Source organism: Streptomyces sp. H27-H1 (genome assembly GCF_026627445.1).
Lineage (GTDB): Bacteria > Actinomycetota > Actinomycetes > Streptomycetales > Streptomycetaceae > Streptomyces.
This window is the reverse complement of record NZ_JAPNLJ010000021.1, coordinates 57,672-112,124: the sequence shown is the minus strand read 5'-3', so window position 1 is coordinate 112,124 and position 54,453 is coordinate 57,672. Positions and strand designations below refer to the sequence as shown.

56 protein-coding genes, 1 tRNA gene and 8 pseudogenes (1 of these 65 cut by a window edge) are annotated in these 54,453 nt (G+C 69.8%); 31 read left to right on the top strand and 34 right to left on the bottom strand.

All coding sequences use genetic code 11. The annotated features are described in order from the left end of the window. Positions 1-749 precede the first annotated feature (749 nt). Positions 750-1,811, bottom strand: coding sequence for a polyphosphate kinase 2 (gene ppk2, locus OTB20_RS23275; RefSeq protein WP_267820281.1), 1,062 nt, complete (start codon positions 1,809-1,811; stop codon positions 750-752). Between the two features lie 125 nt (positions 1,812-1,936). Continuing rightward, positions 1,937-2,230 (bottom strand): hypothetical protein, encoded by a 294-nt coding sequence (locus OTB20_RS23270; RefSeq protein WP_267820279.1) that lies wholly within the window; start codon positions 2,228-2,230, stop codon positions 1,937-1,939. 465 nt (positions 2,231-2,695) lie between these two features. Between OTB20_RS23270 and OTB20_RS23265 the strand changes: the two genes are divergently transcribed. The 5 genes from OTB20_RS23265 to OTB20_RS23245 all read left to right on the top strand — a co-directional run bounded on the left by OTB20_RS23265 (position 2,696) and on the right by OTB20_RS23245 (position 6,177). Continuing rightward, complete coding sequence (locus OTB20_RS23265; RefSeq protein WP_267820278.1) at positions 2,696-3,505, top strand: alpha/beta fold hydrolase; 810 nt, start codon at positions 2,696-2,698, stop codon at positions 3,503-3,505. Then, positions 3,505-4,770, top strand: coding sequence for a SpoIIE family protein phosphatase (locus tag OTB20_RS23260; RefSeq protein ID WP_267820306.1), 1,266 nt, complete (start codon positions 3,505-3,507; stop codon positions 4,768-4,770). The genes OTB20_RS23265 and OTB20_RS23260 overlap by 1 nt, the downstream gene beginning before the upstream one ends. Then, positions 4,767-5,126, top strand: coding sequence for an STAS domain-containing protein (locus OTB20_RS23255; protein WP_267820277.1), 360 nt, complete (start codon positions 4,767-4,769; stop codon positions 5,124-5,126). The genes OTB20_RS23260 and OTB20_RS23255 overlap by 4 nt, the downstream gene beginning before the upstream one ends. A gap of 199 nt (positions 5,127-5,325) precedes the next feature. Then, positions 5,326-5,634 carry an STAS domain-containing protein gene (locus tag OTB20_RS23250; protein WP_267820275.1) on the top strand — a complete coding sequence of 103 codons (309 nt, stop codon included), beginning with the start codon at positions 5,326-5,328 and terminating at the stop codon, positions 5,632-5,634. Between the two features lie 117 nt (positions 5,635-5,751). Then, a complete protein-coding gene (locus tag OTB20_RS23245) occupies positions 5,752-6,177 on the top strand; it encodes an ATP-binding protein (protein WP_267820273.1) in 426 nt (141 codons plus the stop codon). A 205-nt stretch (positions 6,178-6,382) separates the two neighbouring features. On the opposite strand, the gene OTB20_RS23240 is transcribed toward OTB20_RS23245, so the two are convergent. Next, positions 6,383-6,706, bottom strand: coding sequence for an STAS domain-containing protein (locus OTB20_RS23240; RefSeq protein ID WP_267820271.1), 324 nt, complete (start codon positions 6,704-6,706; stop codon positions 6,383-6,385). 1,103 nt (positions 6,707-7,809) lie between these two features. Then, a complete protein-coding gene (locus OTB20_RS23235) occupies positions 7,810-8,031 on the bottom strand; it encodes a hypothetical protein (RefSeq protein WP_267820269.1) in 222 nt (73 codons plus the stop codon). A 540-nt stretch (positions 8,032-8,571) separates the two neighbouring features. Here OTB20_RS23235 and OTB20_RS23230 point away from each other — a divergent pair. From OTB20_RS23230 to OTB20_RS23220, 3 genes and pseudogenes are all read left to right on the top strand, one after another. Then, complete coding sequence (locus tag OTB20_RS23230; RefSeq protein WP_267820304.1) at positions 8,572-9,000, top strand: SRPBCC family protein; 429 nt, start codon at positions 8,572-8,574, stop codon at positions 8,998-9,000. 733 nt (positions 9,001-9,733) lie between these two features. Beyond that, a pseudogene (locus tag OTB20_RS23225) lies at positions 9,734-10,008 on the top strand (MerR family transcriptional regulator). Between the two features lie 252 nt (positions 10,009-10,260). After that, the gene (locus OTB20_RS23220; RefSeq protein WP_267820267.1) at positions 10,261-10,464 is read left to right on the top strand and encodes a cold-shock protein; all 204 of its coding nucleotides are present in this window, start codon (positions 10,261-10,263) and stop codon (positions 10,462-10,464) included. 190 nt (positions 10,465-10,654) lie between these two features. Here the strand turns inward: OTB20_RS23220 and OTB20_RS23215 are convergent, their stop codons facing one another. The 4 genes from OTB20_RS23215 to OTB20_RS23200 all read right to left on the bottom strand — a co-directional run bounded on the left by OTB20_RS23215 (position 10,655) and on the right by OTB20_RS23200 (position 12,418). Beyond that, on the bottom strand, positions 10,655-10,954 hold the full coding sequence (locus OTB20_RS23215) for a hypothetical protein (protein WP_324290406.1): 300 nt from the start codon (positions 10,952-10,954) through the stop codon (positions 10,655-10,657). A 731-nt stretch (positions 10,955-11,685) separates the two neighbouring features. Next, positions 11,686-12,108: a hypothetical protein gene (locus tag OTB20_RS23210; RefSeq protein ID WP_267820266.1), complete on the bottom strand. Its 423-nt coding sequence runs from the start codon at positions 12,106-12,108 to the stop codon at positions 11,686-11,688. Next, positions 12,081-12,290, bottom strand: coding sequence for a hypothetical protein (locus OTB20_RS23205; RefSeq protein ID WP_267820264.1), 210 nt, complete (start codon positions 12,288-12,290; stop codon positions 12,081-12,083). The genes OTB20_RS23210 and OTB20_RS23205 overlap by 28 nt, the downstream gene beginning before the upstream one ends. After that, positions 12,287-12,418 (bottom strand): hypothetical protein, encoded by a 132-nt coding sequence (locus OTB20_RS23200; protein ID WP_267820262.1) that lies wholly within the window; start codon positions 12,416-12,418, stop codon positions 12,287-12,289. The genes OTB20_RS23205 and OTB20_RS23200 overlap by 4 nt, the downstream gene beginning before the upstream one ends. 118 nt (positions 12,419-12,536) lie before the next feature. Here OTB20_RS23200 and OTB20_RS23195 point away from each other — a divergent pair, with 118 nt between their 5' ends. Then, positions 12,537-13,274 (top strand): hypothetical protein, encoded by a 738-nt coding sequence (locus OTB20_RS23195; protein WP_267820260.1) that lies wholly within the window; start codon positions 12,537-12,539, stop codon positions 13,272-13,274. A gap of 394 nt (positions 13,275-13,668) precedes the next feature. Here OTB20_RS23195 and OTB20_RS23190 read toward each other — a convergent pair whose 3' ends face one another. Both OTB20_RS23190 and OTB20_RS23185 read right to left on the bottom strand, forming a co-directional pair. After that, positions 13,669-15,183: a phosphatidylinositol-specific phospholipase C domain-containing protein gene (locus OTB20_RS23190; RefSeq protein ID WP_267820258.1), complete on the bottom strand. Its 1,515-nt coding sequence runs from the start codon at positions 15,181-15,183 to the stop codon at positions 13,669-13,671. A gap of 851 nt (positions 15,184-16,034) precedes the next feature. Beyond that, complete coding sequence (locus tag OTB20_RS23185; protein ID WP_267820257.1) at positions 16,035-18,401, bottom strand: ATP-binding protein; 2,367 nt, start codon at positions 18,399-18,401, stop codon at positions 16,035-16,037. A gap of 397 nt (positions 18,402-18,798) precedes the next feature. Between OTB20_RS23185 and OTB20_RS23180 the strand changes: the two genes are divergently transcribed. Next, positions 18,799-20,835, top strand: coding sequence for a CASTOR/POLLUX-related putative ion channel (locus tag OTB20_RS23180; protein ID WP_267820255.1), 2,037 nt, complete (start codon positions 18,799-18,801; stop codon positions 20,833-20,835). A 36-nt stretch (positions 20,836-20,871) separates the two neighbouring features. Here the strand turns inward: OTB20_RS23180 and OTB20_RS23175 are convergent, their stop codons facing one another. After that, positions 20,872-21,138: a hypothetical protein gene (locus tag OTB20_RS23175; protein ID WP_267820254.1), complete on the bottom strand. Its 267-nt coding sequence runs from the start codon at positions 21,136-21,138 to the stop codon at positions 20,872-20,874. 109 nt (positions 21,139-21,247) lie between these two features. Beyond that, on the bottom strand, positions 21,248-22,384 hold the full coding sequence (locus tag OTB20_RS23170; protein WP_267820252.1) for a serine hydrolase domain-containing protein: 1,137 nt from the start codon (positions 22,382-22,384) through the stop codon (positions 21,248-21,250). A gap of 587 nt (positions 22,385-22,971) precedes the next feature. On the opposite strand from OTB20_RS23170, the gene OTB20_RS23165 reads away from it, so the two are divergent. Next, the gene (locus OTB20_RS23165; RefSeq protein WP_267820251.1) at positions 22,972-23,304 is read left to right on the top strand and encodes a hypothetical protein; all 333 of its coding nucleotides are present in this window, start codon (positions 22,972-22,974) and stop codon (positions 23,302-23,304) included. Positions 23,305-23,501: 197 nt separating this feature from the next. Then, positions 23,502-23,915, top strand: a complete 414-nt coding sequence (locus tag OTB20_RS23160; protein ID WP_267820249.1) for a hypothetical protein — start codon at positions 23,502-23,504, stop codon at positions 23,913-23,915. Positions 23,916-24,104: 189 nt separating this feature from the next. Here OTB20_RS23160 and OTB20_RS23155 read toward each other — a convergent pair whose 3' ends face one another. Next, entirely contained in the window at positions 24,105-24,278 is a 174-nt protein-coding gene (locus tag OTB20_RS23155; RefSeq protein ID WP_267820206.1) for a CsbD family protein, read from the bottom strand. A gap of 423 nt (positions 24,279-24,701) precedes the next feature. Here OTB20_RS23155 and OTB20_RS23150 point away from each other — a divergent pair, with 423 nt between their 5' ends. Continuing rightward, positions 24,702-24,851 carry a hypothetical protein gene (locus OTB20_RS23150; protein WP_267820247.1) on the top strand — a complete coding sequence of 50 codons (150 nt, stop codon included), beginning with the start codon at positions 24,702-24,704 and terminating at the stop codon, positions 24,849-24,851. 53 nt (positions 24,852-24,904) lie between these two features. Here the strand turns inward: OTB20_RS23150 and OTB20_RS23145 are convergent, their stop codons facing one another. Beyond that, the gene (locus OTB20_RS23145; RefSeq protein ID WP_267820246.1) at positions 24,905-25,738 is read right to left on the bottom strand and encodes a PIG-L family deacetylase; all 834 of its coding nucleotides are present in this window, start codon (positions 25,736-25,738) and stop codon (positions 24,905-24,907) included. Positions 25,739-26,060: 322 nt separating this feature from the next. Here OTB20_RS23145 and OTB20_RS23140 point away from each other — a divergent pair. Beyond that, a pseudogene (locus tag OTB20_RS23140) lies at positions 26,061-26,818 on the top strand (IS5 family transposase). On the opposite strand, the gene OTB20_RS23135 reads toward OTB20_RS23140, so the two are convergent. Then, positions 26,815-27,204 (bottom strand): ATP-binding protein, encoded by a 390-nt coding sequence (locus OTB20_RS23135; RefSeq protein WP_420716468.1) that lies wholly within the window; start codon positions 27,202-27,204, stop codon positions 26,815-26,817. The pseudogene OTB20_RS23140 and the gene OTB20_RS23135 sit on opposite strands and share 4 nt — an antisense overlap. 921 nt (positions 27,205-28,125) lie before the next feature. Here OTB20_RS23135 and OTB20_RS23130 point away from each other — a divergent pair. The 3 genes and pseudogenes from OTB20_RS23130 (at position 28,126) to OTB20_RS23120 (ending at position 29,154) form a co-directional block, all read left to right on the top strand. Next, positions 28,126-28,357 (top strand): annotated as a pseudogene (locus OTB20_RS23130) (hypothetical protein). Between the two features lie 384 nt (positions 28,358-28,741). Then, positions 28,742-28,969, top strand: coding sequence for a DUF6296 family protein (locus tag OTB20_RS23125; RefSeq protein WP_267820302.1), 228 nt, complete (start codon positions 28,742-28,744; stop codon positions 28,967-28,969). A gap of 56 nt (positions 28,970-29,025) precedes the next feature. Continuing rightward, positions 29,026-29,154 carry a hypothetical protein gene (locus OTB20_RS23120; protein ID WP_267820242.1) on the top strand — a complete coding sequence of 43 codons (129 nt, stop codon included), beginning with the start codon at positions 29,026-29,028 and terminating at the stop codon, positions 29,152-29,154. Positions 29,155-29,233: 79 nt separating this feature from the next. Here the strand turns inward: OTB20_RS23120 and OTB20_RS23115 are convergent, their stop codons facing one another. The 6 genes from OTB20_RS23115 to OTB20_RS23090 form a co-directional block, all read right to left on the bottom strand. Further along, on the bottom strand, positions 29,234-29,653 hold the full coding sequence (locus OTB20_RS23115) for a PPOX class F420-dependent oxidoreductase (protein WP_267820240.1): 420 nt from the start codon (positions 29,651-29,653) through the stop codon (positions 29,234-29,236). A 142-nt stretch (positions 29,654-29,795) separates the two neighbouring features. After that, on the bottom strand, positions 29,796-29,924 hold the full coding sequence (locus OTB20_RS23110) for a hypothetical protein (RefSeq protein WP_267820238.1): 129 nt from the start codon (positions 29,922-29,924) through the stop codon (positions 29,796-29,798). 313 nt (positions 29,925-30,237) lie between these two features. After that, a complete protein-coding gene (locus tag OTB20_RS23105) occupies positions 30,238-31,377 on the bottom strand; it encodes an MFS transporter (protein ID WP_267820300.1) in 1,140 nt (379 codons plus the stop codon). A 446-nt stretch (positions 31,378-31,823) separates the two neighbouring features. After that, positions 31,824-32,474 (bottom strand): class I SAM-dependent methyltransferase, encoded by a 651-nt coding sequence (locus OTB20_RS23100; protein ID WP_267820236.1) that lies wholly within the window; start codon positions 32,472-32,474, stop codon positions 31,824-31,826. 362 nt (positions 32,475-32,836) lie between these two features. Then, positions 32,837-33,061, bottom strand: a complete 225-nt coding sequence (locus OTB20_RS23095; protein ID WP_267820235.1) for a hypothetical protein — start codon at positions 33,059-33,061, stop codon at positions 32,837-32,839. Between the two features lie 253 nt (positions 33,062-33,314). Continuing rightward, on the bottom strand, positions 33,315-34,268 hold the full coding sequence (locus OTB20_RS23090) for a helix-turn-helix transcriptional regulator (RefSeq protein ID WP_267820233.1): 954 nt from the start codon (positions 34,266-34,268) through the stop codon (positions 33,315-33,317). 63 nt (positions 34,269-34,331) lie between these two features. Here OTB20_RS23090 and OTB20_RS23085 point away from each other — a divergent pair, with 63 nt between their 5' ends. The 3 genes from OTB20_RS23085 (at position 34,332) to OTB20_RS23075 (ending at position 36,948) form a co-directional block, all read left to right on the top strand. Beyond that, positions 34,332-34,811, top strand: a complete 480-nt coding sequence (locus tag OTB20_RS23085; RefSeq protein WP_267820231.1) for a hypothetical protein — start codon at positions 34,332-34,334, stop codon at positions 34,809-34,811. Beyond that, positions 34,808-35,290, top strand: a complete 483-nt coding sequence (locus OTB20_RS23080) for a hypothetical protein (protein ID WP_267820229.1) — start codon at positions 34,808-34,810, stop codon at positions 35,288-35,290. Before OTB20_RS23085 ends, OTB20_RS23080 begins: the two co-directional genes overlap by 4 nt. A gap of 164 nt (positions 35,291-35,454) precedes the next feature. Continuing rightward, positions 35,455-36,948 (top strand): hypothetical protein, encoded by a 1,494-nt coding sequence (locus tag OTB20_RS23075; protein ID WP_267820227.1) that lies wholly within the window; start codon positions 35,455-35,457, stop codon positions 36,946-36,948. A gap of 15 nt (positions 36,949-36,963) precedes the next feature. On the opposite strand, the pseudogene OTB20_RS23070 reads toward OTB20_RS23075, so the two are convergent. Beyond that, positions 36,964-37,184 (bottom strand): annotated as a pseudogene (locus OTB20_RS23070) (IS5/IS1182 family transposase); the annotation flags it as partial. Between the two features lie 113 nt (positions 37,185-37,297). Between OTB20_RS23070 and OTB20_RS23065 the strand changes: the two are divergent. After that, positions 37,298-38,284: a Ku protein gene (locus tag OTB20_RS23065; RefSeq protein WP_267820225.1), complete on the top strand. Its 987-nt coding sequence runs from the start codon at positions 37,298-37,300 to the stop codon at positions 38,282-38,284. A gap of 21 nt (positions 38,285-38,305) precedes the next feature. Here the strand turns inward: OTB20_RS23065 and OTB20_RS23060 are convergent, their stop codons facing one another. The 4 genes and pseudogenes from OTB20_RS23060 to OTB20_RS23045 all read right to left on the bottom strand — a co-directional run. Further along, positions 38,306-39,211 carry a hypothetical protein gene (locus OTB20_RS23060; RefSeq protein WP_267820224.1) on the bottom strand — a complete coding sequence of 302 codons (906 nt, stop codon included), beginning with the start codon at positions 39,209-39,211 and terminating at the stop codon, positions 38,306-38,308. A gap of 169 nt (positions 39,212-39,380) precedes the next feature. After that, positions 39,381-40,046 carry a hypothetical protein gene (locus tag OTB20_RS23055; RefSeq protein WP_267820222.1) on the bottom strand — a complete coding sequence of 222 codons (666 nt, stop codon included), beginning with the start codon at positions 40,044-40,046 and terminating at the stop codon, positions 39,381-39,383. Between the two features lie 304 nt (positions 40,047-40,350). Further along, a pseudogene (locus tag OTB20_RS23050) lies at positions 40,351-41,475 on the bottom strand (sulfite oxidase); the annotation flags it as partial. Continuing rightward, positions 41,475-41,792: pseudogene (locus OTB20_RS23045) on the bottom strand (LysR family transcriptional regulator); the annotation flags it as partial. The pseudogenes OTB20_RS23050 and OTB20_RS23045, both read right to left, overlap by 1 nt. Positions 41,793-41,838: 46 nt before the next feature. Between OTB20_RS23045 and OTB20_RS23040 the strand changes: the two are divergent. Together OTB20_RS23040 and OTB20_RS23035 are read left to right on the top strand one after the other, a co-directional pair. Next, positions 41,839-42,381, top strand: coding sequence for a GNAT family N-acetyltransferase (locus OTB20_RS23040; protein WP_267820220.1), 543 nt, complete (start codon positions 41,839-41,841; stop codon positions 42,379-42,381). A 599-nt stretch (positions 42,382-42,980) separates the two neighbouring features. Beyond that, the gene (locus OTB20_RS23035) at positions 42,981-43,385 is read left to right on the top strand and encodes an ATP-binding protein (RefSeq protein ID WP_267820218.1); all 405 of its coding nucleotides are present in this window, start codon (positions 42,981-42,983) and stop codon (positions 43,383-43,385) included. Positions 43,386-43,564: 179 nt separating this feature from the next. On the opposite strand, the gene OTB20_RS23030 is transcribed toward OTB20_RS23035, so the two are convergent. Both OTB20_RS23030 and OTB20_RS23025 read right to left on the bottom strand, forming a co-directional pair. Continuing rightward, on the bottom strand, positions 43,565-43,960 hold the full coding sequence (locus OTB20_RS23030; protein WP_267820216.1) for an STAS domain-containing protein: 396 nt from the start codon (positions 43,958-43,960) through the stop codon (positions 43,565-43,567). Positions 43,961-44,026: 66 nt separating this feature from the next. Continuing rightward, positions 44,027-44,704: an HSP18 transcriptional regulator gene (locus OTB20_RS23025; protein ID WP_267820214.1), complete on the bottom strand. Its 678-nt coding sequence runs from the start codon at positions 44,702-44,704 to the stop codon at positions 44,027-44,029. Between the two features lie 129 nt (positions 44,705-44,833). Between OTB20_RS23025 and OTB20_RS23020 the strand changes: the two genes are divergently transcribed. The 3 genes from OTB20_RS23020 to OTB20_RS23010 all read left to right on the top strand — a co-directional run bounded on the left by OTB20_RS23020 (position 44,834) and on the right by OTB20_RS23010 (position 46,269). Beyond that, entirely contained in the window at positions 44,834-45,268 is a 435-nt protein-coding gene (locus OTB20_RS23020; RefSeq protein ID WP_267820212.1) for an Hsp20/alpha crystallin family protein, read from the top strand. 109 nt (positions 45,269-45,377) lie between these two features. Further along, positions 45,378-45,773 (top strand): DUF2267 domain-containing protein, encoded by a 396-nt coding sequence (locus OTB20_RS23015; protein ID WP_267820210.1) that lies wholly within the window; start codon positions 45,378-45,380, stop codon positions 45,771-45,773. Positions 45,774-45,822: 49 nt separating this feature from the next. Beyond that, positions 45,823-46,269 (top strand): DUF2267 domain-containing protein, encoded by a 447-nt coding sequence (locus tag OTB20_RS23010; RefSeq protein WP_267820208.1) that lies wholly within the window; start codon positions 45,823-45,825, stop codon positions 46,267-46,269. A 70-nt stretch (positions 46,270-46,339) separates the two neighbouring features. Here OTB20_RS23010 and OTB20_RS23005 read toward each other — a convergent pair whose 3' ends face one another. The 3 genes and pseudogenes from OTB20_RS23005 to OTB20_RS22995 form a co-directional block, all read right to left on the bottom strand. Beyond that, entirely contained in the window at positions 46,340-46,513 is a 174-nt protein-coding gene (locus OTB20_RS23005; RefSeq protein WP_267820206.1) for a CsbD family protein, read from the bottom strand. Between the two features lie 445 nt (positions 46,514-46,958). Next, positions 46,959-47,032, bottom strand: a tRNA-Met gene (locus tag OTB20_RS23000). Positions 47,033-47,092: 60 nt separating this feature from the next. Further along, positions 47,093-47,704 (bottom strand): annotated as a pseudogene (locus OTB20_RS22995) (alcohol dehydrogenase catalytic domain-containing protein); the annotation flags it as partial. Positions 47,705-47,891: 187 nt separating this feature from the next. On the opposite strand from OTB20_RS22995, the gene OTB20_RS22990 reads away from it, so the two are divergent. From OTB20_RS22990 to OTB20_RS22970, 5 genes and pseudogenes are all read left to right on the top strand, one after another. After that, entirely contained in the window at positions 47,892-48,512 is a 621-nt protein-coding gene (locus tag OTB20_RS22990; RefSeq protein WP_267820204.1) for a helix-turn-helix transcriptional regulator, read from the top strand. 258 nt (positions 48,513-48,770) lie between these two features. After that, complete coding sequence (locus OTB20_RS22985; RefSeq protein WP_420716467.1) at positions 48,771-49,439, top strand: 2Fe-2S iron-sulfur cluster-binding protein; 669 nt, start codon at positions 48,771-48,773, stop codon at positions 49,437-49,439. Then, positions 49,436-50,458, top strand: a complete 1,023-nt coding sequence (locus OTB20_RS22980) for an FAD binding domain-containing protein (protein WP_267820202.1) — start codon at positions 49,436-49,438, stop codon at positions 50,456-50,458. Before OTB20_RS22985 ends, OTB20_RS22980 begins: the two co-directional genes overlap by 4 nt. 59 nt (positions 50,459-50,517) lie before the next feature. After that, positions 50,518-52,647: a xanthine dehydrogenase family protein molybdopterin-binding subunit gene (locus OTB20_RS22975; RefSeq protein ID WP_267820201.1), complete on the top strand. Its 2,130-nt coding sequence runs from the start codon at positions 50,518-50,520 to the stop codon at positions 52,645-52,647. Between the two features lie 191 nt (positions 52,648-52,838). Beyond that, a pseudogene (locus OTB20_RS22970) lies at positions 52,839-53,051 on the top strand (ATP-binding protein); the annotation flags it as partial. Positions 53,052-53,232: 181 nt separating this feature from the next. Here OTB20_RS22970 and OTB20_RS22965 read toward each other — a convergent pair. From OTB20_RS22965 to OTB20_RS22955, 3 genes are all read right to left on the bottom strand, one after another. Continuing rightward, on the bottom strand, positions 53,233-53,484 hold the full coding sequence (locus OTB20_RS22965; protein ID WP_267820200.1) for a hypothetical protein: 252 nt from the start codon (positions 53,482-53,484) through the stop codon (positions 53,233-53,235). Positions 53,485-53,619: 135 nt separating this feature from the next. Continuing rightward, positions 53,620-54,318 (bottom strand): helix-turn-helix transcriptional regulator, encoded by a 699-nt coding sequence (locus tag OTB20_RS22960; protein WP_267820199.1) that lies wholly within the window; start codon positions 54,316-54,318, stop codon positions 53,620-53,622. Between the two features lie 62 nt (positions 54,319-54,380). Continuing rightward, positions 54,381-54,453, bottom strand: partial view of a nucleobase:cation symporter-2 family protein gene (locus OTB20_RS22955; protein WP_267820197.1) — the 3' portion only. It continues 1,349 nt past the right edge of the window; 73 of the gene's 1,422 nt are visible here — the last part of the coding sequence; its start codon lies off the right edge, out of view — the gene reads right to left on this strand; it ends in the stop codon at positions 54,381-54,383.

Here is a 54,453-nt window from a genome sequence, read left to right as displayed (position 1 = left end):
GCCTGTCCGTGAGGTCGCGGAAGGCGTGGGTGCTCGTGCTGCGCTGGGCGCGTGACCGCCCGGGTGCCGTCCTTGCGTCGCCGCATCCTCAGCACTAGGACCGGCCGGCCCTACGACGACATACCGGACGGGCCCCGGTGGTGGAGCGCGCAAGACCCGAGCGGCGGAGCAACCGAGATTCGGCCGGACGGGAGCGGGCAGGCGGAGAAGCGAAAGACTCTTCGTTCCCATATGCCGGATCCACCATGACGAACGCGAACGCATACATACATACGCGAGGGCTCCCGGATATCGCACCGCCCGCCCCGTCCCCGGACCGGAGCCGAACACTGAACCGCCGCAGGCGCCTCCATCCGGTAGCGCTGGCCACCCCGACGGCAGGAAGAAGCAATGGGTACTCCTCCGAACGATCCTGTACCTCCCAGCCCTACCCCTGTTCCGGGCCCCGGTCCCGGCCCGCAGCCCGGGCCGTTGCCAGGTCCGGTCCCGGCTCCAGGGCCGGACCCGGTTCCGCCCGCCCCGCCGCAGCCTGAACCTGATCCGCAGCCGTCACCCGCACCGCGCCCCGATCCCTACCCGCAGCCGGGCCCGTTGCCCGGTCCCGTACCGGCGCCGGAACCAGTCACCTGAGGGCGGCCGGTGCCAGGGCGACCGTCCTGGCGAGGTCTGCCTTTCGTCGGGTTCCAGCAGGAGGGGTGCCGATTTGAGCCGGCGGGCAGGAAGCCGGCCGGTGGACGGAGGGCGCGTGGTCAGCCGACAGGTTGCCCATCGTCCCGTTTCGCGTCCCCTTGAGGCGGACGGGGCGACCTGTCAGCTGAGGCGGAAGGGGTGGCTGGGGTGGCCTGTGAGCCTGGATGGCTGCCAGGTCCGACGCGGTGGTGGCCGAGCGGGGTCGGGGACAGGTCCGTGTCCTCCTCGCCCGCTTCCAGCAGGGTGTCGGCCGCGCCGACGACGAGGGGATCGGGCTCGCCGACGGCGCCCTCGTCCTTGTTCCCGTACTCGAAGCGGACCAGGAGGCTGCGCATGGCTTCGAGGCGGCCGCGCCGTTTGTCGTTGCTCTTGACGACCGTCCACGGCGCGTGCGCGGTATCCGTCGCCCGGAACATGTCGACCTTGGCCGCCGTGTAAGCATCCCACCGGTCCAGCGACTGGAGATCGACGGGCGACAGCTTCCACTGGCGCACCGGGTCCACCTGACGGATCGCGAACCGAGTGTGCTGCTCCGCCCGGGACACCGAGAACCAGAACTTCACCAGCAGCAGGCCGTCCTCCACGAGCATCCGCTCGAAGCCCGGACACTGGTGCAGGAACAGCTGACACTGTTCCTCCTCGCAGAAGCCCATCACCCGCTCCACACCCGCCCGGTTGTACCAGGACCGGTCGAAGAACACGATCTCGCCGGCCGCGGGCAGGTGTGCGGTGTACCGCTGGAAGTACCACTGGCTCGACTCGGTCTCGGTGGGCTTGCCGAGCGCGACGACTCGAGCCCCCCGTGGATTGAGGCGTTCGGTGAACCGCTTGATCGTGCCACCCTTGCCGGCCGCGTCCCTGCCCTCGCAGATCACTACGAGACGCTGACCGCTGTCCTGTACCCACCGCTGCAGCTTCAGCATCTCGATCTGCAGGATCCGCTTCTGCCGCTCGTACTCCACCCGGCGGATCTTGCGCGAGTACGGGTAGTTCTCCCGCCACGTCTCGATCGTGTGGCCCGAGGCGTCCAGCAGCACTGGTTGCTCGGGCCTGCTCGTGTCGACGGTCAGGCCGCGCAACAGCCGTTCGGAAGGGGCGTTCGTACCTTCTGGTTCCTCCACACCGGGCACCTGCCCTCCCTGCCGGCCTTCACACCGCGTGTCCTTTCGCCTGCCCGGTCCGCGGAAGGGCACGGGAGGCGTTGAACATCGCGACGACCTGAGGCGCGGGGTGCCCTTCCCTGCTCTCACGGTGACGGTCTTGCCGGGCTCCACGGTGAGGTGGGGACGGTGTGGCAGGCGGCGTCGGTCAACGTCCAGCCCTTGCGGCTCACCGTGGCAGTGGTGCCCTTGGCGGCCTGAACCCAGTCAGCGTTGAGCGAGGCATTCGTTCCGGTGTCGCTGCCGGGGGAGTCGTACCAGATCTTCGAGACGCGCAGGGTTCCGGCGGCGTGGCCCTGGCCGGGGATCAGGAGCAGCAGCAGGGCTGCGGCGGTGATGGCGGCGCCGGCGACGAGGTGGCGGGCGCGGGGCATGAGCACGGCGGGGCACGTCCTGTCTGGTGAAGGAGACGCCGTCTGGTGAAGGAGACGTCGTGGTGGCGGTGGCGGGTCAGGCCTCTGACGTTAGGGGCCCCAGCCGCTGAGCAGGGCTCCCGTAACGCCACCGTGACACAAAGTCACCCTTTGGTGTTGGATCCACTCCAGGCCCTGCTCCCCACGCCGACGAACCGGCTCAACGCGGCCGGCCATGCCTGATCCGGCATCCCACAGGCATGGTCACCGCGACGGCGGACGGGAGCAGGGAGCACGAGGGCCGCTTCCTGCGCACGAAGCCTCTTCTGGCCCCGCCGCCGGGAAGCGTGCCGACGACCGATGTTCTCGCTGTGCGAGGGCGCCCGATGCTGCGGTCGCTGAGGTGTTGGCTCTCGTGCGAATCGCCTGGTGGGGGATTCGCGGTTCCGGGGCGCCGTCTTGCTCTCAGGCGCTTCTGCGAGGATGTGATGCATGGATGTGCGTAGCAGGAATCGCGTGAGGGTGTCGGGGCGGGCGGATGGCCCGGTGGTGATGCTGGCGCACGGTTTCGGGTGCGATCAGAACCTGTGGCGTCTCGTGGTTCCAGTACTGGAACAAGACTTTCGTGTAGTCGTCTTCGACCACGTGGGCTCCGGCCGCTCGGATCTGTCCGCGTGGAGCAAAAAGCGGTACTCCAGCCTCGACGGTTACGTCGAGGACGTGCTCGAGATCTGCCGCGACCTCGACCTCGGCCCGGTCACGTTCGTGGGTCACTCGGTGAGCGCCATGATGGGTGTACTGGCCGCCGCGCGGGAGCCCGGGTACTTCGCGGGCCTGGTCCTGCTGGCCCCCTCGCCGTGCTTCATCGACGACCCCGCCACCGGATACCGGGGCGGGTTCAGCGCCGGGGACATCGACGAGCTCCTCGAATCCCTGGACGCGAACTACCTCGGGTGGTCGGGGGCGATGGCCCCGGTGATCATGGGGAACCCGGAGCGTCCGGAGCTGGGCGAGGAGCTGACCACCAGTTTCTGTGCCACCGACCCGGCCATCGCCAGGGTCTTCGCCCGTGTGACGTTCCTGTCCGACAACCGCGCCGACCTGTCGAAGGTAGAAGTCCCGACCCTGATCGTCGAGTGCTCCAACGACGCGATCGCACCGCCGGAGGTGGGCGCCTTCGTCCACGCGCAGATCAACGGCAGCCGGCTCGTCACCCTGAACGCCACCGGACACTGCCCCCAGCTCAGTGCCCCCGAAGAGACCGTCGAGGCGATCGCCGGGTTTGCAGGGACGCTGCGATGATGTGCGCCACCGACGGCGATCAGGACAGCGACGGCGTATCCGGGGACCGAGCGGGCAATGATTCCGCGCTGTTCTCCGCACTACTGGAGGACAGTGCGGAGGACCTCTACGAGAACGCCCCGTGCGGCTATCTCTCCACGCTCCTGGACGGACAGATCGCCAAGGTCAACGGAACACTGCTGACCTGGCTGGGGTATGAGCGGGGAGACCTGGTAGGCCGCAAGAGCTTCTCCGACCTCCTCACTGTCGGTGGTCGGATCTACTACGAGACGCATTTGGCGCCGCTGCTCCTCATGCAGGGCGAGATCAGCGGCATTGCCCTGGAGCTCAAATCCGCCGGCGGCACCCGGCTACCGGTCCTGGTGACTTCCACGGTCAAGACCGGTGGTGACGGCGAGCCGCTGTTGATCCGAACCACCGTCTTCGACGCCCGCGACCGGCGCGCCTATGAAGAGGAGCTCCTGCGCGCCCACCGGGAGTCCGACCGTGAACGCGAGCGCCTGCAGCAGCTGACCACCACGCTGCAGAAGACGCTGCTGCCGTCCGCCCTGGCGAACGTCCCCGGCCTGAACGTCGCCGCGCACTACCACGTCGCCTCCATCGACGAGGTCGGCGGTGACTTCTACGACCTGTTCCCCCTCACCGGCGGGTCCTGGGGCATGTTCCTGGGCGATGTGTGCGGCAAGGGGGCCGAGGCCGCGGTCGTCACCTCCCTGGCCCGCTACACCCTGCGCGCCGCCGCGGTCTACGACCCCGATCCGGCCGCCGTCCTCAGTAACCTCAATACCGTCCTCAATCACGAGTACAACGGCCACGACCCGCGGTTCTGCACCGTCGTCTACGGACTGCTCACCCCCGACGCCGAACACGGCTACCAGGTCACCCTGGCCAGCGGCGGACACCCGCCGGCCCTGTTGATGCGCGCCGACGGCACTGCCGAATACCTGCCCACCCCGGGTGGCCAGCTCATCGGCGTACTGCCCGACGCCCACATCGCCACCACCGCCGTCCACCTCGGCCCCGGCGACACCCTCCTCCTGCACACCGACGGCCTCACCGAGGCCCACACCGACGGCACCAGCGCCGGCGACCGCTACGGCGATGAAGCTCTCCTCGAATTCGGCCGTGACCTGGCCCCCACCACCGCCCGGGACACCATCGCCGCGATCCGTACCCTCCTCGACACCCTCGGCACCGGAGTGGACGACGACACCGCCCTCCTGGCCGTCAGCGTGCCCCGACCCGAACGTGAAGGGCAGCAGTGACACAGCTGAGCGTCCACACACGCACCCTCCCCTGCGGTCCCGTCATCGAAATGGCCGGAGAGCTGGACCACCACAGCGCTCCCCAAGTCAGCGAAATCCTCCGAGGCCTCACCATCGATGCCGGCCAGCAACTCCTCGTCGACTTGGGCGGCCTCACCTTCTGCGACTCCAGCGGCATCACTGTCCTCATCGCCGCCCGAAACCACGCAGTGGCCGCCCACGCCGCCATCGTTCTGATCGCCGTCCCCGACCGAGTTCGCCGGATCTTCCACATCGTCGGCCTGGAGCAGGTCTTCCCTGCCTATTCCACCGTCGAGGACGCCGAAAAGGCCTGGGCCACCTCGCCGGCGAGCTGATCCCCTCGAGGCCAGGCCCCCCTGCACGGGGCCGCTCGGACGGACAGGCGCACCACATGCGAAAGGGTCCAGTTCGAGGACCTCGGTCACCGCGAACGCGAGCTCCACCGGCAGCACGCAGGGGCGGCGTTCCCTGAACCGGGCCCGGCAGGGGCACGCAAGGTGTCCGCATATGCACATGGGCTGGCATGCTGTGGCCATGGACGAGACGTATGACCGGCAGGACACCGCGGTCGTGACCGCCGTGGACGAGTACGACATGGACACCCTGCAACCGATCGCGGACCAGCTGTCCGCCGCTGCCGCAAGCCACCGCACCGTCGTCCTCGACGCCTCAGCCCTCACCTTCGCCGACTCCTCCTTCCTCAACCTCCTGATCCAGCTCCACCACACCACCGACCTGAGGATTGCCGCCCCCCAGCACCAGCTCACCCGGCTCCTCGAGCTGACCGGAGCAGACCAGCTGTTCGACCTGCGCCCGAGCGTCGAGGACGCACTCCGGCCCTGACCCGCAGGGTGGCGCAGGGTCCGTACGACACCGGCGGTAAGTTTCCGCGGGCCGTGCTGTCGGGGTGCTGTGTGAGAATCACGGGGGTTTTGGCTCGTTACCGGGTAGACGAGGGACATGAAACGGACACATGGGGACGGAGAAGTGGACGGGAAGCCACCCGCCCCAGAAGCCTCGACGCAGCCGCTTCCCCTGACGGCGGCCGCTGCCAGGGCCGCAGTCGCCGCGCTGCTCCACCAGTTCGGGTTCTCCCCGGATCGCCGTGTGGTGACCGACGCGCTGATGATCACCTCGGAGCTCGTCACCAACGCGATCCGTCACGGCGGCGGCCTGAGCGCCTTCGGTGCGGACATTCACGGCGGTGCACTGCGTGTGCTGGTTGCTGACCACAATCCGGTGTACCCGGTCGCCCGGACCGCCACTGCCCCTGGGCTCCGGATCGGTGGCTACGGCTGGCCCCTGGTCCAGAGCCTCGCCGACCTCGTCACCGTCACACCCCACGGCTCCGGCAAACAGATCACCGCAGACCTCGCCCTCCTGTAACTCTCCTGCATCCGGCGTGCCCGTTCCCGTGACAGGGTGCTGGAATTGCGGAGTGATGCGGGCCAGTCGCCCCTCCTTGTTGAGGCCACCGCACTCAAGGAAGCGCGGTGGCGGTCACGCTCTCCAGAACGCTCTCCAGAATGGCTCCTCGTGCCGGCCGCCGACCGGTCGCCTCGGTGGCGGGCACGAGGGCGTAGTGACCGGCTCAGGGAGCTTCTGGGGCGTTCTCGCGGATCTCGAACAAGGCCAGCGTGCCGGTCATCTCCAGCAGTCGCAGCAGCTGCTCCGATAGCGGGCCGATCAGTACCAGGCGACGGGACTTGCGCAACTTGAGCAGCAAGTTGAGGAAGGTCGAGTCGGCGAAGCCCACCTGGGCGACGTCCAGCACCAAAATTTCCGCAGCGCTCGCCCTCTCGCAGGCTGCCCGCAGCACGCCCGCGGTGTCCAGGTCGAACTCCCCGGAACAGACGAGCACGGACACACCGTCGCCCTCGGACCGCACCACCACCCGCGGCGACTCCATGGACATACCGCCCTTTCCTTCCAGCAGAGCAAACCGCGCCCTCCCAGCGGCTGTTGGGAGTCGATGAGGGAGACCGGGCAAGTCGGATGAGTGCCAGGCGTAGGGCGCCGGAGCTGTCCCTGTCTGGGGACGCACCTCGCCTCCCCTTGCGCCCGGGCTTCGAAGGGTCACCACCGCACCGCTCCACGCACTTCAACCACGTCTACTGGGCCTGGTGGTTTGCCTCTGCCAGCCCCCGGTCTCGTTGGGCTGGCAGAGAAACCATAGCTAAGTCACCATCTAATGTCTACTATGGCCATTGCAGATTTTCGACCTCGGAGCAAAGAGGTAATCGAACTCGGCAACCGGTATCGAGGACGCCGACCAGAGGCGTGGCCGTCTGTTTATCCGGGCACGGACTCGGAACTGCGCCGGCCCCAGGCTGCCGCCGCGTCCGGGCAGGCAGGCGGGCTGCGGGTCCGTTTTGGTCTTCCGATGTCGCACGCGGTGCAACGTCCCAGTCGCCGGGTGCGGTCGAGCCGTACTCCTCCGTCGGACAGACCGCGCCCGCGCCGATCACGGTGTGGAAGACCCATTGGATCGCCGAGCATCTTGAGGCAGTCAAGGGTGCCGGGCTCCCGTGGAATGGGTCCGGTTCGTGTGCGAGCGGATCGTGTTGTTCGGCGCCGCTGAACTGCCCGGCCGGGAGTACCCGCCGAGGGGCCACGGCGACCCTCGCCCGTGACCACGATCCCGAACTTCAGCCCCGTCGGTTCCGCCGCAGCAGGATGATGGCGAGGGCCGGCAGGCCCGCGTCCACGGTCGGCCCACTCACCCAGTCGGGGCCCGAAGACTCCACGCCCGCCGCCGGAGCGACGGCCCCGCACGACGCCGCTCAGGCCCGGAAGGCCGGGCTCGCAGGCCGAGCCGTGCGCGTCGGTGGCGAGCCGACACCCTCGGCTGCCATGGAGGGCTCACCCATCCGTGCACAGGTACTCAAGGCGAGGGTGCCAGCCGCAGGGTCGGTCAGTAGGCCGTCGGGGTGCGGGCCTTGGGGGAGGGACGGCAGGGGCGATCCGCTGAAGTGCGCTTCGACGGGTGAGTGGTGTGCCGACGGTGCTGTGTGGGCTCTACTTCAGGCTGTTGCCGAGGGATTCAACCGGGGTGGTGAGGGGGCGCAGGGGGTCTTCGCCTCCGTCGATGGTTCCGGTGGCGGTGTAAGAGGTGAGGTTCGCGGCAGCGCTGTTGAGAGGGGCTTCGAGGGGGTTGCCGTCTGCGTGGGCGGTACCTGTGACCGTCAGGGCAGCCCCGGCGAGGGCGAGGGCGGCCAGTACGTGCTTGGTGTTGTCCATGTGTTGCCAACGCTCAGGTCCGGAGCCGGGTTACGTACTGGGTGCCGGACCGGTCCTGGGTGGTTTGGGCAGCCGTTCCGCCTGGCTACGGCTGGCCCGAGAGATCGACTATGGGGCCGCCCGCACGATCCGCTGCCGTCCTGGCAGGTGGAGTCCGGCTTTCGGACGCGGCGGGACGCGGATGCGAGGAATCCGTAAGGGGTATCGACGGGGGAGACGAGTTCCGCGACGGCCGCGTCGCCGGTGTTGACGCTGAAGCAGTCGGAGCGGTGGGTGCCGTGCGAGTCGATGCAGCTGGCGATCACCAGGGCATTGTGTTTCGGCCGCTTCAGCCGTCCTCGTTCGCACCAACCGGCCCGGCGCCGCAACCGGACGGTAGTCAGCCCCCGCTGGTGGTGTGACCGCATAGGTTCCCTGCCGGTCCTCGGCGGCGCCGTTCACCGCCCGCAGTGATCAGGTATGTCCGTGCGCTCGGATGAAACCCGCTCTCGCGGGTACCCGCGAGAGGACAAGTCGCCCCGCATGAAGGAGAAGAAGTCCATGACGTCCTCATTGCTCGAAGCTGTCGACATCAAGGCGCCGGTCTCTGTGAGCTGGGCGCTTTGGCAGGACGTCGAGCGCTGGCCCTCTTTCCTCAGCCACGTCCGGCACGTCAAGCGGATCGACGGGACCACCTTCGCCTGGCAGGTCTCCCTGCCCGGAGCCGACAAGGAGTTCGTGGCAGAGCTGGCCGAGGTGATTCCCGAAGAGCGCATCGCTTGGCGCACCACTGAGGGGGTGCACCACGCGGGCGTGGTCACTTTCCACCGCCTCAATGACAATGAGAGCCGGGTGACCCTTCAGGTCGAGTACGACCCGAAGGGCTTCATCGAACACCTGGGCGCGCTCACGAACCTCGACTCGGTCCTGGCCAACTATGATTTGGGCGAATTCCAGGCAATGGCCGAGCGCGAGGCCCTGCGCACCTGACATCTCCGGCGATATCGGTTTCCCCCTACCCGGGACGTGCAGTGCGCCATGCTGTGGCCCCAGTGCTCCGCCAGTCGGGGTTCGGTAGGACCGGTGACACCAGGAACCTGTTGCCGGACTCTTTCCCCCGCTTTTTACGCCCTCATTCCACCTCGCCCGACTGGGTCAGGGCCCGGCTCCGACCAGCCTCCCCCTGCTGGTCGGAGCCCCGAATCGCCCATGATGGCCCGGGTTGGCCTCGTGTAGGGCCGGTTGCGGCGCAGGCGGGACGGTGACGTGTGGCCGTAGGACGAAGGCCCGGATTCCCGCAGCCGGACCGTCTGCACGGGGTGGGGTCAACTGCGGCAGCCGTACTGCTCCAGGATGCTTTTGGTCAGGAGGGCCTCCGGTACGAGCCTGGAGTCTGTCCTCGCTTGGTCGAATTCGAATTCGAGTTCCTGTTAACGGGGGAGGGCCTTGGGGCGGGGCGGCGTACCGATCGCGGACGGGGTGGTCCTGACGCGTTTGTCGGCGTGCGATTTAGACCCCAACCCAGCACAACGGCCGCACCCACGGCGGCAACCTTCTTCATCGACGTGTTCCCTTGCAGTGCCTGTGTTGCAGCAGTTCGCAGTATGGCGGCGGAAAGTGCAGTCCCCGTTTGAGCAGTACGGCGTTGCCAGCAGTTCGCAGTTCCTTCGGGGCCCGGGTGCCACATGGCACCCGGGCCCCTCCATGCGTTCCATGAGAGACGATGGGCCGGGCGGCGGAAATGCTCTCGGCACCACCCGGGGCTTCCTCCGTGCCCTCGGCGAGGCCCGCCTGGTCACCCCGCTGAGCTCGGAGGGTGGGCGCCGCCGCTACTCCCGCTACCAGCTGCGGATCGCCGCCCGCGCCCGCGAACTCGTCGACCAGGGCACCCCCATCGAGGCGGCCTGCCGGATCGTCCTCCTCGAGGACCAGCTCGAGGAAGCTCAGCGGATCAACGCCGAAAACCGGCGATCATCGAATCCAACGATCGCGGCTTGAGACGGTACGAGCCTGTTGGCCTACGGCGAGAGGGCCTGCACGTAGCTGGTCTCATGCGTGATGGGTCGCTGTTTCCTCTGGTGACAGCCGGTGGTTGGCGTGTAGCGTCTGGGTCAGCTGTCGTGGTTCGGAAGTTCCCATTGCCCACGCCGTTGGTGTGGGCGTTTTGCTGTGCTGTGCCGCAGGAACCAGGGCGATCACCTCCGCCTTCCACATGGTGTGGGAGGCGTACCTGACTGGAAGGCATGTGACATGGCTAAGGGAACTGTGAAGTGGTTCAACGCGGAGAAGGGCTTCGGCTTCATCGAGCAGGAGGGTGGCGGCCCGGACGTCTTCGCCCACTACTCCAACATCAACTCCTCGGGTTTCCGTGAGCTCCAGGAGGGCCAGGTCGTCACGTTCGACGTCACCCAGGGCCAGAAGGGCCCCCAGGCGGAGAACATCACCCCGGCCTGACCTCCACCCAGCCCATCGGGCCCAGGGACCGTGGTCAGCGCGTGCACTGCCCGTGCCGCTTGACCGGAACAGCGGATACCGGACCTGTCAGTGGGAGCTGTAAAGCGACGGGCCGCACGGGTACTCCCGTGTGGCCCGTCGCGTGCTGGGGGTGTGGACCCCCTTTCCGGCGATCGGCCCGTTCTCAGCGTCAGGTGTACCTCGCGCTCGAAGTACTGGGCGGCGGGTAGGGCATCGCCCACTTGTCGGCCTGGCTGGTGCAGGCCTTGGGCTTCTCGCCCTCGTCGGCGGGTCCGATTCCGATGACTTGCGCGCACATCCACTGCTGGACTCCGGTGAGCTGGTCCCAGCCGTGTCGGTGGGTGGCGACCCACCGGCCGAAGTCTTCGCCTTGGCGTATGACTTTGCCCGCTGTGGTCGGCAGCGTCCGGCTGGTGTCCAGGTGGAGCCGGATGAGGTGGAAGCAGCGCTGCCAGGTCACCGGCCACACCGGGGGAGGGTGGCGATCTCCTCCAACTGCTCGCGCCGCGACAGTGCCTTCGCCCCGGGCGGGCCGGACGGGTGTTCTGGTCTCCGCTCTCGATGCGGTACATGCGCAGGCCGCGGCGTAGACCAAGCCCGGACGCCCGGGACGCGGCCGCTGGGACCGGATCGGCACGCCCGACCGTCCCTATGCCAAGCCCCCCACTGACACGCAGGTCGCCCAGGGCGGCCGCATGTCCTCGGCGGAGCCTGCCGGACACGGTGACAACGACCCCCGTACCAACTCGTCCGCCTCCACCAGCGTTGTGCGGCCCACCGGAGGCTCCGCCCCTCTCGACGGCGAGAACCTCGCGGAGACTGGCAATTCCAGCACGACAGCGCTGATCGCCCTCACGGGAGCCGCCGTACTCGCCCTCGGTGTCGCCTCCAGGATCGTCGTCCCCGCCGCCGCCACGGGTGACGGCGTATCGCCCGACAGGGCCACACAACCGTGTCCCGGCTCAGCGTTCGTCTTCCCCTTGGCAGCCGGCGCGGCCGAGGTCGCCGGGGCGCTGGTGGACGGTTTGGCGTCCGCCGTGGTGTCGGCCTTGTCGGAGCCGCACGCGGTGACCGGCACGGCCAGGGACACTGCACACGCGGTACGAGATCCGCACCTCGCCCAATCGAGACCGCCCCAGCACAACGTGCAGTGGAGAGGTCTTCTCCGCACCACGAGACGTGGTGGGCCGGCGGACGAGGTCAGAGGGCGTGGCGTTCGTAGGCCGAAGACGGTGGACCGTAGCTCAAGCCGTTCGTGTCGAGGGCGTTGTAGACGGTGACCCGGCCCCCGGGGAAGACGAAGCCGAGGGCGACCATGCCCTTGGCCATGTCGTCATCGTGGTGCTCCAGCAATTCGATCTCGTGGAGCTCCTGGCCCTGGAGTGCGGCGAGAACGGAGTCGGCATCGTGGCGCCAGCGAAGGTCGAAGCCCGGCCAGGGGGCGCAGCCGTGCGGGTTGGGCGAGTTCCAGGTGAGGGCGAGGTCGTCGGACTTCTGATGCTGGATCTCTACCCGCTCGCCACCGAAGTCCAGCGGCACCGGGGCGTCAGCGAACCACGTGTCGTCGGGAACATCCCACAGCAGCCAGGCCCGTGTCAGCGGCCTGCCGATGAGCGCGCGCACTCGGCTGCCATGGCGGGCAGCGATCGCGGCACGACCACGGTGACCACCTGCACCACGTGACCGGCGTCGCTGACGGCGCTGCTGAGCAGCGAGGAGCGGTGGCTGAGGAGGTACTCGCCGACCTTGGACCGGAGCGCGCCGAGGGCCTCGGATCCATCCGGAAGGGCGGCCGGGCCAGTCACTTCTCGATGCTGGTCAGGCCCTCGAGGAAATCGCGGACCAAGGTGGCGCTCTCCCCGGCCCTCGTCTCGCCGACCAGCGCCAGGGCGCCGAGGAGCAGCACCGTGCTGCCGATCAGAGCGACCGACACCGCGGGAGCGGGGGAGGCGGGTGCCACCGCGGTCTGAGCGCGGCGGACTCGGCCGGAACCGAGCCCGAACGGCGGTATCCGTAGTGCGGGGCGCGACCGGGGCCGCGAAGGTGACGGCATGGGCGACTGGTGGTACCGCAACATCCTGGAGCCGGGGAAGCTGCCCCTGCTCCTGGCGCTCTCGGCGTTCGTCGTCACCTTCGCCGCCACCCGGATCATCACCCGCATGATCCGGGCGGGGAAGGGCCCCTTCCGCAACGTCACGCCGGGCGGTCTGCACGTCCACCACTGCGTCCCCGGGGTCATCTTGATGACCGTCGGCGGATTCACGGCGATCGGGGGCGGCCGTACGGGGTGGGGGGCGGCGGCAGCGGCCGTGCTGTTCGGGATGGGGACGGGGCTGGTCCTGGACGAGTTCGCGCTGATCCTGCACCTGAGCGACGTCTACTGGACGAAGGAGGGCACCATCAGCATCGAGGTGGTGATCATGACCTCGGCGCTGGCGGCGTTGCTGCTCTGCGGGTTCCTGCCGTTGGGCGTCGACGGCCTGACCCCCGACGAGGAGCAGAACCGGCTCACCGCGGTGGGCACCGTGCTGTTCAACCTGGTGCTGGCGATCATGGCCCTGATCAAGGGCAAGCCCCGGATGGCCGTCCTCGGCGTCGTCGTCCCGCTGATCGCGCTGGTCGCGGCGGTACGGCTGGCCCGACCGGTCTCCCCCTGGGCGCGTCGCTTCTACCCGGGCCGACCCAAGGCGCGGGCCCGGACCATCAAGCGGGCCTACCACCACGACCGGCGCTGGAGCGGGCTGCGGCGCAAGGTGGACTACCTGATCGGCGGCGCACCCAGCCCCTAACCCGACCCTCGGTCAGGCGCCGACCGGGGCGGGAGCCGAGTCGAGCTCCCAGGCGTGGTGCTTGAACTCCGACGGAAGGCTTTTGCCGGAGCAGGCTGCCAGGACCGCCGGGGTGCGCAGCCCTGCGGAGGCGCGGGTGTGTGTGAGGTGCTGCAGGTGTGCGTGGTCCGGCCGTTGACGGGCTCGGCGTCAGGCCCGTCGTAGGCGGGGAAACCGGCGAGGCAGGGAGACCGGGCAGCCGGCCCGTCCCGGTCCCGTCCCGGCCACGCTGCGACGTGCAGCGGACGTACAGGGCGTGTCTGCTGATGCCGACGGCCCGGCCGATTGCTCGGCCGGGCCGCTTTCGGGTGCCGCAATCGCGGGTCTGACAGGTGCAGGGATCAGACCCGGGGATTCATGAGCGGGTCGGGCAGACGTCCTGGGTGACCTTGCCGGCCTTGCCGCCGGTCGTGGCGGGGTCCAGGGTCAGGCACTTGCCGGTCCACTGGTTGATGAAGTAGTAGGCGCGTCGCCCGCCGTACTGCTCTGCCGGCATGACCTCCCAGAGCTGGTTGGCCGAGGGCCACCGGGCCTCGCACGGCCACCAGAACAGTTGCATGCCGTTGCCGGGCGGCACACCCAGGTTCCACGGGATGGTGAGGCAGTTGCCGTTGCCCGCCTTGATCCAGTAGTAGTTCTTGCTGTCGTAGGGCGGCAGGACGGCCGACCACTGCTGGCTGCTGGGCGCCGGGCTCGCGCAGGCCCGCTGTGTCACCACTCCGCCCGTGCCGTCGGGGAAGTTCTCGCCCCGCACCATGCAGCGGTTCGGCGCAGTGGTCTCGTAGGTCTGCCCGATGTACTGCTTGTTCGAGGTGACGGTCCACAGCGCCGGGTGCGGCGGAAAGATGTGGGCGTTGCGGTTGAGTTCGTTGACCACGGACAGCGGGGTGACACCGCTGGTGTCGCTGTGCTGGTAGAAGTTCACCGCGACGTAGTTCGGGTTACGGCCCGCGGCGGGACGGCAGCTCTTGTCGATGCGGTTCTGCAGGGCCGAGCCGTTGTCGCCCGGCGCCTTGGCCTCGGGGTTCAACACGCTCGAGGCGAACTGGTTCATGGTGAACAGCGGCGTCAGGGCCGTGCCAGGCATGGGGTTCTGCCCCACCGGGTTGCTGTTGCGCGATGCGCAGCCGCTCGGCCGGCCGTCGTAGTCGTAGAGCGTCTCCACCGTGCGCGCCCAGGTGTACATGAGGCGCCCGTATTCCTTGCTCCCGTCGCTGGACTTGACCGGGACGTCATCTCCCCACTTGTCCTGGAAAACCACCAGGCGGCGGTTGTCGGAGACCATGTCGCGCAGCCGCGGCCAGTTCCGGTTGTCGATGTCGTACTGGCTGGGCGAGAACAGCAGGTTCTTCGCGTTCTCGGCCTCCAGCACGTCGGTGACAGCCTGCGTGAGCGACGCACGGCTGGCGTAGTTCTCCAGGAAGACCGTGACCACTTCGTCCGGGTGCGCCTTGAGGAATTCCACCACCGTGAAGAGCCCGCTGCGAAAGGTCTCGAAGCAGGCGAACGTGGAGTGGCACATCATCAGGTCGACGTTGCCCTCCTGGTCGTAGGCGATGTCGTAGGTGTCGAGCATCAGCCCGCGCACGCCTTCGTCGAGCTGCCGGGAGATGTTGCGCGACTGGTTCCGAGGCGGCAACGCGCCCGAGATCGCGTAGGAGTTGTGGGTGGTCAGCGACGACCACTGGTCGAGGCGGGCGTCTCCGTACTTGCTGCCGGACGCCGCCACCGCGGTCGTCGGGGTGGGCAGCATCGCGGCCAGGATGAGCAGCGAAAGGACGGGTAGGGACAGCCTTCGCAGCACGCGGAAGCCTCTTGCAAACATGTCGTTCCCCAGGGTGAAGACGGTCGTCGGAACCGGAGCGGGCATGCGGTACCGGTTGCCGGACGGCGGTGCGGGTGGTCTCGGGCGCGGTCAAGTGCCCCCGTCCGGCCGTGCCGTCCGTTCCGCGTTAAGCCAACAGGGTGGACGCGGCAGGGACCATGCGGTTCCACCGGCAGAAGTAGGGCCCGGCACACTTCTGCCGGGTGGCTCCCCCCGTAGGCCGAGAACCTCTACGACGTCACCCGGTCATGGTCCCGGCGGGAGCTGCAGGCCGACCGTGCCGGTGGCCGCGAAACCCAGGGCCGGCGACCGGGCCCCGATGCGATCCACGCCTGCCCCCCACCCCGAAGCCACCATGCCGCGGTACCGCGCGATCTGCCCGTACCGGAAGCCCGCCCCCGGCATGCCGCACCGAGCCGCCCGCGAGCTTGACCTCGACCTCGGGCACTCATGGAGCCCGGTGACTGGCCCTTCGGCATCGACGCCGGCAACCGAGCCGGCGGCCGCACCGTACTCGTCGGCCATCCGGCGTCCGGCGTCCACCGCCCTGCCACGACGGCGTAGGCCCTGTGCCAGGTCCTGCGGGCGGGGCGCGTCAGCGATCCCGCGCTGACACGGAGTGGGCCGATGTCGGGCTGGAGGCCCAGTTCGTCGGGGCGGGCGGGGTTGTGTGCGAGGGCCGTCGCGGTCGAGCACCACCGCCGGCCGGAGTGTGTTCGTGCCTGACCTGCGTGCGCGGGGCCGGTGGGTCGCTGCCGGGCAGGGGTACGGAAGGTCCTGAACAGTCGGCCGGTGTGGGGGACCTGGGGGGTGCCAGGAAGTTCCACCGGCAGAACTACGTGCTGCGCCGGTTCTGCCGAGGAGGGACGATCCCGAGGAGGCGGCGAACGGGGCAACTACGCCTGATCGACGGCGTCCAGTGCGCGCAGCTCGGCAGCCGCCTCCACCTGGCGGGGATTGTTCAACCCGGTCAGCGCCGCGAGCGCGGCCGTCAGGGTTCCGTGGGCCTCCGTACGGCGGGTGAGGTGGCGCAGGACGATACCTAGGTCCAGGCGGGCGGGTTCGCTCCAGGCGGGCATCCGCGCCGCCTCGAAGCGGGCCACCGCATGTCGTAGATGGCCCTCGGCTTCCTCCCAGCGCCGCAGCGCCGCAAGATCGTTGCCGATGTGCTGCCGTGCCGACGCCCGGTAGAGATCGGTCAGTTCCGGCGACGTGCCCGGCACGGCTACGGTGCAGAGGGCTTCGCTGCGTCGGTGAATGCTGAGGGCCTCCTCGGCGCGCCCGACCTGTCGCAATTGCCGGCCCAGTGTGTTGAGCGTGGACAGCTCTGCCAGGCGGCTCTGAGTACAGGTGCGGTCCTTGAGGTGCTCGGCCGCCGCGTGGAGGTGGGTGATGGCCTCGCCGGTCCGCCCGAGACCGCTCAGGGCCGCCGCCGCGTAGTGCAGGGCCCAGCCGGTCTGGAGGGGGTCATCGATCTCTCGTGCAACGGTCAGGGCGGCCCGCGCGGTGCTCAAGGCTGCAGAGTGGTCGTGGAGACAGACGCTGTGGGCCCAGGCCAGGTAGTTGAGATGCACGGCCTCGTCCAGCCTGCTCCCGAGGGCACGGGCGGAGCCGACGGCCCGCTGGAAGACCTCCGGCCACAGCTCCCAGTGCAGGGTGCGGTCGGAGAACCAGTGCATGGCCTCGGCGGCGTCGACCACCTGTTGGTGGTGGCCGCAAGCCTGGGTCCGGCGCAGCGCTGCCAGCCATTGGGCCCGCTCGGCCGTCAGCCAGCTGTGCGCCCCTTCGAGACCGGTGGGCGCGGTGGCCGGGTCGGGATCTCCGGCACGGGTGGCGTCGGGGGCAGGAGTACGCGGCGGGTGGTCCGTGGCGAAGAGGCGGGCGGCCGCGGTCGCTCGACGCACCATCCACTCGTCGGCCCGTTCCTGTACGGCGACGAGGTTCGCGGGCTCGTCCTCCTCCGCCAGTTGCTCGGCGGCGAAGAGGGCGAGCAGATCGTGGAAACGGTAGCGCTCCGCGGTGGGATGAGGCTGGAGCAGACCGGCGTCCGTGAGCTCATGCGCGTACCGGCCGGCCTCGCGCAGAGACAGGCCGGCAAGCAGCGCCGTGGTCTCGGGGCCGAAGTCGGGACCGTCGGCGAGCGCTGACCGGCGGAAGACGGTGCGGGCAAGCGGGTCCAGTTGCCGGTAGGACAGGGCGAAGGCGGCTCGTACCCGCAGGGAGCCGGCCTCCAGGGTGTCCAGACGGCGTTCCTGGGCGGCGAGCTGGGCGACGACTTTGGTGATCGCCTCTCCGGGCCGGGCCGCCAGGCGCTGCGCGGCGATGCGGACGGCGAGCGGCAGGTGCCCGCACAAGTCGGCAAGGTCTCGGGCTCCCTGGGGTTCCTGGCGGACGCGCGCGGAACCGATGATGCGGGTGAGGAGTTCGACTGCTTCCTCGCGGCGCAGCAGTCCCAGTTCGGTGCGGTGGACGGCTTCGAGGCCGGCCAGGGTGTGGCGGCTGGTGACGAGGGTGAGAGAAGCGCTGTGGCCGGGCAGCAGAGGACGGACCTGGTCCTCGGCAGCGGCGTTGTCGAGAAGGAGGAGCACGCGGCGCGTGCTCAGGAGGGAACGCAGCATGCCGGCTCGGTCCTCGGCGTCTGCGGGGACCGTGCTGTCGGGTACGCCCAGGGCGTGGAGCAGTCGGGCGAGCGCGTCCCGGGGGTCGACGGGGCGGGGGTCCATACCGCGCAAGTCGAGGGCGTACTGGCCGTCGGGAAAGTGCGGGGCGAGGACGTGGGCGGCGTGCACGGCGAAGCTGGTCTTTCCCAGACCCGGCTGTCCGCAGATCACCGCGACCGGCGGGTGGGCCGGATCGAGGTCCTCGACCAGGGTGAGCAGCCGGTCGAGGGCCGGGCCTCGAGCGGTGAAATCGCTCAGGTCACGCGGCAGGGCGAGCGTGTGGTGCACGGCCTGCCGCAGGACGGGGTCGGGCTTCGACGCCGTGCCCGGGGCGCCGCCGTCTCGGGCGGCCGGGCGGTGCCGGCCCAGGCTCGCGAGTCGTTCCAGCTTGCGGGCTCCGGCCTCGTCCAGGCGCAGGGCGTCGGCCAGGGCCCGCACGGTACGCCGCTGGGGCCCCCGGGAACGGCTCCGCTCCAGGTCGGACAACCCGCGCACGCTGATCCCTGCCGTCTGCGCCAATTCCTCCTGGCTGAGCCCCGCGCTCGTGCGCAGTGCGTGCAGGTGCGCACCGAAGCCGCCGTCGGCCGGTGTACCGGTGCCCATCCGTGTCGCATCCCCTGGTCAAAACGTAGTGCCGGCAGGACTGGCGGAACCATCCGGCAAAATTATGCCCGACGGCCCGGCGACTCACGTGTGAGCCTCACGGCACGCTGCTGGAACAGCATGGTGGCGGTGTTGGCGCCCTTCCGTGTCTTGACGGTGACGGTCTTGCCGGCCCCCAGGGCGAATGTGGCCAAGGTGTACATGTGACTGGAGGCGTCGGTGGGGCTCCGTTGGTATGGCGCGAGGTCCCGGGCCGGCAGGTGGGCATGCCGTACCCGCCCGAACGGGTGAATTGGCCCTGGAACAGGGCATGGGCCGCCGCCGCACACCGCACTGTGCAGCGAGGGGGGCACCGCACAGGGGTATGTGGACGGGCGGGAAGCGGGGGTGGGGTCGGATGGGCGTGGGACGACCTGTGGGACGGCGGCGGGCTTCGTTGCGGGAACGGGCCGGGTACCGGTTCGACCGAACACTGGCCCGTAGCACCGGGACGCTGATGGGCTGGCTGGTGATCACCTGCCTGGCCGTCGTCGTCCCCGTGAGCACGGTGCTCGTCTGGACGGACCCGGGATCCCCGCGCTCGCTGTCGGGCCGGCTGACGGCCGCCTGGCGGACCAGCGCGGAGACACTGCGCCTGGGCGCCGTGACCGGAACACCGCTGCGCATGGCGCTCGCGGCGCTGCTCGGGCTGGTGGCCCTGCTGTGCGTGTCCACGCTGGTCGGGGTCATCACCACGGGGCTGGCGGACCGGATGGCCGAGCTGAGCCGCGGGCGGTCGACCGTCCTGGAGGACGGGCACGTCGTGGTGCTCGGCTGGTCGGACCAAGCGGGCACGGTCGTCAGTGAACTGGCCGCCGCGCATGCCCCGGACCGGCCCCGGACCATCGTGCTGCTCGCCGATCGGGACAAGACCGAGATGGAACGGGCGCTCGACGCGCGGATGGGCCCGGGCGGCGCCCGCACCCGCGTCATCTGCCGGAGCGGGCCCGCGAGCGATCCCGATGTGCTCGCCCTGGTCAGCCCCCAGACGGCGAGCACGGTCCTGGTGCTGTCATCGGGAGAACCGGCCGCCGACGCGGAGGTGCTGCGGATCCTGCTGGCGTTGCGAGCGGTCCTGGGCGAAGGCGCGGAAGACGGACCGCCGGTGCTGGCCGCGGTGCGCGAAGACCGGTACTACGCACCAGCGCGGCTCGCGGCCGGCCCGCGGGGTACGGTCCTGCGGACCGACACCGTCACGGCGCGGCTGATCGCCCAGTGCGTGGGGCGCACCGGCCTCTCCCTCGTGCTGCGGGACCTGCTCGACTTCGCCGGGGACGAGTTCCACGTCGTCGACGCGACCCCCTTCGAAGGCGGCCCTTTCGGTGCGGCGCTGCTGGGCTACGCGGACACCTGCGTGGTCGGACTGCTCACCGCGGAGGGCCGTACGGTGCTGAACCCGCCCGCCGAGAGCCCCGTCGAGCCCGGCAGCCGCCTGATCGTCCTCACCCGCGACGAGGACTCGGCGCGAGTGGAGGACTGCGAACACCTCGTCGATCCGTCGGCGCTCAGCACGGCCCCGCCGCCACCCGAGGAGGCCTCGCGCCTGCTCCTGCTCGGGTGGAACCGGCGGGCCCCCCTCGTCGTCGGCCAGCTGCGCCGGACGGCCCGGCCGGGCTCCGTGCTCGACGTGGTCACGGACCTCGCCGTGCCCGGACCCCGGGCGTCGGAGCCGCTCGCGGAGCCGGAGCCGGAGCCGGGACGCGGGCGCGCGTGGGAGCAAGACCTTGATCCGGAGTCAGGGGCGACAGCGCCGCCGGCGCTGGCCGTGCGCGTACGATCGGCGCCGCTGCCGCGCCCCGAGACCCTGCTGGGCCTCGACCTCTCGCCGTACGACGGGCTGGTCGTCCTCGGCCCCGAACCGGACGGGGGCTCCGACCGGCCCGACGACTGGACGCTGGTCACCCTGCTGGGGCTGCGCCTGCTGGAAGAGCGCACCGCCCGGAAACTGCGCGTGGTCACCGAACTCACCGACGACCGCAACCGGCCCCTGGCGCCCGTCGATCCCGGCTCCGACGTCATCGTCAGCGGAAACCTCACCGGACTGCTCATGGCACAGATTGCCCAGAACCGGCACCTCGCGCCCGTGTTCGACGAGCTGTTCTCCGCCGAGGGCAGCACGGTGCGGCTGTGCCCGGCGGGGACGTACGTACGCCTGGGCAGCGAGGCGAGCTTCGCCACCGTTGTCGCCGCGGCCCGCTCACGTGGTGAGTGCGCCATCGGGTACCGCCTGCACGAGCGCCGTGCGGTGTCACCGGACCACGGCCTCCGGCTCAATCCGCACAAGGGCGTACGCCACCGGTGGAGTTCCGAGGACGAGGTGATCGTGGTGTCCGCCGATCCCGCCGAGCGCGGGGGTCCCGTGCCGGAACTGTCGCGACCGGTCTCGGCCGGGTAGGAACCCGGGCGGCCTCGGCCGGGTCGCGAAGCCCGTTCACCCGGTGCGGACAGGGATCGCGGGCACGGGCTCCCTGCCGGCGCGGGGGACACCGACGATGCCCCAGGCCGCGGGATCGAAGGGGACTTCGGACGTGGCATCGGCCTCGGCGCCGTAGACGGTGACGCACCGCTCCCGCAATTTGCCGCTGACGCGTTCTGATTCGGCGGCGTTCCACACCGACGCCGCGTCGACCTCGCCCGCAATGCCCTCGCGACCCGCGCCGCGCCTCCACGAGGGCATCGACGACGCGGACTGCGTCACGTCGTGCGGGTCAGTGCTTAGGAGTCCTCGGGCCCGGGTGCTTCCGGTGGCCTGCGTCGGGGATCTTCGCCGACCTCTCCCAGCTCGGGGAACCGGCACGCCTCATCGCTCATGTGCCGCAGAACTCGGCCTCGACGACTTGCTGTTCGTGGACGTTCCAGTCGCCGTTGAAGTTCAATGACAGCGCGTGCCCGCCGTCGGTGGTCGCCATGGTCTGCGAAATGGAGCCTTGGATGCCGCCGTTGTGCCCCCATACGTCGATGCCGCAGGACAGTTTTATCTTCATCAGGCCCAGGCCGTAGGAGACGGTCGGCATCTCCTTGATCGGCTCGGCCGTGGTCATCTCCGCCAGCTGACGCTTATGGAGGAGCCGACCGGACAGTAGGGCCTGGTAGAACCGGTTGAGATCGAGGGTGTTGGAGATCATTTCGCCGGCGGCCCCTGCGAGGGAGGGGTTGAGTTCGGTGACGTCGTAGGTGGGGCTGTTCGGTTCAGGGGGGCCGGCGAGTTCCCCGGTCAGCTTTGAATAGGCTCGTCCGCTGGGGCCCGGCATGTGGGCCCGGGTGCCCGGCAGCGTGGTGGAGTCCATGTGCAGAGGGCGTAGGATTCGCCGCTCGATTTCGCGGGCGTACGAGTGCCCGGTGGCTTTTTGGATCACCATTGCGGCGAGGACATAGTTGGTGTCGGAGTAGCTCCACCCTGCGCCGGGGTCGAAGGTTGGCCGGTGGGTCATGGAGAGCTGGACGATCTGCTCCGGCGTCCAGGTGTCGTAGCGGTGCTGGAGGAAGGCGGTGCTGAACTCCTTGCGTTTGAAGTCCGCGTCGTCGGTGTAGCTGTAGATGCCGCTGGTGTGGTTGAGAAGCTGACGCAGAGTGATCTTCGTGCCGTCGTGGCCGTTGCCCCGAACCAGGCCCGGCAGCCAATGGTCCACGGTGTCGTCCAGGCTCAGCGTGCCCTCGGCTTCGAGCTGCAGGACGACGGTGGCGACGAACGTCTTGGTGATGGATCCCACCCGGAATCGGTCGTCTACCCGCGACTGTCGGCCGGTTGCCAGATCGGCAGTGCCCGCATGACCCGACCAGACGTCGCGGCCCCGCTGGGCGAGCGCGATCGCACCGGGCGGTCCGCTCTGGACTACCCCGTCCAGGGCTGCCTGCGTGGCCTGGTGCCCCTTGCGTGCGGTTGATGCCTGACCGGCGCCTTCGGCGCCCTCCGCCGACACAGGCAGGATCAATCCGGCGGCCATCACCGCCGTCGCGACCGCCCCGACAGCGGCGACCCGCAGCCCCGGCGCCCCGGGCCTGCCACCACCCCTCCTCCTGGGCGCATGTGATCCGTCTGCTGAATACGTATGCTCGTACACGAAAGACTCCTGCGAGGCCGGCGGCGGCAACTGCTCTGTGAGCCCAGTATTTTCGGTCAGGGCCTGCGCCCGGGATCCTGTCAGCCACCCGCTTTGAAGTGGGGCTAACCCCCCTGCCACGCTGGACAACCTCCTCGGTGCCGACCGGCCGCGGCTTTGCGAAACGCTGGCGGCTAATCGATCGCGTCACTGCCCCCGAAAGGGACTGCAGGGCGCCTCGCAGCGCCTGGAGTACTGCAACGCGCTCAGCGCAACGCGGCTCACCCAGACCGGGCATTGCAGGTCTGAGCTGGGGGAATCGTTGCTGCTGCGCCCAACATGGTGGTGTGCTGCATCCCGCTCGGACGCGGCCGGCTCGAGGTGCCGGGCCGCGCTCAGGGGGTTGCCGAGGACGGTCTCGTACTGGCGGGGGCTGTCCGCCCTGCCAGGCGATGACGGCGAGTCACCGTGGACCAGGAAAGGATGTGGACATGGCGCTGGTCAAGAAGGGATCGCGGCTCATCACCGTGGACGGCACCACCTACCGGTGGCGACTCCGCGGACGGCCGACCTACGGCCAGGGTCTGGGTTGGTCACCTCTTGCCTACGTGGTCGAACATGCGGAGTCGTCTCCGGGCACCGCACTGGTGATCACCACTGACCAGCCACACCTGAGCAACTGGATCGGAATGCAAGGCAGCCCGATCCTGCCCGCCCAGGTCGCTGACAGCATCCGCACTGCTCTCACCACCGGCTGGACGCCGAAGATCCCCGGCCAACCATTCCACCTCGACCAATCAGCCGGCTTCGTCTCTTCCGGCTGACCCTCGCCCCCTCACGCAAGGACTCACCGACCCAGCGATCGGTGAGTCCTTCTGCTTTCCGCTCCCCATATTCCTCAGTTGGTTCACTCCGTGAACCAACTGAGGAGAAGAGCAGCCCTGGGGAAAATTCGGGCTCTGACCGCGATTGCGTGACGGCCGAACGTACGGGCGAAAGGAGGCGTGCCAGAGTGAGAACCATGACCCGTTCCGAGTCTCATGACGAGCTGACCCCATTCCTTCAGGAGGCCACTTCGGCGTCATGGTCTGTTAGAGCGGCCTCAGGCCGGCATCTGGCGGCCGTCGCGGAGGTTCCCGAGGTCGCCGAGGTCCTGCACCGGCTGTTGCTGGATGATCGCGACACGTTCGTCACTCAGGAGACGGCGGAGGCTCTGCTCGAACGCTGGGACGTGCTCGGTCCGCGCATGGTGCTGACCGCGCTCGCCAGCGCGGATGACGAAACCGGCGATCACCTTGGTGCTGCGATCCTCAATGTCTGCGGTCAGTCCGAGGAGGACGGGGAACGGCTCGCGGTGCTGTGCTCGGCGTTGACATCCGATGGAGACAGAGCCGTGAGCGAGGAGGCCCGCAGGATCCTCGAACCGCTGCGGTGACCTGATCGCTACTTACCCTGAGTGAGGATCCGGGTCCGGAGGAGCGTGAAGGATGCCGGGCCGTACATGGCTCGCTTGAGGGTCAAGCGGAACTGCGCCGGGCCCAGCCCGCCGCGTGGCTGACCCGGCTACGTGTGGACGTGCGTCAGGGCCGGAGCCGCACAGCGGCTCCGGCCCTGACGGTGTGGGTCAGTGCTTGAAGGTGTCCTTGATCTTTTCCTTGGCGTCGCGGGCGTCGCCCTTGGCCTGTTCTGCGCGGCCCTCGGCGGTCAGGCTCTCGTTGCCTGTCAGGCGGCCAGCGGTCTCCTTGAGCTTGCCCTTGGCCTGCTCGCCCTTCGCCTCGGCCTTCTGCTCACCAGACACAGCTGATCACTCCCTCTTCAGTGGAAAAAGACTTACAGAACCCCGTATGTCCGATGGCGGACTTCGCAAACAGCCGGGACCCTGCCCAGCCCGGAACTCGACGGGGACCGGGGGCGCGCGGCGGTCGCGGTCCGGGCGGCTTCACTTGGAGCTCAGCCGCCGACCGCATCGGCATCAGCGGGCCCAGCGCGCTAGCGGGGTGAGGAGCGCGCGGACGGTTTTCCCGCCTTCGGAGGTGGGGGCAACGGCGGCGCTGCGGGAGAAGCCGGCCTCGCACCGGCCTCTAGGCCAAGGAGCCGGGGGAGTTGGGGGCATTGGGTGCCGGCTACCTGGCGGGCTTCGACGTCGCGGCGGGTCCACCAACGCCGGCTGTGGAGGTCGGCGCCGGCGGGAAGGTAGCCGGTGGGGGCGTAGGTGCGGACGGTGTTGCCGCCTGATCCCGAGGACGTCGGCGGCCTCCTGGTCGCTGAGGAGATCGTCCCGGTGGGGGCCGGGCGGCTGGTCGTGAAGAGCGGCGTGGAGGACTCCGAGGAGGGCGCACGAGCCTGCGTGGACAAGCCTGCGCGTGTGTGACCAGCGTGCTCCCGCCGCGCCCCGTCTTTCCGGGCCCTCGTCGGGCAGGCGGATCAGCGCAGCCCGGCGAAGAGATCGTTCTCGGGTACGGCCGCGCCGGTGGCGTCCTTGACGCGTACGAAGGTCTCCGTGCCCATCAACTCGCCGAACTTCTCCTTGCCCATCTTGAGGAAGAAGATGTTCTCGCCCTGGCTGGCGTGCGCGGCCAGTGCGTCGAACTTCTGGCCGCTGAAGGCGAGGGTGTCCACCCAGGTGGTGATCTCATCGTCGGGGAGGCCGATCTTGGCCATCGCGGCGGCCTCGGCCGGATCCGGCTCCGGCAGGTCTCCGTGAAGCTCGCGGATGATCTCGCCGAACCGCTGCATCATCGAGCGGGGCATCGTCGTCCAGTACACCTTCGGTGTCAGCTCGGTCATCTCCAGCGCCGCCATCGTGATGCGGTGGGCCTGGATGTGGTCGGGGTGGCCGTAGAAGCCGTTCTCGTCGTAGGTGACGACCACATCGGGTCGGTAGTGCCGCATGAGTTCCGCGAGTCGGGCGGCGCCCTTCTCCACGGGGGTCTGCCAGAACGATCCGGAGGCGTCGTTGCTCGGCCAGCCCATCATTCCGGAGTCGGCATAGTCCAGTGTCTCCAGATCGCTGATCTTCAGGACGTCACGGCTGGTCTCGAGTTCCTGACGGCGCATCAAGGCGACGGCCGCCGGATCGTGCCCGGGCTCGCCCGGCTTGACTCCCCCGGGTCCGTCGCCGCAACCGCCGTCGGTACACGTCACGAGAACCGTGCGGATGCCTTCCGCCGCGTATCGGGCAAGGATCCCTCCGGTTCCGGTGGCTTCGTCGTCGGGGTGGGCGTGTACTGCCATGAGCGTCAAGGGCCGGTCAGTCATGAAGGAATCCTCCTGCGGATATGAATACGTCGTAATCCAAGCGTGCGGCGGGCGTACCGCGATCTTGGGGCCCGGATCCTGGTGGGGCGGACGACCTTGTGGTCTCCGTGATCCCCACCTCAGCGGCGCCGGCCCCTCGGTCGATGCAACCGTGCCGACCGGCCCGGCTGTTCCCGGCGCGGCTGATTGGCCTTCCAGGCGTCGCCGTTCAATGCGAACGAGATCACAGGCCGACCTGCATGTCCCAGCGCCACGTCGGATCCGACCTCCATGCGGCTGGGGTCTGCCGTCAAAGTGATCTTGGGTTGTGGATCATGGTGTGGTGATACGTCGCCGGGAACTGTCTGATGCCGAGTGGGCCTCGTGCAGCCGTTGCTGACCAGGCCTGTGCTGGGGTGGCCGCGGCTGGATGACCGGATGGTCCGGAACGGGATGGTGTGGAAGTTCCGTACGGGGACCGCGTGGCGGGATGCGCCCGAGTGATACGGGGCGTAGGTCGGTCTTCATACCCGTTCCGCCGGTGGGTCGTTGACGGGACGTTCGAGCGGATGCGCCGGGCCGCGCAGGCGAACGTCGATGCGGAGGGTGTCGTGGAGTGGTCGGTCTCGGTCGACTCCAGCATCGTCCGGGCTCATCAGCGTGCTGCCGGGGCGTGAAAAGGGGGCTTCGAAGCCCCGCGCTCGGACGGCCCCGCGGCGGGCTGACCAGTAAAATTCACCTGGCCTGCAACGGAGCGGGCCGACCTCTGGCCTTCGTCCAGACCGGAGGGAACACCAACGACTGCACCCAGTTCACCGCTGTGATGGAGGCGATACGGGTGCCCGCACCGGAGCGGGCCGGCTACGAGTGCGGTCCGACCAAGTCCGCAACCGGGGCCGGCACGGCAGCCGAGGGGGCCGCCCGCCGGTCTTGGACAAGCAGGTCCACAGGCACCGCAACGTCGTGGAACGGTGCTTCAAGCGGCTCAAGCGGTGGCGCGGCATCGCCACCCGGTACGACAAGACCGCCCAGTCCTACCAAACAGCCGTCACCCTCGCATCACTCCTGATGTGGGCGGGACACCCTGACGACAAGTTCTAGCGGGGCAGGAGGGCTCGGACGGTCTTGCCGCCTTCGCGTGTGGGGGTGACGGTGAGGGAACGGGAGAGGTCGTTGACCATGTGCCAGCCAAATCCTCCCGTGCCGCCGGCCAGGTCGGGAGTACGCATATGGGGTGCCTGCGGGCTGGGGTCATGGACAGCTATCTCGATGCTGTCCGGGTGTGCGGTCAGGTCCAGGGTGTAGGTACCGCCGCCGTGCCGCAGTGCGTTGGTGACGAGCTCTGAGACGACCAGGACCACGGATTGCTCGGCTTCGCCGGTGAGGGTACGGCCGAGAGCGTCGAGGAAGACGCGTGCGAGCTCACGTGCGTCGGCGCAAGAGGGGGTGGAAGGGCCGACTGCGATGCGAGTACCTGTCATGCCCATGAGGTTCCCCCTCGTCTCTGAATCACCGTTGGCGCTTATGCCCTGCTCTGGTGAGATCAATCCGTCTGCGTCCGCCTTGCGCCTCTTGCTGTTCGAGTTCGATTACCTGTCCCTCGAACACGCGAAAATCTATGAGGGCTGGAGTAGACATTGGATGGTGGCGTGGTTATGGTTTCTCTCGTAAGTCAGAAGGACAGCAGGGCCTGGCAGACATGAACTGCCGGGCAGTAGTACATGCAGGTGCGTTGCGCAGAGCGGTGCGGTGGTGGAGTTCCGAAGCCAGGGCTGTTGCAGGACGGCGACGGGGCTGACGATCGGACCGGGTGGCCCGCAGTCATCGGGGGCCGCCATCAGCGGGACCGCAGTTAACGCAGTGGCAGTACCCGTGGATGCAGTTCGCAGTTCCCAGCAGTGAAGTGAAGTGTGCAGTACCTCGGTGAAGGCGTCGGCTGCGGGCGCGCGCACCGGGAGGTTCGGCAGTGGGGTTCTAAGCCAGAGCAGACGCACGATGGGCGACGGGGCTGGCTGCCGAAGAGTGGCGCTGTCACGGGCCATCAGTGGTACGCAACATCAGTGGTGCAAGCAGTGCGGTAGTCACTGCGTCAGCAGTTCGCAGTACAGCGATGAAAAGTGCAGTCCCCGCGTGAGTAGTCCTGCGTTGTCAGCAGTTCGTAGTTCCCGATTGTTAAGTAAGTGAGTGGTTCAGAGGGAAGAACGGAGGGGCTCAGCATCATCAGGATCGCCCGGGTCGAAGTCTGAGTCCGGGTACCGCAGGACATCGTTAGTGAGGTGGTCTCCGGTCAAGCAACCGCGATCCCCGCAGAGCCCGTCCCCGTTCGGACGCGTCGGCGGATACAGAAGGCCGGCGCAGTACCAGGGTCGGCAGATGGTGTAGCAGTTCCTTCGGGGCCCGGGTGCCATATGGCGCCCGGGCCCCTCCATGCGTGCCACGAGAGAGGTGCAACGACGTCAGCAGACGATTCGTTCCGCCGTCTCGATGACGACGACTACCCCGCCTGCACGATGGGCCGGGCGGCGGAAAGGCGAGGCGGCCCGCCGGATGGTCATCCTTGAGGACCAGCTCGAGGAAGCTCAGCGGATCAACGCCGAATGGCCAGAAGGGCCCCAGGTGGAGAACACCACTCCGGCCTAACCCGTACGCGAGACAAGAGCCGCCGGCGCGAGGCGCTGCGGTGAAGACGGTGGGAGAATCACACGGAGCCATTTCCTCTCACTCAGAGCGTGTGAGCCGGGATTTATTGTAGTGGCCACCTGCTCGTTCTGGCGGCTGCATGACGGCGACGCAGGGTGAAGAGATCATCGGCAGAGACGGGAGAGGCGCGTGGGTGACACGGCTGAAGGCAAGGGCCCGGGCCCTGATCCGGATCGTCCTGTGCAGGCCCCTCCACTGCAGCATCAGGGTGGCACCGTGGATGATCACGGGCGGGCTCCGGGAACAGCCTCCAGGGTCGGCACGGGCTCGACGGAGCCGTCGATCGACCCGGAGCGTGTGCGACAGGCCAACACCGTAGACCGGATGCCGCGACGGTACGAGCTGACTTTCCCAGGTGTCCCTGAGGGCGGTCAGGACACTGTTGAGGTGAGCGTCACCGGCCGGACGGGGCCGGGAGGCCACCCCGTCTACGAGGACGCCACCGGCATCATTCAGGCAGAAATCAGCGACAAATCGGAAGTGCGCGTCCTGGCTACCGGCGCCGGTCAAGAACCGGCCCCCGGGGTCGCAGCACGCCCCTTGGCCGGCTGAGGCCTGGGCCCGCCCCCGAGTACGGCGGGGCCAGAGGGGGGAATGTTCCGAAGTGGTTGGATCTCCGAGAGGTGCTGGCCGTCATCGGCGCGCCCCTCGCCCTGACCGGGGTGGCGATGTACTTCCGTGACAGCGCCACCCCTTCCCGCCCCGGGAGCGACAGGGCCTTGACGACGATGACCTGAGAGCGGACGGGGAGCTTGGCCCCCGGTCAGCAGGACGGCCCCACCCGGTCGGTGTGCGAGGTGAACGCTAAGAGGTGCCCTATGAGGCGGCGCGGGCGGCGCTGCCGAGCACCTTGGACGGGGTGATGCGCATGACCACCCGTATCTCCTCGGCGGGCGCCTCCGCGTACGGCTTGCCGGCTCCGGGGCCCTCGTACTCCTCGGCGATGCGGACGGCGATCGCCCGGCCGGTGTCCTCCGTGACGGTGGCGGTGCCGCGAATCTCGACATACCGGTTGGGGTCGGCCGGGTCGAAGACGGTCAGGCCGACGCGGCCGTCACGGACGACGTTCCGTTCCTTGCGGCGGCCCCGCACGGTGGATACCAGGACGTCGTCGCCTTCGCGTGACGCCCAGACCACCGAACTCTGCGGAGCGCCGTCCGGATTGATCGTCGCCAGGACCGCGGAGTGCGGGGCGTCGAGGAGCCGTCGAACGGCGTTGTTCAGTGTGATCATCATGGTGATGAGGGTAGTGGGCGTGGTCTCTCGCCTCCCAAGAGCCTTTCGACGGCCGCGGCCATGGCCGCCTTCTCCAACGAACTGTGGACCGCCGAGCACCAGGACGCTCTGGCGATGGAGGGCACCCTCGCCGACTGGGCACCTACTGGGCCGGGTCGCTGCGGCCGGCGTCGGGCCTCTTGCCGACCCCGGCCTCCGAGGCGATCGCCTCGGAGGCAGAGGCGAAACCGGTCGAGGCGCTGAGCCGGAAGGCGGCAGCGATGATCGCCAAAGATCTCGCGGCGGTCGCCCGCGCGGAAGTGATCACCGAGATCTTCAGCGACCTGACCCGCACGAGTGGACGGGTCTGACACAGACGCCACCGTCACCGACCGCGTGACATCCATGACGGACAACCCCATGGCTCAGCAAGGCCCCTGCGGAACTGGCATTCCACCGGACGTCCTGGGCATTGACGCCGACCAACCCCGGCTCCGTCACTGCCCCGAGACGCCGTCCCGGCTTCCTGCGGCCGCGTTCGCCGGATCGTGGCCCAGGGGCGGGAGAGACCGAAGGGGCTCACGCGCGGTGCGTCGGGGCCCGGCTCAGGGTCCGGTCCGCAGGGTGCGCATGCGCCCGTACGCGTACACGCACCCTGCCAGGGCGAGGTCGGACAGCAGCATGAAGCCGATCGAGTACGAGGTTTTGGCGCTGTAGATGCCGCCCATGACCAGGGGCGGCACGAATCCGCCGAGGCCGCCCACGGCGCCGACGATGCCGGTGACGCTGCCCACCTGGGGTTGCGGTGTGACTTGGGATACCAGGGCGAAGACGCTGCCGCCGGCGGCCCCGAGTCCGGCCGCCATCATCAGTAGCGCGACGGTGGCGACCGGGACGAGCGGCGGGTCGAATGCCTGGACCACGGCGAACAGGGCCACGACGGCCAGCGCGACGGCAGTGACGACGGCGGGGTGGAACCGGTCCGAGAGCCGGCCGCCGATGGGCCGGAAGACCACGGTGACCAGGGCGAATCCGGCGGCCCTGGTACCGGCGCCGGTCGGCGAGAGCTCGTACCAGGTCTTGAGGTAGGTAGGCAGGTAGACACCGAACGCGACGACTCCGCCGAACCCGATGGCGTACAGGGCGGACAGTTCCCAGGTGACCCTCAGCCTGCCGGCCCGCCCCAGCCGGGAGGCGAACGAGGCGGTGGGCACGGGCCGGCCCGGCTTGTCCGTGATCAGGACGGCGGCGAGCACCGCGTAGCCGGCGAGCGCGGCGGCCACGACGAAGAAGGGCAGGTTCTCGTCGTGGGCGGCCATGCGCGGCGTGAAGTAGCCCGACAGCGCGACGCCGCCGGTGCCCATGCCGAACACGCCGAGCGCGAATCCCCGCCTGCCGGGCGGGAACCAGGAGTTCACGAGAGGGACGCCGATCGCGAACGTCGTGCCGCCGAGGCCGAGCAGCAGGGCGACCACGAGGAGCAAGGCGTAGTCGTTCTTGACGGGGATCAGCAGCAGGACCGGTACGACGGTGAGCGCGGACACCAGCGGCATCATCAGCTTCGCGCCGTAGCGGTCGGTGAGCGCACCCGCGGGGACGCGCCCCACGGAACCGACCAGGACCGGGATCGCGACGAGCAGCGACTGCTGGAAGGAACTGAGGTCCAGCCGGTCCTTGTACCCGGCGGCCAGCGGCGCGATCAGGTCCCAGGCCCAGAACGTAAGCGTGAATCCCAGCGTGGCCATGATCAGATTGCGGTACGAGGCGGCGGAGGGCTGCTGGTCGGTGTCCACGCCCCCAGTGAAGACACCGGATGACCGCGCGGCGCGCTGAACTGAGCCGTACGGGTCCGGGTCCCACACGGCCGCAGTCGCCCCCGCGTGCGGGCAGCCCCCAGCCCGGAGAGGTGCAGGGGGAGCGGGCTGCTGTTTGTGGCCACGGTGTCACCGGCCCGTGCGCGGGTCCTGGGGGTACTGCCCGCCACCGAGGTCCTCTCCTGCCTCCTGGGCTGCAGCGTCAGCTCCGGCCCCAGACACGGTACCGAGGACGAAGAACACCTGCGCCGGCACCAGTGCTCCACCTCACCTCGGACACTCCGAAGGCCCTACCCGATCCGGGCTGGGGCCTTCGGAGTGTCCGAGGTGACGACAGCACGCGGCCGTGACTGGTGTCGCCGGTCACCTGCCACTGATCAGGTGCTGGCGCGGACCAGGAGTGTGCTGGGACCACCCGGTTCGGGCTCGGGGAGGATCTCGGCGCGCACGTTGGTGAACCCGTGATCCTCCAGGAGGGCGGTCCACTGCTTTGGGGTGTGGTGCCAGCAGCGCGCCGTCAGATCCGTCTCCAGCCACTTCCCGCTCACCGTCCGCTCTCCGTACGGGCCGCCGTTCGCGGCGCGGTGGGAGAACGCGAACACCCCGCCGGGGGCGAGTCGGGCCCGGATGCGGGGGAGGAGCTCGGCGGGGTCGGTGAACCAGACCGCGCCCCAGGACGAGTAGATCGCCTCCCACTGGCGCAGGTCGGCGTCGAGGAACGCGCACGCCTCCGCGTGAACGAACTCCAGCCCCGGCACGTCGCCCCAGAAGGCGCGGGCCCGGGTGATCTGGACAGGGGAGAGGTCCACGGCGACGACCTGGGCGCCGTGGCGGGCGAGGTAGGCGGCGTTCTCTCCCTCGGCGGGCCCCAGATCCAGGGCGGTCTTCGGTGAGCCGAGGATGTCGGCCCCGGCCTCGATGCCTGTGGTCCAGCGGAACCGGTCCCCGGCCGGACGGGCCTGGAAGGCCTCGCTGCGGTGGTAGCGATCCCAGTACGCGGCCTCGGGTACGGGCGCGACGTCGAACATTTAGTTCCTCCAGGAGGTGAGCGGGAGCACAGGTGTCGAACCCGGTGTTCCCCGTCACCTTGGACCAGGGCGACGGCAGCCGGGGCGGCTTCGGGACGCAACACCCCTCTTTGGCACAGCGCGTGCTCCACCTCGCAGGTGAGGGAGCACTGCGGCCGGCGAGGTGCTGGGCGCGCCTGCTACCGGGGGCAATGAGGTAGTCCCATGATGCCCTCCGAAGCGTCCAGCCAGTTGCTTGTTGCACCCGAACGTCTCGAAGGGACGGCATCCCGGTCAAGGTCAGTACGCGCCGTCCGTACGCCGAATCCCGTGGCTCGTGATGGTGAGCACCCGCGCCGGCGGTGGTGCTCATCGTCACCTCGTCAGCCAGGCGGGGACTCCGCCCACGTCTCCGGTCCGCCGCCCCGCCACTCGACGAACTCGCCCGGTGTCAGGTCGAAGTCCTCGGGGTTTTCCATCCCGGCCTGCCGCAGCAGCTCGGGAATATCGGATGCACGGTAGGCCGTGCCGAGGATCGTGCCGTCGAACCGAACCTTCCGCCAGCCGCGCTCATCAGGCGGGTAGACCACCAGCTTGGGGGGAGTCATCTCCCCACCCTCGTGCGGGCTCGGGAGTCGCGCACCACGGGGGAGCCGTTCCGGTGGCCCGCAGGTGACGGTGAGCACCTCCGCCGGTGAAGTGAACGCTACGGACGGTTACGTTTCGTCGCCCATGGTGGGCGGCCGGTGGGCGGCCCGCTGTCGTACGACACACCGAGGAGCTGTGCGGCTCCACCACCAAGGCAGAGGCCGATCAGCAGAAGTGGATCACGACGGCCGATAGGCTGCCGCACTCCTTCCCTCAGCCAGCATTGAGCGCAGCGATCGCGCGAGCTGTTGTGGCCATCCGCTCGCGCAGCGCCGCCGGTTCGAGGACCTCGACCTCCGCGCCCAGGGCCAGGAATTCGCGGCAGGCGTGGTCCAAGGACTCGATCGGGAGGACCGCGCGGGTCCAGCCGTCGGGCTGGACCTCGCCGGAGGCGTCCAGTGCCCGTGCCCCCGCGCCAGTCAAACGGGCCGCGCCATCAGGTGACAACCGGACGACGGCGTCCGCGGAGTGCAACCGGGCATGGAACTCCGATTGGTGGACCTGCCAGTACCCGATAAGGTCGAAATCCCCGGGGACGGTGAACTGCTCCTCCACGGAATGCAGTTCGAGGATCTGGTCCACCCGGTACACGCGCGGGCCGGGCGCCGCGACCACGTACCAGCGCCCAGCCTTGAGCACCAGCCCGTACGGTTCCAGCCGCCGGTCCACGTCCGTGGGCTCCCGCCAGCGCCGGTAGCGCAGCTGCAGCACGCGGCCGTTCCACACCGCATCGGCGACCGCGGGCAGGAACGGAACCTGGTCCACCTCCGCGTACCAGCCGGGCGCGTCGAGGTGGAACCGCGCCTGGATCCGGTCGGCCTGCTCCCGCAGCGCGGGCGGCAGCGCGCCGCGCACCCTCAGTTGTGCCGCGGCCAGTACCGAGCCGAGCCCAAGCTCCGCCGCCGGTCCCGGGATGCCGGACAGGAACAGCGCCCCGGCCTCCTCCTTGCTGAGGCCGGTGAGGCGGGTGCGGTAGCCCTCGAACAGTTGGTAGCCGCCCCGGTGCCCGGCGTCCCCGCACAACGGGACACCGGCCGCGTGTAGTGCGTCCATGTCCCGGTAGACGGTCCGCACCGAGACCTCCAGCTCGTCGGCGAGCTCGGAGGCGGTCATTCGGCCTCGGGTCTGGAGCAATAGCAGGATCGAGACGAGTCGGCTGGCGCGCATGGAGAAGATTCTCCAGCACTTCACTGACAGAAGGTGTCAGTAGATCGGCCATAGCGTGCGGACATGGCCTTCGAAGAGAAATTCTTGAGAACCCCGCCACCGATCGAAGTGGGCGGGCGCCGCTTCAAGCGTTACCACGTCAGCGCCGATCCGACGGGTATCGCCCCCGAGATCGAGAAGGCGGCCTACGCCGTCCTGCCTGAGCTGCTGCCCGAGCCGGACGGCACTCCGTCGGCCGGTTTCGTGGTGCTGCACCGGGGCGGAGACACCGGCGCCTACCTGAACGTGTACAGCTGGGTCTGGGACAACGTGCTGCACTTCCGCGGTGCAGCGGCGGGCCAGCCGGCACTGGACTGCCCCGACCTGGATCCGACGCATTTCATCGTGCTGACCCGACCGTGGATCGGCTGCGTGTGGGAACTGCCGCCCATCACCCACGAGCGCGACGCCTGGGTCACGCACATGCTCGTTCCGGAGCAGCCGGATCTGGACGCCTACCTCGCCGATTCGCTGGCCGAGGGCAGCACAGGAGGACGCGCTTGAACGACTTCGACTTCTTCGTCGGCGAGTGGGACGTGGCTAACCGCAGGCTGCTCGACTCCCTGGATTCGGACAGCGGGTGGGAGGAGTTCGGCGGGACCAACCGGTGCTGGAGCCTGTTCGGCGGGGCGGCGAACATCGACGAGATGGAATGCCCGGAGCGGGGCTTCAAGGGACTGACGCTGCGTCTGTTCGACCAGGACACCAAGGAATGGTCGCTCAACTGGTCCAACAGCAAGGTCGGTCGACTGGACCCGCCGGTGCAGGGGCGGTTCCGGGAGGACGGTGTCGGTGAGTTCTACGGCGCCGACACATACGAGGGGCGGGCGGTGCGCGTGCGGTTCCTGTGGTCGAACATCACCGACAGGACCGCGCGCTGGGAGCAGGCCTTCTCCGTGGACGACGAACGCAGTTGGATGACGAACTGGATCATGGACTTCACCCGCAGGGGCTATCCGACCTACCCGGCCCCGGTGGCCTGACCCGGGTTCCGCTGCGCCGCGCACCGCCCACGCACACGCGGCTGCCCCGCCCCCTGGAATGCGCCCTCCAGGGGGCGGGGCAGTTTCCGTCCCGCCGTGCCGAGCCTCTACCCTGAACTCAAACGGAAATCACAAGTGGCTCCAAGCGCAAGGGAGTTGACTCAATGGCGGCAGATCCGGCGCATACGGCGTCCGTCAGCAGGGTCGGGTTCGGGGACTACTACCGGGCGCATGCGGGTCCGCTCGTCGCCCTGTCGCTGCTGCGGGGCGCGGACCTGGTGGAGGCGGTACGACTCGCCCAGGACTCGATGACGGTGGCCCGGCGGTGGATGGACCTGCTGGGCTCGAACGCGGCCGGGCCCGCGAAGGACACCAGAGCCCCCGTGGTCACCGCGCAGGCGCTGCGGGCCTGGACGTGCCGGATGACCGTCGGCGGCGGCTGCGGAGCGCTCCGCCCAGCGCAGGGGACGGTGCCCGCCCTCCTGGAGAAGGGCAGCACCGACGCCCTGGCGCAGGCCCGGACGGTGGTGGCGCTCGCCCCGCTGAGCGAGTTGAACGAGCGCCAACTCAATGTCACCGCCTTTCGGTTGGCCGGCTGTGCGCCGGGAGCGATCGGGTACGAGCTGGGTCTGTCGATGCCGAAGGTTCACCGCACCTTGCGCCACGTCGGCAAGCTGCTCGGAGCGGAGACGGGGGCACGGCAGGCCAGAGGTGTCGAGGTGCCGGGGGAGGCCGAGGGGTCCGAGGCGTCCGCGGGGTCCGCGGAGGCAGACGTCAGGTTCGCGGAACTGCTGGGCGAGCTGGCCGCCGCGCTGGATCCCGTACTCGACCTGCGGGCCGGGCTGGACGAGGTGAGCGGCTCCATTGATGCGGACGGGACCACCGCTCACCGCGCCCCCGTACCGCCGCTGTGGAACCTCGGCCCCTCGCTCCCCGTGCCGCCCTTCGGCGCACCCGTGCTGCACTCGTTCGCCGAGCCCGCGCCGTCCGGGGTACGGGCGTACGCGGCCGGCCTCGCCCGGTGCGACGCGCAGGGCCGCGAGGCCGCGCTCGGCGTGTTTCCCGCGGCCGAGCTGGCGGCCGTACGGCTCGGAGCGGTGCTCGCCCTTCAGGTGGAGCGGTTCCGGCGGGAAGCCGAGAGGTCTGGGACACGGGCCACCAGGGACGAGTTCCGGAGGGAGGACGCCCGGGCGTTCGCGGTCGCACTGGCACAGGACGCCGCGCTCGCCGCGCCGATGTTCGACGCGGTGAAGGACCTCGGCGTCCCGCGCCGCGTCGGATTCCTGGCGTCGGGCCTCGCCCATGACGACCCCTGGACGAACGAGGTCTCCTACGACGGGATCGAAGCGTCCCTCGCCTTGGCCCAGTTCCGGCGCGCGGCGGTGCGGGCGGCACTGCGCGCGTCACACCGGCCCGGTGCGGACACCTCCCCTCAGTCCGGCGGCCCGCTCGCCGAGGCCCTCACACAGTCCCTGAGCGACACCCACCGGATGATCCACCAGCTCGACGAACTGAACAGCGACCTCTCGCGTGCCGATTCGACCCTGCCGGACGGCTACTACGTCGACATGACCCGGGACTTCGACCTCCACCAGAGCTTCCACGCGGACCTCGCCTTCGGCATCGACGCCGTCCGGGAGGTCTTGTCGCAGCCCTAGATCCTGTCTCTTTGGTCAGCGTCGGGTCCAGATCAGGAGGCCGGCGAGGTGGAGTGCGGCCTGGTGGGCGACGGCGAGTTTGTCCGTTGGCGTGGCCAGGCCGTGCCACTGTTCGAGGCGGTTGATGTACCGCTCGACGGTGTTCCGCTGCCTGTAGGCCTCGCGGTCGAAGCCCGGCGGGCGCCGCCGTGACGCCCTCGCCGTCGGCGGTGACCGACCTGGTCGGACGGCTGCGAGCACAACACCGACAAGCCGGCCCCCGGCCCCGAAGCCGGACCCGGCGCACCCGGCATGAGGTCTCGCAGTGTGGGCAGAGGCCTGGCAGGGGGCGGTAGCGGAGGTGGCGGCTATGGCCAGACCTGTGTGGGCCGGTGCGCTGAGTTTCGGGCTGGTGAGCCTGCCCGTGGGCCTTTACACCGCGACGGACAGCCACACGATCCATTTTCATCAGCTGCAGCGCGGTACCTCGGACCGGATTCGTAACCGGCGTGTCAACGAACGCACTGGCGACGAGGTGGACCTGGAGGAGATCGTCAAGGGATTCGACGCCGGCGGCGAGTACGTCCTCGTGGAGCCGAAGGAACTCGACGAGATCGCGCCGGGCCGCTCCCAGGCCCTGGAGATCTCGGGGTTCGTGGACCTGGCCGAGGTCGAGCCGATCTACTTCGACAAGACCTACTACCTGGCGCCCCGCGGCAAGGAGTACGGCAAGATCTACCGGCTGTTCGGACTGGCCCTCGCCAAGACGGGCAAGGCCGGCGTGGCCACTTTCGTGATGCGCCAGCACGAGTACCTCGTCGCGGTGAAGGCCGAAGACGGGCTCCTGACCCTCCACACCCTGCACTGGGCCGACGAGATCCGGGACCCGAACGAGGTGACCGGCAGCCTTCCCGGGCGCGCTGAGGCTTCCGCGAAGGAGCTGAAGATGGCCGAGCAGCTGATCGGCGCCCTCACCATGGAGTGGGATCCCGAAGCGTTCCACGACACCTTCCGGGACAAGGTCGCCGCTCTGATCCAGGCCAAGCAGGCCGGTGAAACCCTCGAGAAGTCCGAGCCGGCCCCGAAGGCTTCGCCCGCGATCGATCTCATGGACGCCCTGCGCGCCAGCGTCGAGCGGGCGCGAAGCCCCAAGGACACCCGGGAGAAGGCCTCCACCACAACCGGCAGCGGGAGCCCGCAGAGACGGAAGGCGACAGCGAAGAAGCGGGTCCGAGCGACGAAGAGACAGAACCTCGATTCTCTGACGAAGACCGAGCTCTACAGGAAGGCGGCGGCCGCCGACGTCGACGGCCGCTCCTCCATGACCCGTGAACAACTCCTCAAGGCGCTGGCCTGAGAGGCCCCGCGCCAAGCGCGACTACTCCTGCCGGCCCCGCAGCTTCGCGATCCGGCTGTTGGCCTTGTCCGCGGCACGCCGTGCCGTTTTCGCGGCGCGGGTCGCTTCCTGGACCTGGTCGGCGGCCGCGGTCAGGGCCTCGCGCGCTTGGTCCCGGGTGGTCTGAGCCTGCTGCAGCTGCCCTTCGAGCACCTTGACCTGCCGCTCGGCGTCGGCCGCCTTCCGCTCGTGACGCTTCTGTTCGTCTTCCGCCGTACCCAGCGCCTCCTCGCGAGAGGCTCTCTCACGTTCGGCTTCAACCTTGGCCTGTTCGGCCCCTGCGACCGCTTCCCGGTGGCGAACCTCGGCACGGGACGGCGCCTCTTTCGCCGGCGCCGTCTCACCGCTCGGCTGCCGTCGCTCACGCGGCGTGGCGGGCGTACGAGTGGGAGCAGGAACGGCGGTACCCGAGACGGCAGGGAAGCCGGCCGGCGGGGTCAGCGCAGTGGTCAGCCGGCCGGCCGCCCACTGCTCGGCAGCCTCGGCACCGGCCACGACCGCGTGCAGGCTCTGTTCCACCTCCCGCACCGTTCCCTCGCTGACAGCCTGCCCCGCCTCCACGGCCAGCTCCCGGGCCGTACGCGCCAGCGCACCAATCACCACGTGCTGCCGATGAGACAGCTCCCGCAGCTGTGCACCGTCCAATGACTGATGCGCCCCGCGCAGCGCCTCGCTGAGGTCCAGGAGTGCGCGGACCTCCTCCGGTCGACGGCGCACCAGCAGGTTCGAGGCGAACGCGGCCGCCGTCGGACGCCTCAGGGCGGCGATGGCCTTGGCCGTGCCCTTCTCGCCCTCCTTCCGGGCCTCAGCCGCCAGGGCGTCCCGCGCCTTGATGAACTCTGCCGGGGGCAGCAGGTACAACTCCTCGACAACCGCATCCACGTTCACACACCCACCATCGGGCATCAGACGTCCTCAGCCCCGGACCGGCGGCCGTCCGCGTACCCGCGGGCCGTAGGGCAAGGAGCTCCCACCCGCGGATGCGGACACGCGCTGGACGCCAGCCCCGGCCACCGGAAGTGTCTCGATGCCTGGAGGGGTGTCGCCCTGGGGTGTTCTACCGCCTTGTTGGTTGGCGTGGTCTCCAGCGTCGCTTCTTGTACGCCTCCTGGATCCCGCCGGCCAGCCCCAGAAGCACCGCCGCACCGACCGCCACCTCGGCCGCGGTGCGCATTCCCCAGCCGTGGACGTCCCCGGCGGCCCGCGGGGAGGCCTTGCCCAACGGGTCGTGCACCACCGTCAGGGACTCGCCCTCCTTCGCGAGCCGCGAGGGGGTATCCAGGTGCTCCGGGCCGCCCGCGGGGCAGTCCAGGCGATGGTCGTAGGAGGTCCGGGTTGTGGTGGTCCAGTGGCCCTCGGCATCCATGGAGGATTCCGTGCGGGTGCGCTCGGTGACCTGCAGTACAACGCAGCTGATCTCGACGCCGCGGTCCTCCAGCACGCTGTGCCCCACGGATGCGAGTGCGAGGATGGCGCCGAGGCCGGCCGGGAGGGCGGAAAACGCTATGACTGAGGCCCCGCGCCGCGCGGCGAGGGCGGCGTGCCAGCCGAGAAGGACCAGCGGGAGCAGCAGCCCGCCGAGGAAGAATCCCCAGGTGCCCAGGGACCCGTTCGCCGACTCCCAGGCCACGCCGAGCGCCAGGGCCGCGGTCAGCGGCGGCGCGGCCAGCGCCACCGCGGTCCGCCAGATCCCGCGTCCCCATCCCCCATGCCAGCCCGCCATGTTCGCCCCCGGTGGCTCGTACCTGTGTGCTCCAGGTAACCGCGACGGGACGGGGCACGTAAAGAGCGCGGCTGCCCGGCCCGACTCCGGAACCTCCGAACCGGCCGCACTGTCCTGGAGGCCGCGTGCGGCCCGCACGGCGGTCCGGTAGGCGGTCCCTGCGGCGGTCTCGTTCGGCTGGTGGTCGGTGCGGGCCGATGGAATAGCTGGCCCCCGCCCGCCGCGGCGGGCGGCGGCGCGCTGGTGTGGTTCGAGCGGGGGGAGGGCGCGGGACGTACGTGGAATCCCGCCGACGGGCAACCTCTCAGACCACCGTCACCGGGTGGCGCACGACGGCATCGAAGAGGTAGCCCTGCGTGTTGTGGGCCGCTGTCGCGGGCTGGGTCCGGCCGGTCCCGTCCGTGGCCCGCGCCAGCAGCGCGGTCGCCCCCGCGGTGCGCGGCGTCCACGGCAGCGACCAGCGCACCCAGCCGCCCCGGCGCGGTGCGTCGTGGAGTCTGGCCCGCTGCCACCGTGCGCCCCCGTCGGTGCTGACCTCCACCCGGTGCACGGGAGCCGCGCCCGACCAGGAGCGGCCGGTGAGCAGCCGCGCGCGGTGCAGGGGCAAGGGTGCGCCCAACTCCAGCTCGAAGGCGCGCTTGAGGGTCTGCCGGGTCAGTGGAGCGCTGCCCTGCGGCGGCTGGTCGGGGCCGAACAGCCGGTACAGGTCGGTGTTCCACGGCGTGTACAGCGGCTGGCCGCTCACCTCGATGTCACCGACCCATTTGATCGAGGAGATCCCGATCCAGTCCGGAACGACCACCCGGACCGGCCCGCCGCGGTCGGGCGGCAGCGGCTCGCCGTTCATCTCGTACGCGAGGATCACGTCGTCCAGCGCCTTCGCCACCGGCAGCGGGCGCCGCACGCGGCCCAGGTTCACCCCGTTCGTGACCACCTCGTCATCCAGGCCCCTGGGCAGTACGTCCACGGCGTCCCGGGCCACCCCTGCCCGTCGCAGCACGTCGGAGAGCCGTGCCCCGCGCCAGCGGGCCACCCCGATCGCGCCCAGGGTCCAGGCGGTCCCGGTCACCTGCCGGCCCTGCTGTGTGGTGTAGAAGCTGAGGCCGTTGCCCGCGCACTTGATGAACAGCGTCCGTTCGACCGCCGGCAGCGAACGCAGCCGGTCGTACGAGAACTCCACCGGCCCCCTGGAGAGGCCGTCGCCCCACACCTTCAGCCGCCAGGAGTCGGCGTCGAGGCGCGGCGCGACGGTGTGGTTGCGTACGAAGAACCGGTCGATCGGGGTGAGCTGGCCCGTACCGCGCAGGGCGGCGAAGTTCGTCTCCGCGTTGGTGCCCCGGATGGTGAACAGCTCGGGAGGCAGCGGCTTCAGGATCCCGGGCGGAGCGGCGGTGGGTGCGGGTGCCACGGCTGTGGCGGCTCCGGCGGGGCGTCGTCCAGGGCGTTGCTCAGGTTTCCACGTCGAGAGACGGTGACGTGCTCAGCTGCCGCGTACCGTTGCGCGGTGAGGGTGCTGCCGCGGGTCAGGGGGTGCCCGCGCCTCACGACGATGACGAGGCGGGTCTCGCCCACGCTCTCGGCACGGATGCCCGGCGCGCTCGGGTGGTGCGCCCGGACGGCGATTGCATATGGCGTCGGGGTCATCGTGCGGCCGGTGCGCACCAGGATCTGATCCCCGGTCGTGCGCCGAATGCGGCTCAGCCTCCGGCTCATCGCGGGGGCGGTGACGTGGAGTCGCGCGGCCGCAACCCTGTAGCCGTATTCAGAGCAGGCGGACTGAGATACTCGGGCCGTGGATGCTGGGGTGGCGGGGATAGGCGCGCAATCAGCCGTGGTGGTGCCTGCACGGGCTACGTCGGTGCAGGTCGCGGGCTGGGTGCTGCGTTCTGCGGTGGCGGCGGACATCGAGGTGATCGCGGAGTTGCGGGCCACGGTCATGCGTGCGGATTTGGAACGCCTCGGGCGCTACGACGGGCACCGGGTGCGACAACGGCTACGGGATTCATTCTCCATGCAGCACACGTCCGTCATCATGATCGACAACGAACTCGCAGGATGCGTCACGGTCCGGCCTGCCGACGGCAGGCAATGGCTGGAGCACTTCTACCTTGCTCCGCACCATCAGGGACGAGGGCTCGGGTCCGCTGTCCTGCGCACGGTGCTGGAGGGAACGGACACGCACGGCGTGACCGTGGGTTTGACCGTCTTGAAGGGCAGTGCTGCCCGCCGACTCTACGAGCGCCACGGATTCGTCGTGGAAAACCAGGACCCGATCGACGTCTTCATGGTGCGCCCGCCCGGGGCGAGCACCGCTGCTGGAAGCCGTCCGCATTGAAGTTGCGGACCACGTCACGGGCCCGGTTTCGCGCTGGGGAATGTCACCTCCGCGACCGTTCCCACCCGCCGGACGGTCTTGTTCGCTCGGCGCCGGGTCGCGGTGTCCTTTCCGATAAGGGGAACCGCCGTGATGGCGGTGCAGACCTCGGACGTCAGGGGCCCTGACCCTCGCGCAGGGCTGACGTAGCGAGTTCGTGACACCACGTCACCCTTTGGTATCTGGTCACCTCCGGGAGGGCACCCGCTACTGCGGTGGCGGGCCGCCCACGGGCTGCGAAGGGCGTTCTGCGTGGGCGTGCCACCCGCACGGCCCAGGTGTAGAGCGGGCGTGGTCGGGACCGGTTGCTGGGCCGGTAGCCCCTCTGCCCGGAGTGCGGCCTTTTCGGCTGTGCCTGGCTCGGTGAGGATCTGCCGCATGGACGTGCGGAGCACTACCATCAGCGCCCCTGACCGCGCCGACCCGGCACCACCAGCATCACGACCGCCGGTGCGTCTCGCGCAAGGCCCGTGTGAGGGCGCATTGCTCGCAAGGAATCGGGCAGCCGCTGTGTGATGACGGGAAAACAGTCAGGACACACGACACAGTGACGGACACCGATGAATCAGTACTCCCACGATCCCTGCTTGGTCGTGCGCGTCTTGGACGGGCAGGCGGGATGCGTCCATGCCGCGCGGGATCAGGCACGTGCTTTCTTGCACGACTGCACTCCCGGTATGAGCGAACAGGCCAGAGACGACGTCCTGCTCCTGGTCAGCGAGCTGGTCACCAACGCGGTACGCCACGCGCCGGGTCCGTGCGCCCTGACGCTGCGGTGCAACGGCATGCTGAAGGTGGCGGTCACCGACGCGAGCACTGAGGTCCCCGGCGCCCGCGCCCCCGACACGATCGGTGGGACGGGAGGCTTCGGCTGGCACCTCATCAACAGCCTGGCCGACCAAGTCCAGATCCGTATCGACCAGCCCGGCGGCAAAACCATCACCGCGGTCCTTGCTCCACACTGAGCCACCGCCCCGCCCGCGACGTGTTTGGGCGGGCCGTCCGACCAGGTCGGTGGTCGTCTGAACTTCTTCGCTGGACGCCCTCTACCCGGTGCGGCATCACGTGGCTCGCCCCGGAGAGGGGTTTGGCCCGGACCGGTGATGCGTCTACGCCGTACGCGCCCGAATATCACCGGGGTGTCCTACTGGGTCGGCCCGTCTGTGCATCCCTGCGAGAGGTGGCCGGCGGCCGAGGCGTCTTGGTCGAGGGGGAAGAGGGGCAGGGTGCCGGTCATCTCCAGGAGGCGTTGGAGCTGGTGGTTGGGGGCTGCCAGTCGGATGACGGTGTCGGTGGCCTGTGCTGTGCGTCGCGCGGCGAGGAGCGTGTTGAGTGCTGAGGAGTCGCAGAAGGTGAGGCGGCTGCAGTCGACCACGACAGGCTTGGCCGGCGAGGCGTGGGTGAGGGCGTCGCCGAGGGCGAGCCGCAGCAAGGATGCGGTCTCGAGGTCGATCTCGCCGGTGGGCCGGATCACGACCGCGTGGTCCAGGACCTGCACGGCGATGTCCTTGCCAGCGGCCCGGTCGAGGGGTTCGGCCATGGTGGATCACTCCTTGGCTTTGGCTGGGCCCTCGGACCTGTCGGCCGGCTGAGGGCCGGGTTCAGCTCAAGTGCTGCGCTGGTTGTGGGTGTTCTGGCGGAGCTGTTTGGTGTGTCGGGTCAGGGCGTCGATGCGTTCGGCGAGTTCGGCGTCTTCGGGCCGCAGGTGGGGGCGGGTGTCGGTCAGGGGGCCCACGAGGCTGGCGGCGTCGTCGTTGCCCAGAGCCAGGTTCACGTCGCCGACCGCGTTCTCGAAGTCGGCGGGCAGGTTGGTGAGGGCGGTGATCTGTCCGGCGAGGCGGCGTAGGTCGGCGGCGTTGTCGCGGGCCCAGGTGATGACGGTGCGGTCGGCGGCGCGGGTGTCGCGGGTGGCCTGGACGCGCTCGTCGCCGGTGGTTCCGGCGGCGCCGGGGCGCAGTCGCAGGTAGCGGCGTTCGGCTGCCTGGCGACTGGCGACCCCGAGGGGACCGGCGAGGTCGGCCCAGCTGGCGCCGTGCCCGCGGGCGGTTTCGATCAGGCCACTCTCCCAGCCGGCGAGCTCCTCGCGGATCTCGCGGAGCATCAACAGCGCCGCCAGAGCGGAATGCGGGCCCACGATCGCCGCCTCCGTCGTTGGTTCCGTGTTGGACGTCGGTGTACCGGCGGCCGGGTGCTGCGCGTCCCTTAGTGCTTGGTGGATGCTCTCCAGTGCCGCGGCGGCGGCATGGAAGGGGACTGGTCCGGTCGGCGGGGTGGCCTCGTCCATGACACTCTCCATCACCTTGTCACCCTTAGGGTGACGCCCTGCTTGTCATCGTTCCGATGACATGTTACAACGGATTCACGTTGAAGCGCATTGGCAGTTTCTGCCTGAACCAAGTGGAGGTGTTTCGCGATGTTGATGCGCACTGACCCGTTCCGCGAGATGGACCGGATCGTCCAGCAGCTGTCGGGTACGTCGGGTACGTGGTCGAAGCCGTCGGTGATGCCGATGGACGCCTACCGGGAGGGCGATGAGTACGTGATCGCCTTCGACGTTCCGGGTGTGAGTACCGAGGCGATCGATATCGACGTCGAGCGGAACATGCTGACCGTGAAGGCGGAGCGCCGCCCGGTCGCGAAGGCCGATGCTATGAAGATGGAGCTCTCCGAGCGGCCCCTGGGTGTCTTCTCCCGCCAGGTCGTCCTGGCCGACACCCTGGATACCGAGCGCATCCAGGCCGATTACGACGCGGGTGTCCTGACCCTGCGCATCCCGATCGCCGAGCGCGCCAAGCCCCGCAAGATCAGCATCCGCGGCGAGGCCGGCCCCAAGCAGATCTCCAGCTGACCTTCCCGCACCATCCGGCAGCGGAGGGCGGGGGAGAGCCGATCCCCCTCCGGTACCCCCCGCCCTCCGCGCCCACCGTGATCCTTCACTCCTTCTGGGAGGTGACGTCATGTCGATGCGCAGGGAAGCGTTCCTGGCCCATGTGCAGGAACGCGGCGAGTACGAAAGCGCAGAAGAGACCGACCGTGTGGCACGAGTCGTCCTGGCCCTTCTGGGCGCACATCTGGCCGGCAGCGTGCGAGCCGAGCTCGCCGCCCGGCTCCCCGAAACGTACGCACTGATCCTCCTCAACCCATTGCAGGCGACGGAGCCGCTCTCGCCGGAGCGCTTCGTCCGTGCGACCGCGGCGTGGATCGAGGGCGCCACCGAGACGACTGCGCTGTGGGACATCGGCGCGGTCCTGTCCACCACGGCGGCCGCTGCGGGCGACGTCCTCACCCGCGAGGTGCTCCTCCAGCTCCCACCCGGCTACGACCTCCTCTTCGGCCACCCCCAGCCCACCTGACCACCCCCAGCCCCATCCGGATTCTCCGCGCAGAAAGGCAACCGCAGCCATGTACGACCAGCCTCGAGCAAACCCGTCCCAGACCCTCATGGCGTACGAGCAGATGCTGGAACGCGTGCGCTACGAGGGCGTCTACCCCACCCGCGAACGCGCCGCGGAAGCCGTCCGCCAGGTCCTGGCCGCCCTCGGACGCCAGCTCACCGGAGACGAGCGCGTCGACCTCGCCCAGTGCCTGCCCGTCGAGGCCGCCCTGCCCCTGACCGCGCAGATTCCCGACGCCGAACACCTCACCGGCTGGGGCTTCGTCAAAGACCTCGCCGCACGTACCGGCGCCACCCCCGCGACCGCCCGCTGGGACATCGGCGCCGTACTGGCCGTCGTCACCCACCTTGCCGGCCCCGACCTCCTGGCCCGGATCCTGCGCCAGCTCCCCGGCGGCTACGCCCTGCTCTTCGGGCAGGCAGAACTGCGCCAGTCCCAGCCCGCCGCCGCCTGACCGAACCAGCACGTGGACGTGCGTCAGGGCCGGGACCGCTGTGCGGTCCCGGCCCTGACTGGGTGCAGGGTTAGTGCTTGAAGGTGTCCTTGATCTTTTCCTTGGCGTCGCGGGCGTCGCCCTTGGCCTGTTCTGCGCGGCCCTCGGCGGTCAGGCTCTCGTTGCCTGTCAGGCGGCCAGCGGTCTCCTTGAGCTTGCCCTTGGCCTGCTCGCCCTTCGCCTCGGCCTTCTGCTCACCAGACACAGCTGATCACTCCCTCTTCAGTGGAAAAAGACTTACAGAACCCCGTATGACCGATGGAGAACCACCCAAACAGCCCGGGCGCAACTGACCGGCCGGGAGCCCGCGGGGGCCCCGCCCGCCGGGATGGGCAGGTGACTGCCGCCGTCCGGACGACGGCCTCCCCGGCAAGACGGGCCGCGGGTTCGTTTTTGGCTTCTCCTGTGACAGGCGCGCGGCGGCCTGCCGGCTTCCGGGACGGGGGCAGTGTGAAAGGGGTTCGGCGGGTTCGGTGACACCAGAAACTTGTTGCCGGCCCCGGTCCGCGCCCCATGCTCCCAGGCTGGTCGGGACCTGATGGAGGGCCTGGGTCGGCCTCTGCGGCCGGTCACGGCGTGGCCGGGGCGGTGGTGTGTGGCTGTACGACGAAGGCCCGGCCCCCTCAAGGGGGCCGGGCCTTCGTGCTGAGTAGCGGGGGCAGGATTTGAACCTACGACCTCTGGGTTATGAGCCCAGCGAGCTACCGAGCTGCTCCACCCCGCGTCGGTAGACCCGACTCTATGTCATCCGGGGGAGGGGCCACGCCACTCTGCTCCTCGGCGGACGGGCCGGGGGTGGGCGGCTCTCGTGCCGGCTCATCGCGATGATGCGCCCGGCGCCCATCTCCTTCGCCGCGATCACCCCGCACAGACCGACAGCGCCGTCGCCCACGACCACCGCGGTCGAGCCGGGCTTCACCTCGGCGGCATCGGCGGCCCACCAGCCGGTGCCCATGACATCGGAGACGGCCAGCAGCCCGAGCCACAGCTCCTCGCCAGGCACCTCATCGGTCGCGATCAGGGTCTCCTGAGCATTGGGGATGCGCACGTACTCGGCCTGGCAAGTACTCATGAACTCACGCTGCAGGCAATTCGACTGGAAGCCGTTACGGCAGTTCGCGCAGGAGTTGTCCGAGGTCGCGAACGACCCGACCACGAACTGGCCGGGCCTGACCGAGGTGACCTCGGCTCCCACCTCCTCGACGAAGCCGACGTACTCGTGCCCCATCGGATGGGCGTCGCCGATCGGCTCCGCACCGCGCCACGACCACAGGTCGGACCCGCACGCACAGGTCACGGCGGTACGGATGATGGCGTCGGTGGGCTGGAGGATCTTGGGGTCGTCCAGGGTCTCGAAGCGGACATCGCCGGGGGCGTGGATCACTGCGCCGCGCATGAAGGGTCCTTTGTATGTCGGGAGGAGCGGTACCAGGGCGTGTACCCGACGCCCAGCCGCATCCACGGCCGGACGGAAGTGCCACGTCATCCAGGTAAGCCGCTCCTCGCACGCCCAGCCAGTCACCAGCAAGGGGTGTACCGGCAGTACACCCCTGCGACCGCGCGCACGACGTACCGTCGATGGCGTGGACAACAACCAAGAGGTCCGCGAGTTCCTCACCTCGCGGCGCGCGAAGATCAGCCCCGAGCAGGCCGCAATGCCCTCCGGCAGCCGGCGCCGCGTCCCGGGCCTGCGCCGCAGTGAGGTCGCCGCCCTCGCCGACATGAGCGTGGAGTACTACGCCAAGCTGGAACGCGGCAACCTCGCCGGCGTCTCACCGGCCGTCCTCGAAGCCGTTGCCCGCGCCCTGCAGCTCGACGACGCGGAGCGCGCCCACCTCCTCCATCTGGCCCAGGCCGCCGACATAGTCGTCGCCATCCTGCGCACCGAGGCCGGCCTCAACCCCCACGACAAGGACCTCCACGACCTCGTCGGCGAGCTGTCCACCCGCAGCGACGAGTTCCGCACCAGCTGGGGCGCCCACAACGTCCGCCGCCACGGCACCGGCACCAAACGCTTCCACCACCAGGCCGTCGGGGAACTGACCCTCGCCTACGAAGGTCTCGACATGACCGCCGAAGCCGGCCTCACCCTCACCATCTACACCGCCGAGCCCGGGTCCCCCTCCGAAGAGGGCCTGCGCCTGCTCGCGTCCTGGGCAGCCCCTCAAAAGGCCCATCCCTCCACGCAGCAGTCACCCGGCTGACAGAAGGCGATCGCGTCGGGTGCCGAGCGGCGTGGGCCTCTCCGCACCAGGGCACGCACAGGCCACCCAAAGGTTCACGCCGGGCGCCTCGCAGGCTGGAGGGCGTGACCTCCGGGGCTGATCACCGACCACCGGCGGGCGTCGGCCGGTTCAGGGAGTCCGCGGCCGTGGACTGTGTGGGATCCGGAGCGTGTGAGACGGAGCAGGACGGGGAAGCCGTCTGGGTGAAACGCCACCAAACGGACACGGAGGGCAGTCGTGACGGCGCACGGAACCACACCCACGGAGCGGGCCCACGACCATGGTGAGGCTGCCCGGCCTGCCGGGGCCGCGTCCGACGGACACCGCTCACACGTCGCAGTGCGGATCAACGGGGTGGACCGGGTCCTCGCACTGGACCACCGCGTCACCCTCCTCGACGCCCTGCGCGAGCACCTGGCCCTGACCGGCTCCAAGAAGGGCTGCGACCACGGCCAGTGCGGCGCTTGCACCGTCCTCGTCAACGGCCGGCGCGCCAACGGCTGCCTGCTGCTCGCCGTGGCCCTCGACGGCGCCGAGATCACCACCGTCGAGGGCCTCGCCGACGCCGACGGAGAGCTGCACCCGCTCCAGCGGGCCTTTCTGGAGCGGGACGCCTTCCAGTGCGGCTACTGCACCCCCGGCCAGCTCTGCTCCGCCGTCGGGGTACTGCGGGAGGCCTCCTCCGGGGAGCCCTCGTGTGTCACTGACCCGGCCGCGGCCGAGCGGGGCGGACCGGTCGTGCTGAGCGCCGAAGAGATCAGGGAACGCCTCAGCGGAAACCTCTGCCGGTGCGGCGCGTACAACGGGATCGCCGAAGCGGTGGCGGACGTGAGCGCCCGGACCCGCCCCGCCTCGTCTGACACCGCTGCCCCCGCCCCCGACCCGAGCCCGGATGTGATCGCGTGAAGCCCTTCGCCTACGTACGGGCCACCAGCCTCCGGGAAGCCGCCGAGGCCTACGCGGGACACCAGGACTCCCGCTACCTCGGCGGCGGCACCAATCTCGTCGACCTCATGAAACTCGGCGTCGAGACGCCGGGCAGCCTCATCGACATCAGCCGACTGCCCCTGGACCGGATCGAGGAGCTGCCCGGCGGAGCGCTCCGCGTCGGGGCCACCGTCCCCAACAGCGACCTGGCCGCGCACCCCCTCGTACGCAGCCGCTACCCCGTCCTCTCCCAGGCCCTGCTCGCCGGGGCGTCCGGGCAACTGCGCAACATCGCCACCACCGGCGGGAACCTCCTCCAGCGCACCCGGTGCCCGTACTTCCAGGACCTCTCCAAGCCCTGCAACAAGCGCGAGCCCGGCAGCGGCTGCGGCGCCCGCGACGGCGTCCACCGCGACCACGCCGTGCTCGGCCAATCCGAGCACTGCATCGCGACGCACCCCTCGGACATGGCGGTGGCCCTGGCCGCCCTGGACGCCGAGATCGAGCTGTACGGGGGCGAGCAGGGCACCCGTACGGTACCGGCCACCGCATTCCACCGGCTGCCCGGCGACCACCCCGAGCGGGACACCGTGATCCGTCCGGGGGAGATCGTCACCTCGGTCCTGCTGCCCCCCGCCGCTCCCGGAGAGGTCTCCGTCTACCGCAAGGCCCGCGACCGAGCCTCGTACGCCTTCGCGCTGGCCTCGGTCGCCGTCGTACTCGAACTCGACCGCACCCACCGCGTACGGCGCGTCGCCCTCGCCTTCGGAGGCCTCGCCCACCGGCCCTGGCGCGCCACCACCGCCGAGGAACGACTGACCGGAGTCGAGCCCACCCCCGAAGCCGTACGGCAGGCAGTCGGGGCGGAGCTCGACCAGGCGCGACCCCTGCGCGACAACGCGTACAAGATCCCCCTCGCCCGCAACCTCGCCTGCGACGCGCTCGGCACGCTCGTACAGTCCGCGGATGCGACGCCGAGGCGCCCGCGCACGCCGTAGCCGCACGCCGTAGCCGCACATGCCGTAGCCGCCGGCACCGAACAGGAAAGGGACCCGTCATGCGCCCCACCACCGCCCCCGGCAGCCCCGCTCTCGGCAGCCCCGTCCACCGGAGCGAGGGGCGCGAGAAGGTCACCGGAGCCGCCCGCTACGCCGCCGAGCACACGCCGCGCGCGAGCGCCTATGCCTGGCCCGTGCCCGCCACCGTCGCCCGTGGCCGCGTCACCGCCATCGACGACACGGCGGCCGTGGCCCTGCCGGGCGTGATCGGCGTGCTCACCCCGTACAACGCGCCGCGTCTGGGCCGGTCGGACGACCCCACACTGAGACTGCTCCAGGATCTGCGCGTCCCCCACCGGGGCTGGTACGTCGCCCTGGCGGTCGCCGACACCCTCGAAGGCGCGCGGGCGGCCGCGGCCCACGTCCGGATCGACTACGAGACCGAGCCGCACGACGTCACCCTCCGCGTCGACCACCCCAGCGCCTACACCCCCGAGGAGGCGAACGGCGGACATCCCGCCCACCGCGAGCGGGGCGACGCGGACGCCGCGCTCGCGGCGGCCGCCGTCCGGGTCGACTGCGCCTACTCGGTGCCGCCCCTGCACAACCACCCCATGGAACCGCACGCGGCGACCGCGGACCGGGACGCCCGCAGCGGCCACCTGACCGTCCACGACTCCAGCCAAGGAGCGGGAGTGGTGCGCTCCGAGCTGGCCGGCCTGTTCGAACTGCCCGAGGAGGACATCACGGTCGTCTCCGAGCACGTGGGTGGCGGATTCGGCTCCAAAGGCACTCCGCGCGCCCACGTGGTCCTGGCCGTGATGGCGGCGCTCCACTACGGGCGACCCGTCAAACTCTCCCTTCCGCGCGGGCAGTTGCCCGCCACGGTCGGGCACCGTGCGCCCACCCTGCACCGGGTCCGGCTCGGCGCCCGCGACGACGGCACCCTCACCGCCCTGACGCACGAGGTCACCACCCACACCTCCCGCGTCCGCGAGTTCGTCGAACAAGCCGCCGTGCCCGCCCGCATCATGTACGCCGTACCCGACAGCCGCACCACCCACCGCGCCGTCGCGCTGGACGTGCCCACCCCGTCCTGGATGCGGGCCCCGGGGGAGGCTCCGGGCATGTACGCGCTGGAATCAGCGATGGACGAACTGGCCGACGCACTCGGCATGGATCCGGTCGAGCTGCGCGTGCGCAACGAGCCTGCGACAGAGCCCGACAGCGGCCGCCCGTTCAGCAGCCGCCACCTCGTGGAGTGCCTGCGCGAGGGAGCTGAGCGCTTCGGCTGGTCCGACCGGCGGACGCCGCACCGCGAGGGCCCGCTGCGCATCGGGTCGGGTGTCGCCGCCGCCACCTATCCGGTGCTCGTCGCCCCCTCAACCGCCCGCGCGCACGCCCTCCCCGATGGCGGCTACCTCGTCGAGGTCAACGCCACCGACATCGGCACCGGCGCCCGCACCGTCCTGGCCCAGGTGGCCGCCGACGCCCTACGGGTTCCGCTCGACGCGGTGACGGTCGCCGTCGGCCACACCGGCCTGCCCGCGGCCCCGCTCGCCGGGGGCTCCTCGGGCACCGCCTCCTGGGGGTGGGCCGTCCACGACGCGTGCGACGCCCTGGCCGCGCGGCTGGAGCGCCGCCACGGGCCGCTGCCGGACGGCGGGCTGTCGGCATCCGCCGACACCACCGGGTCGGTCGCGCAGAAATCCCCGTACTCCCGCCACGCGTTCGGCGCCCACTTCGCCGAGGTGGCGGTGGACACGGTCACCGGGGAGGTCCGGGTCCGCCGCATGCTCGGTGTCTTCGCCGCCGGGCACATCCTCAACCCCACGACCGCGCGGTCCCAGTTCAAAGGCGGCATGGTCATGGGCCTGGGCATGGCCTTGACCGAACACAGCACCATGGACCCGGCCTTCGGCGACTTCGTCGAGAGGGACCTGGCCTCCTACCACGTGCCGGCACACGCCGACGTTCCCCCCATCGAGGCGCACTGGATCGACGAGCATGACAAACACCTCAATCCCATGGGTTCCAAGGGGATCGGCGAGATCGGCATCGTCGGGGCAGCGGCAGCGATCGGCAACGCCGTCAGCCGCGCCACGGGGCGGCGCATGCGCGAACTCCCCCTGACGCCCGACCGCGTGCTGACCGCACTGGAAGAACCGGATTCCCGCTCGACCGCATGAATCAGCCCGCGGCTGGGCGGCATTCATGCTCTCGTCGTTCAGGTGCCGCGGAACCCGCCTTCGACGACTTGCTGTTCGTGGACGTTCCAGTCGCCGTTGAAGTTCAACGACAGTAGCCATCCGCACCCACCTCGCCGACGTCAACGGCCAGCGCCTGGACCGTCGCCCTGACCCCCGCGGATTCTCGCTAGCGGATCTTCGAGCCCTTCACGCGCCTGGATGAGGCCCGTACCCGCGACTCGGGCGGCAGCGGCCTGGGCCTGGCCATCGCCACACGCCACCAAGGCACTCTGACCCTGCACCCGGTCACCCTCGGGACCACCTTCACCCTCGACCTGCCCGCCGCGCCCCCCCCCCCCCGAAGGGACGTGACCACCGCGGCCTCCACAGCCGTCGCCGCGTGAGAAAACATCCCCGCGCAGTACCGCCTGCGCAGCGCGGGTGGACCGAGGCCGCAGCGCCCACTCTGGGTGGTGGCTCTTTTCGCGGCTTGTGGAGCCACTCTGCCCAGCGGAGCCGACGTGTCCGTGCCCGGCCGGAACTCCTGTGCACCGTGACCGCTGTCGTACTCCCTGTCGTGGACCACTACCACGGCGTCGAAATTGGAAGGATCACAAACGAACCGGGCCCACTCCTGCTGTACTGGGCCGGCCCGCCCGCGTCGATGTGCTTGAGGACCGTGCGGTAGTTGCCGATCAGAGCCTCGACGATCTCCCGCTCCGCGAGCCGGATCTCCTCCAGCTCGGTCTTGCCCTTCTTGGTCTTCATCGCCACGCGCTTGCAGAACATCGTCGCCAGGTCGTCGCGAACCGCATCCGCCCCTTGCGTACCAGGCACGCAACCTGCGTGAGGCGCTTGACGGGCTTGTAGTCCCGCAGCTCCGCCACGTCGGCCGCATCCGCATCCGCCTCCCCGGCGAAGTCGGTGATCTTCCCCGTGTCATGGGCCGGTAGAGCCCGTCGGCCGTCACTGTCAGGGGTGTGGGGTGCGGCCGAGGAGGGCCCAGAAACGGTCCGGGAGGGCGTGCAGCCACTGGGCGCGTTCGGTGGCGACCTCCTTCAGCCGGGCGTTCTCGCTGCGGGCGACGAGGTGGCCCATGTAGCGCTCGTTGAACCGGGCGTGCTCCTGGTGGAGGGTGCGCAGGGCGTGGGCCACGCGGCGTTCGTCGGCCCCCGCTGTCCGGGCGAGCACAGTCAGCTGTGCCTTCCAACGGCCTTCGACGGCTTGGCGCAGGAGGTCGACGAGTTTGGCGGCGTGGCCGATGATGCGCAGGAGTTCGTCCGGCTGCAGGCCGAGCGTGTCGGCCAGTAGCAGGGTCTGGTGGTCGGTGCCGGTCCAGCGGTGGACGGTCTCCGCATTGATGTACTCCTGTACGTCCAGGCCGATCCGTTGCGCCAGCCGCTCCTGGGTGAACTGTCGGGCCAGGCGGTGCTCGCGCAGCGTTCTGGGGATCAGTGCCATGAGGACGGGCACTGGGCACCACAGTGCGTCGGCCAAGGCGAAGAGCTCGGTCTCCGAGGGCGCCGCCGCGCCGGATTCCCAGGCCACGACCGCCTCGGGCGGACGGCGAACTCCCAACTGGGCCATATGTGAAGAGATGTGCTGGTGTGTCAGGCCGATACGAAGGCGGGCGGCCTGGGCCTCGGCGGGGGAGAAGGGGGGTGTGGCCACGTGCGAGTCACCTCGGTGGGAGGCTCCGCGGAGCCGTGTGGTTCCGCGGAGCGGGGAACTGGTCAGCGGACGGCGGTCTCCCGGCCGATGCCGTCGTCGTGCTCGACGAGCCCGTCCCAGTCGATGTCCTCCGCT

Excerpts from the sequence above, each read along its gene's own strand:
- OTB20_RS23035 (WP_267820218.1), top strand. The coding sequence starts at position 42,981 with ATGAATCAGTACTCCCACGATCCCTGCTTGGTCGTGCGCGTCTTGGAC.
- OTB20_RS23220 (WP_267820267.1), top strand. The coding sequence starts at position 10,261 with ATGGCTAAGGGAACTGTGAAGTGGTTCAACGCGGAGAAGGGCTTCGGC.
- OTB20_RS23185 (WP_267820257.1), bottom strand. The coding sequence starts at position 18,401 with ATGGGCACCGGTACACCGGCCGACGGCGGCTTCGGTGCGCACCTGCAC.
- OTB20_RS23160 (WP_267820249.1), top strand. The coding sequence starts at position 23,502 with ATGACCCGTTCCGAGTCTCATGACGAGCTGACCCCATTCCTTCAGGAG.
- OTB20_RS23090 (WP_267820233.1), bottom strand. The coding sequence starts at position 34,268 with ATGCGCGCCAGCCGACTCGTCTCGATCCTGCTATTGCTCCAGACCCGA.
- OTB20_RS23145 (WP_267820246.1), bottom strand. The coding sequence starts at position 25,738 with ATGACTGACCGGCCCTTGACGCTCATGGCAGTACACGCCCACCCCGAC.
- OTB20_RS23115 (WP_267820240.1), bottom strand. The coding sequence starts at position 29,653 with ATGATGATCACACTGAACAACGCCGTTCGACGGCTCCTCGACGCCCCG.
- OTB20_RS23095 (WP_267820235.1), bottom strand. The coding sequence starts at position 33,061 with ATGACTCCCCCCAAGCTGGTGGTCTACCCGCCTGATGAGCGCGGCTGG.
- OTB20_RS23260 (WP_267820306.1), top strand. The coding sequence starts at position 3,505 with ATGTGCGCCACCGACGGCGATCAGGACAGCGACGGCGTATCCGGGGAC.
- OTB20_RS23015 (WP_267820210.1), top strand. The coding sequence starts at position 45,378 with ATGTCGATGCGCAGGGAAGCGTTCCTGGCCCATGTGCAGGAACGCGGC.
- OTB20_RS23230 (WP_267820304.1), top strand. The coding sequence starts at position 8,572 with ATGACGTCCTCATTGCTCGAAGCTGTCGACATCAAGGCGCCGGTCTCT.
- OTB20_RS22975 (WP_267820201.1), top strand. The coding sequence starts at position 50,518 with ATGCGCCCCACCACCGCCCCCGGCAGCCCCGCTCTCGGCAGCCCCGTC.
- OTB20_RS23240 (WP_267820271.1), bottom strand. The coding sequence starts at position 6,706 with ATGTCCATGGAGTCGCCGCGGGTGGTGGTGCGGTCCGAGGGCGACGGT.
- OTB20_RS23180 (WP_267820255.1), top strand. The coding sequence starts at position 18,799 with ATGGGCGTGGGACGACCTGTGGGACGGCGGCGGGCTTCGTTGCGGGAA.
- OTB20_RS23075 (WP_267820227.1), top strand. The coding sequence starts at position 35,455 with ATGGCGGCAGATCCGGCGCATACGGCGTCCGTCAGCAGGGTCGGGTTC.
- OTB20_RS23195 (WP_267820260.1), top strand. The coding sequence starts at position 12,537 with ATGGGCGACTGGTGGTACCGCAACATCCTGGAGCCGGGGAAGCTGCCC.
- OTB20_RS23245 (WP_267820273.1), top strand. The coding sequence starts at position 5,752 with ATGAAACGGACACATGGGGACGGAGAAGTGGACGGGAAGCCACCCGCC.
- OTB20_RS23100 (WP_267820236.1), bottom strand. The coding sequence starts at position 32,474 with ATGTTCGACGTCGCGCCCGTACCCGAGGCCGCGTACTGGGATCGCTAC.
- OTB20_RS23135 (WP_420716468.1), bottom strand. The coding sequence starts at position 27,204 with ATGGGCATGACAGGTACTCGCATCGCAGTCGGCCCTTCCACCCCCTCT.
- OTB20_RS23235 (WP_267820269.1), bottom strand. The coding sequence starts at position 8,031 with ATGGACAACACCAAGCACGTACTGGCCGCCCTCGCCCTCGCCGGGGCT.
- OTB20_RS23265 (WP_267820278.1), top strand. The coding sequence starts at position 2,696 with ATGGATGTGCGTAGCAGGAATCGCGTGAGGGTGTCGGGGCGGGCGGAT.
- OTB20_RS23250 (WP_267820275.1), top strand. The coding sequence starts at position 5,326 with ATGGACGAGACGTATGACCGGCAGGACACCGCGGTCGTGACCGCCGTG.
- OTB20_RS23165 (WP_267820251.1), top strand. The coding sequence starts at position 22,972 with ATGGCGCTGGTCAAGAAGGGATCGCGGCTCATCACCGTGGACGGCACC.
- OTB20_RS23020 (WP_267820212.1), top strand. The coding sequence starts at position 44,834 with ATGTTGATGCGCACTGACCCGTTCCGCGAGATGGACCGGATCGTCCAG.
- OTB20_RS23025 (WP_267820214.1), bottom strand. The coding sequence starts at position 44,704 with ATGGACGAGGCCACCCCGCCGACCGGACCAGTCCCCTTCCATGCCGCC.
- OTB20_RS23030 (WP_267820216.1), bottom strand. The coding sequence starts at position 43,960 with ATGGCCGAACCCCTCGACCGGGCCGCTGGCAAGGACATCGCCGTGCAG.
- OTB20_RS23085 (WP_267820231.1), top strand. The coding sequence starts at position 34,332 with ATGGCCTTCGAAGAGAAATTCTTGAGAACCCCGCCACCGATCGAAGTG.
- OTB20_RS23065 (WP_267820225.1), top strand. The coding sequence starts at position 37,298 with ATGGCCAGACCTGTGTGGGCCGGTGCGCTGAGTTTCGGGCTGGTGAGC.
- OTB20_RS23170 (WP_267820252.1), bottom strand. The coding sequence starts at position 22,384 with ATGGCCGCCGGATTGATCCTGCCTGTGTCGGCGGAGGGCGCCGAAGGC.
- OTB20_RS23125 (WP_267820302.1), top strand. The coding sequence starts at position 28,742 with ATGCCGCGACGGTACGAGCTGACTTTCCCAGGTGTCCCTGAGGGCGGT.
- OTB20_RS23010 (WP_267820208.1), top strand. The coding sequence starts at position 45,823 with ATGTACGACCAGCCTCGAGCAAACCCGTCCCAGACCCTCATGGCGTAC.
- OTB20_RS23055 (WP_267820222.1), bottom strand. The coding sequence starts at position 40,046 with ATGGCGGGCTGGCATGGGGGATGGGGACGCGGGATCTGGCGGACCGCG.
- OTB20_RS23190 (WP_267820258.1), bottom strand. The coding sequence starts at position 15,183 with ATGCCCGCTCCGGTTCCGACGACCGTCTTCACCCTGGGGAACGACATG.
- OTB20_RS23105 (WP_267820300.1), bottom strand. The coding sequence starts at position 31,377 with ATGGCCACGCTGGGATTCACGCTTACGTTCTGGGCCTGGGACCTGATC.